This window comes from Neorhizobium sp. P12A (assembly GCF_008365395.1).
GTDB lineage: Bacteria > Pseudomonadota > Alphaproteobacteria > Rhizobiales > Rhizobiaceae > Rhizobium.
This window is the reverse complement of record NZ_QOVX01000025.1, coordinates 1-55,982: the sequence shown is the minus strand read 5'-3', so window position 1 is coordinate 55,982 and position 55,982 is coordinate 1. Positions and strand designations below refer to the sequence as shown.

The window sequence follows — 55,982 nt, the reverse complement described above, 5'->3', positions numbered from 1 at the left end:
CTAGTGGGTACAGCGGTTGCTCCGCCCTTCTTGATTGAAGACCCGGAACGATCAGCGTCTGCCGAAGTTCGCCTCATGTACCCCAGAAATGTTCTGGGATGTTTAAGGAGGAATCTATGCCGACCTTCGGTCCAATCAACACCACCGACGTAAGACCGACCATGCCGTTGAAGTCTAGTAAGCCCGCACCGCCAAACGTGATACGTAACGCGCAAGTGATGCCGCCGCACCAGGTGGACCTGACCCTTGCTCCGACCACGTTGGAGCAGATTAGAGCGCCGTCGGACATCATTAATCACAAAGGGCATTAACCCGCACACATACAGATCTCTGCCCAAAACGGGGCGACGTCAGGAGGGATCTGGCAAACCTCACGTAATGACAACGCCTGAAGAGCGCGCTGTGGGCTTTACCGGCCTTGGTTAGGAAGCCGAAGCCGATGGCAGTGTTGCAGGAGATCATCGACGGCTTGTCTTTGACCTGCTGCGCCTGTTCAATTGCGGCGTGGATGGCATCGGTGTTTGCCCGTCGATCTCCTGTACGTGCCACATATCAAGTGAGCATTCATCAGTTCGGATCGCCCGATAGCGATTGAGTAAAATGGGATTTAAGCGCTATCGCAGCCTCATCGGCAGCGTGGCTGTTCCCGCCGCAAGCTCGAATGAGTTCAAGCGCTGTTTTTAGCGTCAGACCGTGGACATCAGCGAAATATCTTACATGCGTGGTGCATTCGGCATCGATTGTATCGGTGTAGGGTCGATCGGCGCTATGCATCGGCGCACCCGGGGAGAGGCAGCGAATTACTCCGCTGCCTCTTTGTTCGAGTTAGGGGCAATTCGTAGTCGTAGCCGGGTTTGCTGCCTTATCCTGCGACATCCCATTGGTGTTTTTGCCGGTGGCTTGACCATTGCAGTCGCTAGCTTTGCCATTGTCGTTGCTGCCGGCGGTGCTACTGCCACTGCCGCTGCCGTTGTTGGAATTGCTGCCGCCGTTGGCAGAGCCTGATCCGTTATTTCCGTTGCCGTTATCCGAACCGGAACCCGAGCTCGTACCAGAACTGCCAGACGAACCGGAATTCGAGCCGGAGCCGCTGCCGCTGTTGCCTGAACTTTGAGCCATGGCGGAAGTGGCGAGGGCGATGGAAAGGGCGGAAACTGCGAGAATTTTCGTAAGCATGTGCTTCTCCTGCGTTAAGGGTACGGCAATGCAACCAGCGGAAACCTTCGCAGTTCCAGAAATTGTTTTTCCCCAGGATGGAAACATTGAAGAGCTTAGGAAGTTTCTTTGTGGTGTACCCCGAACGGCCTTCGAATACGCCGTTTCTTCGTGATGGTCGCACATTAGCGAAATCGTCCCCGACAAATTGCGCTTTTCTGCACCCCCCGAATAGCCGCAGCCAATGGTTCAAAGACAGCCCTCCCCGATGGCGTGGCCTCTGCCGTCAAAAGACCATTTGCACAAAGTCGATCGTTGTCCCAACCGGGATGGTTGACAATCGGGTAGAGACATAAGCCTTCGAGGGGTACGCCAAATCGCATCGCCTGCGCTGCTTCGCTTGCAATATATTCGAACCAGGAAGCCCGTCGCTCGTCTTCTGTACCTGTTTCGGCGATAAGGATCGGCTTGCCGTATCGGGCGAAGGTTTCGATTAAAATCGTGCTGAATGGCTTATAGAGCCGATGACCAATATCGATGGGCGGACCTCCATGAAGCCACTGATTGTTGGAGTAATAATTTACGCCGACGATATCGAGATAGCGCTCGTTCCCTCCAATCTGCGGCCAAATCCTCCCCGCAATCAAGTCCCAGGCCTGGAACTGCGATTGGAAGTGCCCTGCGGCGGCAGATGCGTCTTGAGGACTTAGCGGATTGGCAACAACATTGATGACCGGCTCGCAATGAATGAAACGTGCGCGCGCGTCTATTGAAAGAATGGCGTCCATCGCGGCGAGGGCGGCGCGGGCGAGCTGCACCTTCAACTCGAAGCCCCGGCCCTTGGCAAAGGGGTTCAAATACCCCGCATCACCTCCACTCCACGAGAAGAAAGAGATCTCATTGATAGGGCAATAAAATGGAATCTCGTCGCATTCCTCCTGCACGACCTTAGCACAGGCACCGGCAAATCGTGCGAAGCGATGGACAAAACATGGCGACCAGATGTCTAGATCGTCGGGCAAACCATAGTGCAGCAGATCCCACACGACTTGTGTCTTTGTCTCAGAAGCTGCCCGGATCATCGGCCGAATGCTGGACCAATCATATTCGCCGGATTTCTCGATCAGGTGCCACCTGACACCATCGCGCACGGTGCGGATTCCGAAGTCCTGTAGTTGACGGTAATCTTCCTCAGCGCGACGATCGTGGCCGACTGCGGCAATCATGTCGAGACGCCGGCCGTGGATCTCGCCTTCCTGTGGCCGAAGGCGATGGCTGGAGCATTCGAAACCGCCCTGTAGAAACGACTTGAACAGACCAGTCGATTCAGCTGACTGGCGTTGGCAATTTACATCTGTCAGAAGCCGCTCCCATTGCGGCAAAACAGCATCGACGGCATAGGCTGTCTCTACCTTCCGCCGGAGCGCGGTGCCAAGCGCGTATCGACGGTCGGGGCTCTCGATGAGCGCGATCACCTGCTGAGCAACGGCAGCAGGATTTCGATGCGGCACAAACAGACCGGATATCTCGTCGTCGATCTGCTGCAGTGTGCCATTGTCTGGCGTTGCAATCACGGGGAGAGCAGCAGCGCCGGCTTCCGCAATAACATGCGGCATGCCTTCGCCGGCAGAAAGCCAGACAAAGATGTCGAATGCGGCCAGAAGGGCTGGGACATCGTTGCGATCACCGAGGAATTGAAGCGCGCCGTCGAGCCTGTGCCGGTCGGCCAAACCTTTAAGCTGTACCGCATAATCCGGCACAAAGGCGTCTGCTCCGCCCACTATTACGAAGCGCGCGTGCTTCGCGGTGGTACGCACGAGTGCAGCCGCTTCAATGAAATCTTCGACGTTCTTCTTGGGGTCGAGCCGTCCTGCCCAACCGATCAGGATCTCGTCTTTCGCGATGCCAAGAGCTAGGCGGGCCGGCTCCCGCCGTGCCGGGTCGAATGCTGAAAGATCGACCATTGAGGGAATCTCAAGAGCACAATGTTCGCGTCCGGGCATCCGAGATGCCGCGGCATCTCGGATGGAACGGCATACGCCAACGTAGCGCGTGGTCAAATGCTTGGGGCCGGCTAGTGCCTCCGAAACCAGGCCGCCATGCTCTATGAGGGGCGGACGAAGATAGAGGCGCTCCAACGCGGGATAGATATCGGCGACGTTCTGGCAGGAGATCACCACGTCATAGCTCGGAATTTTCTCGGCGAGATAGGCGACCGTATCCTCAAATGATAAGTCGTAGGGTGTTGTATCGACAGCGATCCCAATCGAGCGGAGTTGCTGATGCGTCTGCTCCGGCATGCCAGGCCTTCGAAGACACGCCACAACGTCGAGACTAAAGCGCCGCCGATCGAGGTTCTCGGCAAGCAGCCGTACCTCGGTTTCTTCGCCTCCGACGACCAGCCAGGCGAAAACGAAGAGGATACGGATGGGTCTTGGTTCGACGGTCATTCGCCAACCTTGAATACGACCTGCAGGAAGTCCGGTCGGTTCTCCACAAGATCGTTAAGAAAGGATGGCGCGTCATCGATAGGCACAACGTGGGTGATCATATGCTCCCGGATTGTTGCCCCTTCCGTGGCAAGGAGATCGATGGTCGCCCTTGCGAGCCGGCGACGATCCCAAAGTGGTGCAAGCCATCGGGGAAGACGGTTGATTTGGGCGCAACGGATGTTCAGGCCATTATGGTGAAATTCTTCACCAAGCCGCAAGGCATGTGCTCCGTCCTGGTAGAAGGCGAGGTCGATCACCGTCCCCTGCGGCCGCAATGCCTTTAGCGCTGTGTGAAGGCTACCCGAGTGAGCCCGGGTCTGAAACGCAAGGTCAGCCCCCCGTGCCGTCGCACCGTCGTGCCAGCGCGCTTTTGCATGTTGCCATGCCTGATCCTCTGTCATCGCGGTCAACCCCATCGCTTCCGCCTTGCCGCGGCGAAACGCGGACGGGTCGGTTATTACGACGTCAGATGCACCGAGCGATCGGGCAAAGAGTGCGGTCATCAGGCCCACGGTTCCGGCGCCAAGTACGAGCACCGGCCGTCCGGCTATGCCCGCGCCGAGTGCAGGCACGTTTGCCGCGAACGCCTCCGCATCGGCGTGGAGGATGCCGTTGGCGGCGATTGGCCCCATCTGAGCGACAAAAATACCGAGCATGGGATCAAGCCCCGCGGGCATAGGGACAAGCAAATCGTGCATAGCATCCGCCGTATGGCCTGTCTTATGTGCGTAGCTCGCGGCGAGCACTGCACCATTGGAGAAACCCTCCGCGCGGGACTCGGAAATACGCGCAACCTCCATATAGCCAAGGAATGGAACGGGATAGCTAAGGTCGGACTCGTTATCGATGAAGGCCTCGAGCCGCCTGTCGAAGCGCGAGCGGAAATACGGATTGGTGTTCTTCAAAAATGTAAGCTCGGTGCCGGCCGACAGGCCGGTATACAGCGTATCTAGCCGGACGTGACCCTCTGCCGGTGGCCCTTCCTCGTACTCGAAGAAATACGCCCGACCCGGCGCCTCGATACCCAGGGAACGGATCATACGATGGCCCCGCGGCCTCTCAGTCTTCGCTGGCGGTCTCGGCTGTGCACGAAGGGGTGAGGGTGGAGTGCGCCTGAGGGTGGGCACGTCGAGCCGCATTGGCGCGCCGCTACGCGCGGAAGATATTACAGCCAACGCGAGCCGGTGCGTGGTGAGGGCGTCTCCATAGGGGCATCGGATGTGATTTTCGCCCCCGCGGACGGCATCGATAAAATCGCGATCTTCGCGCCACACCGGATCTCCGTCCGCCGCCCGCACGGGGCGTCCCCTTCCGACGTCTACCATGATATCGCGGTCGGTCAGCTCGATCGCCAGCCGATCGGCGAAAATGTGGAGCCCGACGCGGTGGCTCCAACCCAGAAGGCAGGTCGACGCAATGTTCGCAACCACGCCGGTTTCAAAAGTCAGGCTTGCTGTGGTAACCGTAGGTACGTCCAAGCCGGGAAACTCCGGCCTCTCGGCGTAACCGGTGCGGCCGTAGACCTCCGTGATTTCTCCAATCAGGAACCGGGCAAGATCGAGCAGATGCGTGGTCTGCTCCACCATCTGTCCGCCGGATTTGTCCTCCCTCCACCACCATAGAGGTGGGGGCGTCGAGTCTAGCCAGTATCCTGATAGGAGTTGTGCGGGATTGTCTGCCAACAGGCTCCGCGCCTCATCGACAATATCGAGATAGCGCCAATGATATCCGACCGCTGTGACGAGATTTGCCTTGGATACGCAGCCTGCAATCTCTTCCGCCAGCGATAGGTCCAGCGTGACTGGCTTTTCAACGAAGAACGGAATGCGCCGCCGGATGAGATCACGTTCGGGCTCGCCATGGGCGAAAGGTGGAATGCAAATATAGACGGCATCAAGACGTTGAGTCTCGAGCATTTCGCCGTGATGACCGAACGACCTGGCCCCGAAGCGCATTGCAGCCTCGTCTGCCCGGCCGAGATCGGGGTCAGCGAAAGCCACAAGTTCGACATCGTCGAACCTGGCCAGAATATCGAGGTGGCGATGAGCAATACCTCCGACACCGATGAAGCCCAGCCGAGTTCTTTCCATGGGAATTTCCTTTTGCACTTTTGCAGCCGGCCGGATAAGACTTCGCTCGTAGACGGCTCCGGTCTCCCCCGCCATTCGATCGACGGAAAATTCGCGCTCAAAACGTTCAAAGCCCGCCTTGCCGATGTCCCTCAGGCGGCGTGGATCTGCGAGGGCCTGTTTGATGACAGCAGCGATCGACGACTCGCTGCCGGGCGCGGCGAAATAGGGATGATCCTCCCCCAATGCTTCCAGGGTACCACCAATCTGTGTTGCCACGACCGGAACAGCAAGCGACATTGCTTCCAGAACCGCAAGCGGAAGGCCTTCGAAGCGCGAAGGGAGAACGAAGAGATCGGCGATCGCCAGAAGCTCGGCGACATCGGTTCTATGCCCTAAGAATCGAATGCGGCCAATCAGGTCCAACTCCGCCGCCAAGGAGCGGACACGCTCCTCCTCGGGACCCGATCCGACAAAAAGCAAAACCACAGAGGGATAGGCTTCCAGAATATCCGGCAGGCTGCGGACCAACGAGGCGTGGTCTTTCTGTTCGGCGAAACGCGCGACCGTCAGCAAGACAGTTTTCTCTGCCAGATCGAGTTCCTGCTTCAGAGCCCAGACAGGTCCCGTAGGCAATAGGGGGAAGATGCCATTTCGCACGACCGTCATGCGCGACGGTGCCTCCCGCCCCTCACAGAAGCTCTGCCGTGAATCCTCCGAAACGACAATTAGGTGTGCTAGTCTCGCGGTCTCGCGCCGATAATGCTCGATTTGCTCCGGGTCGGTCAGAAGATAGGGAAGATGTTCAGTGCGGATGATCGGTATCTCTCGATCATCCGCAGCAGCGGCCAGTCCGTGTCCTTCCCATCCGATTCCGGCATGGATGTGCAAGATATCGACGTCTGCTCTGAACAGCCAATCCCGAAATGCGCCCGTGTCTTCGCTTAACTTTATCCCTAATCCACGGCGCGCGGCGCGCGTTAGCAAGCCCGTTCGATCGGCGGCGATTAGCGCGATCGTGACATCCCAGCGTTCGCTAAGTGCCCGGCCAAGAGCAAGCATATGCTCTCCCATTCCGGAGGGATCGATGCTGTCGGTTGCCAGAACGACACGGCGCTTTCTAGCCATCTTGCACGCCGACGCGCGTTTTGCTGTCCGCATGGGATTTGCGTAGCCGGCGGTAGGCCGCCAACGCTTGGCCGACCACCTGATCCATGTTGTAATATTTGTAAGTGCCGAGGCGTCCGACAAATGTGACGTCATCCTGCGCGCGCGCCAGCAGTTCATACTGCTTGTAGATTGCCTGGTTCTCCGGACGTGGAATCGGATAGTAGGGATCGCCCTTTGCACGCGCATACTCATAACTGATGCTCGTCTTCGGATGAACTTGGCCGGTCAGATGCTTGTATTCCGTCACGCGGGTGTAGGGCACATCCTCGGACGGATAATTGATGACGCCTACCGGAAACAGCAGCTGGGCATTGTGGGTCTCGTGTTCAAATTCGAGGCTGCGATAGGGAAGACGCCCGAAGCAATAGTCGAAGTACTCGTCGATAGGACCTGTGAAGATTGTATGATTTGCCAGCCTTTGGCGCCTTAGATCGGCAAAATCCGTACCGGTCATAACCGTGATGTTTTCATGATTCAACATCTGTTCGAACATGCGCGTGTATCCGCTAAGCGGCATGGCCTGAGTGCTGTCGAGGAAATACCGGTCGTCCGTATTTGTGCGGGCAGGAACCCGCGCCGTCACCGATCGATCGAGTTCTGATGGATCCAGCCCCCATTGCTTGCGGGTGTAACCTTCGAAGAACGTGCGGTATAGCTCAGCGCCCACTTGCGATATTACAACATCGCGCGATGTGGTCACCCTGTCAGAGTGCTCAGCCCGGTCGGCCAGGAAACGTGCCGCAGCCGCTTCGTTTGTCAGATCGAGATGGTAGAGGGTATTCAGCGTCGTGCGATTGATCGGGATGGGAAGGCGGAGATCGCCGACCTGGGCCAGCACCCTGTGCTCGTATGGCCGCCATGACGTAAATCGCGAGAGATAGGCGAAGACATCGTCGCTATTGGTATGGAAAATATGTGGGCCATATTTATGGACCAGGATACCAGCCTCGTCGTAATGGTCGTACGCATTGCCGCCAATGTGAGGCCGCTTGTCGCAGATAAGGACCCTCTTGCCCCAATCTGCAGCGAGCCGCTCGGCACAGACCGATCCTGCAAACCCGGCTCCAACGATCAGGTAATCGTAGGTATCCGGGGGCGACCCTGCAGCGTTGAGCGAGCAAAACCTTTCGGGTATCGCGGAGCAGACACTTTTTTGCGAAGCCGCCTGTTCGACGAGCGCAGACATTCTGCGGAAGGTGGTGTCCCAGGACGATCGCGTCAGAATTTCGTCCACTAATTCCAGCCACGTTTGATCGGAACGGGACATCGCAATAGCAGCATCACAAGCGGCGGCAAAGGCATCAGTACCATCAACGAGGAAAACCCCGGGCAGGTCGCTGTATTCCCGCACGACATCGACGATTTTTGTTCCAACGACTGAACGACCAGCGGCAAGGTATTCTGGAGTCTTAGTCGGGCTGATGAAGCGTGTGGCATCATTCAGCGCGAACGGCATCAGCGCAGCTTGCCAGCCCGATAGGTAGGCGGGGAGATCCTGATAGGCCTTCTGGCCCAGATAGTGGATGTTAGCAGCTTGCGGCAAATCTTCTGGCGAGATCTTTGCGATCGGCCCAAGGAAAATGAAGGAAAGGTCCGGACGAGCCGCGGCGACGCCGCGGATAAGATCGAGATCGAGCCGTTCGTCAATCACTCCATAATAGCCGAGCCGAGGGTGGGGTATGCTTACCTGATCGGCCGGTTCCGGCAAAGGGGTGCGTGCCGCGCGGAAGTGATGTGTATCCACGCCAGATGGAAAGGGGTGGATATTGTGATGGTGGTCACGCTTTGCCTCATACAGACTGACCCCACCGGTAAAGACGACATCGGCGCAGGCCATCAAGGCCTGCTCGGAAGCCTTGAGATTGGCGCGCGCGTATCTGAAATTCGCCAGTTCATCCATACAGTCATAGACAACCGCCGCGGCATCGACATGTCGGGCGAAGGCAAACATAAGCGGGGTGTAAAACCAAAGAATTGGACGTTTGCCGCCCAGCAGCTTAAGCATCTCATCCAGCAGCCCGCGAAGCGCCACCTCTTGTTCAACCTCGTTCCACCAATCCGGAATCCGCGGACGAACCGCCCTGACCGTCGTCCCCTGAAACGGATGAATTTCCAGATAAGCGAGATGATGGTCGGTCGGAATGAACTCCTCGAAATAAAAGACCTGGCGATCTCGCGAGAATCGCTCCATCAGATGCTGCGGCCTCTGAAACACAAAATCCCATCTGAGATGCGAAAAGCAAATGAGCGGCGCATCGTCCGGCAAGCCGTTTTCGGAAAATTGTGGGGCGGAATTCAGCAGGTTCATCAAGCACCTCGCGATCAGACCACCACGAACCTCGGATTACTGCGAAGGTTCCTTTCTCAATTTATTTATCTGGGTGACCTCGGCGATGATGGATTTGAGTTTCCGCACGCTATGTGGCCAGATCCAATTTGCCAGAACGGCCCCGCGCGGACTAAACGTCGGGAGCCGTCCCAGCATGTACCTAATGCCCTCGTGAAATTCTTCGGCCGTAGCCATACGGCCGGTATTCGATCTGATATACTGCAACCCGCACCGAAGCCGGCTATTCGCCAGTACGGGTATTCCTGCCAGCATATATTCTGTAAGGATCGCTGGCGCCCCGTCATCGACGCCGCAAACCACACCGATACGAGCTTGGTTCATAAGTCGGTTCACCTCGTCAAGCGGCACGCCGGGCGGGTCGATGAAGTCGACATTGATGCCGAATTCATCGACTTGGTGACGCAACGCTGGCATCATTTCCCCATAGCCACACACACAGAGGGTGCGTAGCGAAGGCAGTTGTCTGAGGGCGCGAAATAAGATGTCGTGACGCTTGTAGGGTTGTGCAGCCGCCACGTAGATCACGTCGTAGACCTTCGGCAGGTCCAGCGGTCTGAAGGTAATCTCGGAGGCGAATTCGGGCCCGATTGGCATAATCGCCGTGCGCGTGTCTGGGTGGCAGCGGTGAACCTCCACCGACTGCCATTCAGACCCTGTCAGAATGAGGTCGAAATGGCGGCTGACATTGGGAGGGATCCGCAACGCGGGTGCGTCGATCGAGTTATAAATCTTAAAACTGTCGCGACACGCCAGCAATATCTCTTCACGTACGCCTAGACCCCATACACAAAGGATCGAAGGCGCTCCGAAGGCCGCGATGTGCCCCATCATGTCATTGGACGCAAACGGGGGCTCAGGGCCATTCATCTGGAAGGAGCGGCGGGTCAGAAGAGAATCGCCGCCCGCTCGGTAGACCGGCGGCGTGGCTCCGCGCTGATGTGTCCAAATCTCCGCACAGTCGGCGAGGTCTCCTTTTAGCACCGCAAGCGGCAGCCGCTCAACGTATCCTCCAGCGACTTCGACGTCTTGTCTGAGACGGGAAGCTTGAGGGGGGGGGCCACGATTCCCGGCGAGCCATTGTTTCCGAAACCATGTCACAGAATTTTGCTCGTTGTCCCGCCAATCGCCATCTTGGAAATCGCTTATGATTACAATGCGACGGGTTGATTTCGTGTCTTTTGACAAAGGGGTGCAGCCATCTCACCGTATAATCGGAATGCCTGAACCGTCCAATCGGTGATATGTTCCTTTGCAACACCGCTAAAAGCCGTTTACCCTCTAAAGGACGCCTTGGTTGTCCGGGCGGGTCGGTTGCGCTGTGGGATGCAGAGGACCAAGGCGCCTAGCCCGATCAGAAAATTGCCGCGGCGTCGCCACCCGTGCCGACCGCGCGTTGTCGACGCGAGCTTCCGGCCCTGCCCGTGTATTGAGTTGTCCTCTCGGGTGTCCCGTAGCGATCGTGTTCGTTCGCCATCACAGCTACACATTGTGGAAGAACCCGCCGAGCTCGATGCCACAAAAGGGCCGCTGGGCTTGGAAAACGGTGCTAGACAGGGCAACTCTCGTCATCTAAAAACCATCGAAATTGCCATTGCTATTGCGGAGATGACACCCGCTCCGGCCAAGCCACCGGTGATGACCTCGGCTCCCCTGCGCATCTCGCCAAGACGGATCTCTTGATTTGTGCCTATCAGGGCAACCAAGCCCGCGCCCATCCAGCATGTGAGGGTCAGCGTTCCGAAAAGCATCGCATACAGTGTTGCATCCATTGGACAATCGTTTCAAGGTGAACCTTAGACGTCGGCGATGGTTCCGAAGGCATGTAATGTAGGTGGAGTTTCGTGCCGAGGGGTACCGATACTTGAAGCCGATGCCTCACAAGTCCAACCCCAAGCAACGAACCATTGTCCAAGGCAGCTTCCAGCGCCACAGGCAAACGGGATCACCCGCGGCTAGTTTGGTTCGCCGGCTTGGAAGGTGTATCTACTGCACTGAAGGCAGGAAATAACGACCTAGCCATTCGTCCCACGTGTGGCCTCTATCAGGGCCTGAGACAACTGATCTTGACTGAAGGGTTTCGACAGTCTCACCGCGCCGGAAACGCTTTCCGTGCCATTCGGTAGTTCTGCGTAGCCCGTTGCAAGAATGACCGGAAGACCTGGAAACCGGCTGCGGATTTCCTGATAAAGCCGTGCGCCGGTCATTTGGGGCATGGCTTGGTCGGTCACGATGACATTCGGCAAGGGCCCTTTTTCGAGGACCGAAAGAGCTTCCTGGCCAGACGACGCCTGCAGCGTCTCCATCCCGAGATCTTCGAGCAGAAGAACCGTATTCATCAGAACGAGGGGATCGTCGTCTACTACCAGCACCGCCATCGACTGAGGCGGCGCTGTTGTCGCCGGGGCGGCGTCCTTCAGTGTCTCTTCTGCCGCTTCCCGAGCGACTGGAAGCCAGAGTTCGGCGCTTGTCCCCGCTCCTAGCGTTGACCTCAAGACGAGCTTGCCACCCGACTGCGCCATGAGGCCGTGCACCATCGACAGGCCGAGACCGGTGCCCTTCCCAACGCCCTTGGTCGTGAAGAACGGGGTCATGGCGTTCGCAAGCGTCTGCGCATCCATGCCCTCGCCCTCGTCGCGGACGATAAGTCGGACGTAATCTCCAGCGGGAAGTTCACTTTCCTGCCCTTCGGACATCGTTTCCAATTTGGCGGTGATGACGATCTCGCCTCCAGCCGGCATGGCATCGCGCGCGTTTACGACCAGATTGAGGAGTGCGCTCTCAAGCTGGTTGGCGTCGGTTCGCGCTCGCGCAAGTCCTAGCGGAAACTGGGTTTGAATTACGATCTGCGGCCCGATTGTCCGTTGAATCAGTTCTTCCATCCCGCGAACAAGATCCACAATGTCCACCGGACGGAGCAGAAGTTCCTGCTGGCGCGAGAAGGCGAGCAACCGCTGCGTCAGGGCGGCGCCACGCTGCGCGCCCTGGATGGCGTTATCAATAAGATTGGCCACGTCCGGATTGACGGCTCTCTTCCTCGCGATCTCGAGGCTTCCCATGATAGCCGTCAGGAGATTGTTGAAGTCGTGGGCCAGACCTCCCGTGAGTTGCCCGACGGCCTCCATTTTCTGGGCCTGGAAGATCGCCTCCTGAGCGGCGCGCTTCTCACTTATGTCGCGCGTGATCTTTGCAAACCCAATGAGGCTCCCCTGGGCGTCGCGGATCGGGTCGATGATCACGTTCGCCCAGAAACGGGTGCCGTCCTTCCGAAGGCGCCATCCTTCACGCTCGAAACGGCCTTCCTGCTCTGCTGTCTGAAGTGCCCGGGAGGGAAGCCCCTCGGCCCGGTCGTCTTCGGTGTAGAAGGTCGAGAAGTGCCGGCCGACGATCTCCTCCTCGCTGTACCCTTTGAGACGCTTCGCGCCGGGGTTCCAGCTCGTGATCGTGCCCTGTGGATCAAGCATGTATATCGCATAATCCGTAATGGCTTCGATCAGGAGCCGGTACCGCTGCTCCACATTGGTATTTTCGTCGTACATGATTTCCTGTATCGCCGGCCAATGGCTTCGGAAACTTGCTGCCGCGACGTGACAACACTTAATGCAGTTTTCCTGGTCTGCAACCTTCTTGAACGCGTGTGTCATTCGGACGTCAGGTTTGTCGCAGAGAAGAAGCTGAAGAAGGCTGTCAAAAGCAAGGCCCGGATCAATCGACAAGACGCGGTTGCGAAGAAACTATGCGGAATTTTGTCATGTTCGGGGCGCCACCGACAACCGTTAACCAAGTCAGATTTTCGGGAACAATGGGACCAACGGCAAGTTAGAGAACGCATGCTTCCAGAAGCAGAGCCAGGCGCGTGTCTCCGCGTGTTCCTCCGGATCGTCTGGCTCACCACTCATTGCTCGCCGACTTCCCGCGAGCCGAGCCAGACGGCGAGAAGGCGTCATAGCCGCCTGGCTCGCCTATGCCCCTCAAGAGCGATCGCCTTGGAACATCTCGGGCCGCGGGGTAACTACAGTGAGATTGGTGCGCCTTCGCGCCGGCGACGCCCGGCCTACCGCTGATCATCCCCGTAGGATGCACGGGGCCGTCGGTGAGACACCATATGGCCACCCGATCAGGCCCGAACGATCGAATGCGGTCAAGTGCAGCCCAGAGCTTATCCATGACAGGACCAACGACGGAGGACGAGACCATGATTTCCACAGGAACGCCGCCTGTCAGCGGCAGCGACGACGCACGGTGCACGGATACGAAGCAGTCGCGCGAGGATCGCGATCGGGCCCTGAAAAAGGCGCAGGAGCATTTTCGAAGCGCGCTTGACGGCGGCGAGATGGAGACACAGAGCCACAGGCTCGCGCAGGAATACCTACGTCTTGGCGGTCATCGGCGCTCCAAGATCGACGACAACATTACGACCGTCCGCCACTGGGAAGATGATCCGCCGGAAGCCGAACAGTTCTGGAAAGAACAGATTGAAACGCTTCCCACGGGCGACAGGAAGCAAGTGGAGATTTTCCTCCCAACGATCAATTCGCCGTAACCTCGCGTCGGTTGTTTGCGCGAGAGACCCACATGGTGCTGGGCGGGACCTAGACATTGCAAGGGTATACCCTTTTCCGCTTCGATGTTTTTGTCAGACCAGGGAATGCGGTGGTGCTGCAGTCCATCGCGCAGCCGGCCAATGGGCGGCGTCCACCAGCGCCATCAGATCTTCGGGACGACCATAGCTGCTGTCCGGTGCATAGGGCAGAACGCCGTCGCGCGCGTCCGTCAGGGCAGGCGCGTCGGCGTGGCTGTGATACTGGTCTCGGCGATCTTCAGCGGCGCTCGGCAGAAGCCGACTTAAATTGGAACAACTTGTGAGACCGTTGGTTAGCCATTCCAACACAACCCACAGGAGATGACATGTTTAAGAAAATCGCAGTGGTAGCGATCATTTCGCTAGGAATGGCGACCGCGGCCTTGGCTCAGCAGTCCGGTACGACCGGCGGGTCTACGAGTGGAAACGGAACCGGAGCAACGGGCACCAACAATAATTCTGGCGGCGCCAAGTCAATGCAAAATGGCTCCGTTGGCGGCGTCGACACCGACACAACAGGCAGCACGACCAACGGTAACAACGCAGGGCCAAACGCCCATGGCAAATCGCAGGATTGCAACTCCACGGCAACCGGAAAGACCACGAAAAACGGCACTGCGGCCGCAAACCCTGCTGCAGCTGCAAGTTGCCCGTAATTCAAACAAGAGGTGGCAGAGCTTTCCGCTGCCTCTTCCTTGGTGCTCCGATGCATAGCTCCGATCAACCCTATACCGATACAATCGATGTCGAACGCAACTCGCATGTAAGATATTTCGCAGACGTCCACGGCCTCGCGCTGAACACCGCACTTGATCTCATTCGAGCCTGCAGCGGCAACAGACAAACTGCCGACGAGGCCGCCATAGCGCTTAAATCCCACTTTACGCAATCGATATCCGGCGAAGTGATCACTCGGTGGCGTTTATGACAATTACCACCGCAAACACCTTGTCCCCGTTAAAGCGTCCTTTCCCATTTCGACCCGGCCTACTGAAAGCGGTTCTCCGAAAGGCGCCGAATGGGGAGCTTTTCAGGAACACCGGCGTCATGACCATCGCGCTCAAGGCGGCGTCGTTTCGCCTCGCGACGCCATCATCGTCGAATTGCCCGCCCCGCCGTTGCTTCCGTTGTACGTCGTCGCCTCGACTAATGGGTCTCTCCTTCGTTCATGTCCGCTGGATCGTAGTTGATGTCCCAGTCCTTGGCGGGCTTCTTGCCTGGCGGCGTCTTATGTTCCGTCGAATCTTCCGATCCGGTGATGACGGTCGGCTTGGCACTGGCCACGCCAGTTGCCTTTCGATCACCGACCGACTTGGCGTACTGGCCGTTCGCATCCTTTTCGACGTCCGTCATCTCATTCGCCCTTCTGCTTGAGGCCGTCGGAAATTTTCTTGACCTCTGGGTCGGCGTTTGTCTCGCCATTGGCATCTTCAGCCCGGTCTGGATCGTCTTTTGCGGGCATGTATCCCGGCGGCGTGTTTTCTTGAGGCCCTTCCCAACGGGGAGATTGGTCGGTGGTGCCTGGTGCACCGTCTTTCGGCTTGCTCATTCCCATAATGCATTCTCCTTCTGCGAGGCTAACTATCGTCGCGAATGGATGTTCCGTTCTGGCAGCCACGTCGGACCTTCGATCGGGTCCGACAGCAGCGGGCGGAAACCGACGAAAATTTTCCCCTGGTTGAGCAGGCGCTCCGATCGACGGGGGAAGGCCGCCACTCGGACCGGGTCACGACAGTCGCGATGCTCTGGGCGCGCTTCGCGGGGATGTGGATCGCATCGCAGGTACGGCGACGGATGTCGCGTCGGGTGCGACGTCTGTGGCCAAATCGGAGGTCCGCACTTTTGTGAAGAGCGTCGAGGACAAGATCCGCGAGAGGCCGATCTTGGCAGGAATGATGGTCGTAGATGGCGACGAGCGACGCTACTTTTTCCGGCTCCGGAAAGTCGAACCCTCGAACCCGGAGGTCAGTGTTTGACGATCGGATGGCATTCCTTGACGCGGGACGGCGGCAGTTATTGCTCGCACTTTAGACCGCAAGCCGAGGTCGAAAGAAAGTGTTCGAGAGAGGTTTGACACGAAAGGTGCCGGCGGGAAGAGGCCGGAGAATTTCATTTTCCGGCGCAAGCCCGTCTAGCCAATACATCCGCCGATCGCGCGTCAGCACTGCCATCTGCCGGTCGTGGTAGGCAGAAATATCGGCATTGGCTTCGATCGTCAGGATGGCATAGGCTTCCGGCCATAGGTCCGTCGCGGGTCGCCAAATTCCTGCGAAGTAAAACCAGTCGTCGCTCGCCAGCGAAAAGCTGAAATTTTTCCCGCCACTTCGGTGGCGAAACTCGGATGCCGGCACGAGGCAACGGTGGGTCGGAAATGTCCTTCCTTCTGAGCGCACCACGTTGACGGCACGAGGACCGCCATCGAGCGGGCGCAATCCCCAAGGCAGTTCCACCATCTCCACATCGCCTTCGTGTCGCCTTACGATGACACGGCGCTCGTCGAGCGGCCCGTCGGACTGGAAAACCTTTGCGTTCATCATATGTAGAACATAGCAAGAACTAAGCTTCACAACAAGAACTGTGAGAAACGCATGTGCAATGATTACCGGCTGATGGTGGACGTGGCATCGATCGTCGAGGACTTTGCCCATCTCAAGATCAAGATCCGTTTTGGCGAGGGTGCGCCCAATCTTGCGGCGCGCGAAGACATCAAGATCACCGATATGGGTCCTATCGTTCGCGCGAACAACAACGGTCCCGCGGATGCGGAGCTTGTTCAACGTCGATGGAGTTGGCCCCAGAACAAGCGGCCGGTCTATAACTTCCGTTCCGACGGCCGCGAGTTCAACTCCAACCGCTGCCTGATCATTGCCGACGGCTTCTACGAGTTCACCGATCCGACGGATTCGAAGAAGAAGCGCAAGGACAAATGGCTGTTCACCAAAAGGGACGAACCGATCTTTTGCATCGCCGGCATCTGGCGCGAGACCCCGGACGTCGGAGAAGCCTTCACGATGCTGACGATGGAACCGGGACCTGACATCGCACCCTATCATGATCGACAGATCGTCATCCTTGAACGCGACAGCTGGGCGGACTGGCTCGACCCATCTGTCTCGGCGAAGTCATTGATCAGGCCACTTCCCGCCGGCACGCTGAATGTCGAGCAGGTTGGCTGACGGTACCTGCGCTGCCTCGGAGATTGCTCGGGAACAAAATATGCGCTGGACGCTTCTCCGTTGCGAGGTCGCGTGCCGTGTCAACCGGACGTGACAGAGATGACGAACGCAAGGATTTTTCCGGTTTCTCCTTGCGGCCAACGAAACGGCAGTCGAGCGTCCCACCTGTCCGGCCCGCGCCTCAGCTCTGTCGTCGTTCGACGCGGAAGGCGGATATGTACCGGGGACTGCCATGACCAGCGACAAACTCTCGACCTACAAGCAAAAGCGCGACTTCCAGAAAACACAGGAGCCGAGCGGCCAGGCGAGGCTGAAGGCATCGAACCGCCGCCGCTTCGTCATCCAGAAGCATGACGCAACGCGCTTGCATTACGATCTCCGGCTTGAGCTTGACGGGGTGTTCAAATCTTGGGCGGTGACCAAGGGACCGTCGCTCGATCCGCACGACAAGCGTCTTGCCGTCGAGGTTGAGGATCATCCGCTCGACTACGGCGACTTCGAAGGCACGATCCCGAAAGGCCAGTATGGTGGCGGTACGGTCATGCTCTGGGATCGCGGCTACTGGGAGCCGGAAGGCAACAAGAGCCCTGAGCAGGCACTGGCCAAAGGCGATTTCAAGTTTACCCTGGAGGGCGAGCGGCTGCATGGCAGCTTCGTGCTCGTCCGAATGCGCAACGACCGTGACGGCGGCAAGCGCACCAACTGGCTGCTGATCAAGCATCACGACGACTTTTCCGTCGAAGAGAATGGCGCTGCAGTCCTTGAGGACAACGCAACCTCCGTTGCGTCCGGCCGGACGATGGAAGTGATCGCCGCCGGCAAGGGCAAGAAGCCGAAAGCGTTTATGATTGAAAGTGGCGAGGTCCAGGCGGACGCTGTCTGGGACAGCAACCACGGCTTAGCCGCTGACGAACGCAAAGCCGAAACCAAAACCAAAAAGAAGCCGGCATCGACCAAGGCTGCTAAGTCTTCAATGCCCGACTTCATCGCGCCACAACTTTGCGAAACGCGCGAACGCCCGCCTTCCGCCGATGGCTGGATCCATGAGATCAAGTTCGACGGCTATCGCATGCAGATGCGCATCGAAAACAGCGAGGTCACGCTCAAAACGCGCAAGGGCCTCGATTGGACGGCCAAATATCCGGCCATCGCAGCCTCGGCCGCAAGTTTGCCCGACGCGATCATCGACGGCGAGATATGCGCTCTCGACGAGCACGGCGCGCCGGACTTCGCCGCGCTGCAGGCGGCGCTGTCGGAGGGCAAGACCGACGCTCTGGTGTATTTCGCGTTCGACCTCCTGTTCGAGGGCGACGAGGATCTTCGGCAACTGCCGCTAACCGAGCGCAAGGAACGATTGCAGACGCTGCTTGATAAGGCTGGCGAGGATCCACGCCTGCGGTTTGTCGAGCATTTCGAAACTGGCGGCGACGCCGTTCTGAAGTCGGCCTGCAAGCTGTCTCTCGAAGGTATCGTTTCGAAGCAGGCCGACGCCCCCTATCTATCCGGGCGTACCGAGACCTGGGCGAAATCCAAATGCCGAGCTGGCCATGAAGTTGTCATCGGCGCTTATGCCAAGACCAACGGCAAGTTCCGCTCTCTTCTGGTAGGGGTCAACCGAGGCGACCACTTCGTCTATGTCGGCCGCGTCGGCACGGGTTATGGCGCAAAGGTGGTAGATACGATTTTGCCAAAGCTTCGCGAACTGGAAACCAGCAAGTCACCGTTCACGGGCATCGGCGCGCCGAAGAAGGATCCCGATGTTGTCTGGCTCAAGCCCGAGCTCGTCGCCGAGATCCAGTTCGCCGGCTGGACGGCCGATGGTCTCGTGCGTCAGGCGGCGTTCAAAGGCTTGCGCGAGGACAAGCCGGCAGGGGAAGTCGTCGCCGAGAAGCCCGCCTCGCCTGTAGAAGCTGACGTCCCTGATCCCGAGGTCGAGGCCGCACAGCCAGCGCCGACCAAGTCTTTCCGGAAGGGCGGAAAGGCAAATGTCATGGGCGTGCTGATCTCCAATCCGGAGAAGCCGCTTTGGCCGGATGCCGGCGACGGGAAAGCCGTCACCAAGCTCGACCTTGCGCATTATCACGAGGCGGTCGGCTCATGGTTGATCGAGCATATCAAAGGGCGCCCATGCTCGATCATTCGCACGCCCGATGGGATTGGCGGCGAGCAGTTCTTCCAGCGTCACGCGATGCCGGGCACGTCGAACCTGCTGGAACTCGTCTCTGTGTTCGGCGACAAGAAGCCTTATCTCCAGGTGGACCGGATTGAGGGCCTAGTCGCCATTGCGCAGATTGGCGGTGTCGAACTTCATCCGTGGAATTGCGAGCCCGGGCAGCCGGAGGTTCCAGGCCGGCTGGTCTTCGATCTCGATCCTGGCCCGGACGTTCCCTTCTCCACCGTTATCGAAGCCGCGCGTGAAATCCGCGACCGTCTCGACGAACTCGGCCTCGTCAGCTTCTGCAAGACCACCGGCGGCAAAGGGCTGCATGTGGTGACGCCTCTGGCCGTTGCGAAAGGCAAAAAAATCACTTGGGATGCAGCCAAGGGATTCGCGCATGATGTCTGCCTGCAGATGGCCCGCGACAGTCCCGATCTCTACCTTATCAAGATTGCGAAAAACCAGCGCAACGGCCGCATCTTTCTCGACTACCTGCGCAACGACCGCATGGCGACAGCGGTGGCACCCCTCTCGCCGCGGGCGCGGCCGGGGGCAATGGTATCGATGCCACTCACCTGGACCCAGGTCAAAGCCGGTCTCGATCCAATGCGCTTTACGGTACGAACCGTGCCTGGGCTACTCGCGAAGACCACCGCCTGGCAGGACTACTGCGACGGCCAACGCTCGCTCGAACAGGCGATCAGGCGTCTGGCCAAGTCCATGAAGGCGGCGGCCTGAACGCGCCGGCGATCAGATACCGTAGCGCCGATCGAGTTCGTTGAGAGCAGCCTGCACTTCATCGATTGAAACCGGCTCGGTCATTCCGGGCAGTTGACGAGGACGGGGATTCAATTCCACAGCGTAAAAGGCCGATGCCCAGGCCGCCAGGATCGCCCGCTTGTCGTCAACTGAAAGCGTAGGTGCTCTCACTAACTCGATCGGCGGCGGAGCTGCATGCCCTGAAGAAGGACCGTTGGTCCCATCGCCATCGCGCTGCTGGCCGCCTGCTGCAACATATCGTGCATCATCGATCCTCATCTCACGTGCGGATCCCGGTCACGCCGCAGGCGTGACGCAGCGACTACGTTGGTTTCCGGCACCAGCAGGTCGTGTTTTTCGGCAAAGGCGGCAAACAGGCCGCGAGCTGTCTCCGCTTCGATCTCACCGCGCAACGCGGCACTGCAAGCCTTGAGCGCGACCGAGTGCGAGGTGTCTCGAAGGGATTGCGGCCATTCGACGAGATGTCGGTACGCGTCCATCAAGCCGCGAACCTCTGCCGGAAAGCCAAGGCCGACAAGAATGGAAACAGGCTGTTTGAACATATCGGGTTTCATCGCTCTCTCCTTCCCAACCCAAAATGTTGTGGGCGCCGTCGCCACGGCGCCCTTGTTCTGCGGACAATGCGGCTAGGCTGCCTTCTGCGCTTCGATCTGCGCCGGAGCAGCAGGCGTCAAAGCTGGAGCGCTCTGGATCGAGACCTTACGCGGTTTCAATGCCTCTGGGATCTCGCGAACGAGATCGATGGACAAGAGACCATTGCTAAGGTCGGCCCCGTTCACTCGGACATGATCGGCAAGCTCGAACCGGTGTTCGAACGGCCGGCCGGCAATGCCACGATGCAGGTAACCTTCATTGGCGTTCTCCTGCTTCTTGCCGGTGACAGTCAGCAGATTGGACTGAAAGGTGATGTCGAGATCGTCCTGGGCGAAGCCTGCCACAGCAATCGAGATCCGATAGCTGTCATCACCGACCTTGACGATGTCATAGGGCGGCCAGTCGCTGATCGAGCGGGCGCGCTGGGCGTTTTCGAGAAGATTGAATACCCGGTCGAATCCGACGCTCGAACGGTAGAGCGGTGCATAGTCGTAAGATGTTGCCATAGCCATATCCTCCTTGAAGCAACATGGGTGCGGAAGCGCCGAAAGACGACGACTCCAGCAAGGCCAGCCCTTTCATCAGCGGCTGGCAGCAATCGATTTGGTTTCTGAAATTTTCGGATTCAAGAGCGTGGCCAGAAAAAATTCTAGCCTTTTTTGCCGTTGCCGAATCCAGTTAATCTAGCTGGTAAACCGCAGCATTGTCCTGGATTTCGCGAAGCCCCTTGTAGGAGGCATGACGAAGGTTTCCGTCGTCCGTCCAGCCGCGAAACTTGATCTCAGCGATCAGCGTCGGCTGGGCAAATACGTAGTTCTTGCCCTTGAGCGGAACGACGGGGGTTTTAGTCTTCAGGGTGTCGAGCGTCTTCTTCAAATAGGTAGCATCCTTTTCCTTGAAGCCCGTGCCGACGGCGCCGACGTAGATCCAGTCGTTCCCGCGGCGAGCTGCAAGAAGCAGGGAGCCAATGCCGCCGCGGGCGACGATCAACTGCTCGTAGCCGACGACCATGAAACTCTCGCTCTGCACGCACTTGATCTTCAGCCAGTCGCCGGTCCTGCCGGAGCGATACGGGCGGTCGCGATGCTTGGCGATAATGCCTTCCAGTCCAAGCGACCGGGCGTTTTCGAGAAGCTCTGCGCCGTCTCCCTGCATCTCCACGGAAAGTTGGATCGCCCCAACCGCACCGTCGAGCAGATCCGTCAATAGATGCCGCCGCACCGAGAGTTCGGTTTTCGTCAGATCGTGACCGTCGAAGTATAAGAGATCGAAGGCGAACAGGATCGATTCCGTCGAGGCACGTTTGCCGCCGCGTCCGCCCAACGAGCGCTGCAACGCTCCGAAGTCCGAGCGGCCTTGCGCACTGAGCACCACCGCTTCGCCATCGAGGATCGCGGTTCCGACCCCGAGCTCTTTGGCGGCCGCCGCAATCGCGGGAAACCGATGTGTCCAGTCATGGCCGCCACGGGTGATGATCCGCACGCCTGATGGTTCGATATGAATGGCGAGCCGATAGCCGTCCCATTTGATTTCGTAAGCCCAGTCGGCTCCTGTCGGCGGAACGCTCTTCAGCAGCGCCAGGCACGGCTCGACCCGGTCTGGCATTGGATCGAAGGGAAGGTTCGGCTGTGCCGGATCGCGCTTACGTCTCGGCTGGGATTTCGCGGTAAAGCCTTCGTCCTGCAAAAGCGTCTTGGCGGGTCTTTTCATTTGCCGGTCCGGGTTTCAGCCGCCACAGACTTCTTCAGCGCATCCATGATGTTGATGACGTTGTTCGGGGCGGGTGACGAGGCAGGCGCTTTGGCCTTGGCGCCTGATGGATTCTTGAGCGCTTTCTTCTTGTCCACGATGATATCGAGAAGCCGGTCCTGCACCGGATCGATCACCATCTTGGGATTCCAGTGCTGGGTCTGCTTTTTGATCAGTTGCTGCACCAGGGGCATCATGTCGCTATCCGCCGTCTCATCGCCTATACCGGCGAAATAGGTGTCTTCGTCACGGACTTCGTCCCGGTAGCGCAAGGTCCAAAGGACGATACCCTTGCCACGTGGCTCGAGCATGACGGCGCGCTCGCGGCGGGTGATAACCAGCCGGGAGATGCCGACCATGTCCTGGGATTCCATCGCATCGCGAATGACCGAAAAGGCCTCCTGGCCAACCGGGTCGTTCGGCGACAAATAGTAGGGTGTATCGAGCCAGATCCACTCGATGCTGTCTCTTGGTGTGAAGGTCGAGATATCGATCGTCTTGGTGCTGTCGAGCGCGACGTTTTCGAGCTCCTCGTCTTCGAGCATGACATAGTCGTTTTCGCCACGCTGGTAGCCCTTGACCTCGTCGTCGTCTTTCACCTCCTTGCCGGTGACGGAATCCACATAGTGGCTGACCACGCGGTTCTGGGTCTCGCGGTTGAGGGTATGAAAGCGGACCTTCTCGTTTTCGGACGTCGCCGGCATCATCTGCACCGGGCAGGTGACCAGCGACAGCTTGAGATAGCCTTTCCAGTAGGGGCGCAGTGCCATCGTATCCTCCGATCAACCGGCGCGGCGGGTTGGCGCAACGGCCTGTTTCGCCTTGGCTGCGGCGGCAGGTTTTGCCGCCTTCTGCCTGGGAGCACCCTTGTTAACGTTGGCAGCTGTCGGCTTCGATCCCGTCTTGGCGATGCCGGCGCTCTCGCGCAGGGCCTGGAGCAGATCGCTCTGTTTGGAAACCGCCGGCGCCTTCTTCTTTGGAAGCGACCGACCCTCGATCTTGGCCTTCACCAATTCGGCGACGGCCGCCTCATAGCGGTCATCGAAGGTACTCGCGTCAAAGCTGCCCTTCTTGGTGCCGATGATATGCTCGGCAAGCTCCAGCATTTCGCCTTCGATCTTGAGGTTGGGCACTTCCTCGAAGGCCTCCTGAGAGGAGCGGACTTCGTAGTCGAAGTTCAGCGTGGTGGCGATCAAGCCCCTACCGTGCGGCCGGATCAACACCGTGCGCATACGGCGGAAGAGAACTGTGCGCGCGATCGCGGCGACCTTGGCTTTTTTCATGCCGTCACGCAGCAGGACGAAGGCATCGGTGCCCATCTTGTCCGGCGCAAGGTAATAAGGTTTGTCGAAATATACCCCATCGATTTCGTTACACGGGATGAAGGCGTCGATCTTGAGGGTCTTGTCGCTGTCCGGTACGGCGGCCGCCACCTCGTCGGGTTCGAGGATGATGTACTGGCCGTTTTCGATCTCGTAGCCTTTGACCTGATCGTCGCGCTCGACGGGATCGCCCGTTTCGCTGTCGACGAACTCGCGCTTGACGCGGTTTCCAGTCTTGCGATTGAGCGTATTGAAGGCAATGCGCTCGGATGATGAAGCTGCGGTGTAGAGGGCCACCGGACAGGCGACCTCTCCGAACGTGATGAAACCCTTCCAATTCGCACGCGGGGCAACCATGACGCAGACTCCTGACACAACCAATGCGACTCAAGCGAATCGGCATGTAATTGTTCCGAGTCGAAACGAATCAATTTTCAATGACTTAGCGTTCGCCCCTGCCCGTTTTGCGAGTCATCCCTAGGCGCCCTGATTCACATGCATCTTTTGGAAGCGACGCTCGTTTAGCCATGCAGCACCCAAAAGGACTCCTGCCATGGGCAAGCGCGAACTGATCGATACTGGTACCGACAAACGTTACGTCGCGGCGATTTGTTCGGACACGTGGCAGGGCTCTCCTCCGCGAAACGTCGATTGCATGTCGATTCGAATGCGATGCACCACGAGGCATGACGAGTCAGGCGGCCGAACCGGCCGGAGAGGGTACGTCGCCAAGGGACAAGACGACCGGGTCCGGCTTCGTCTCCGAGGCGCCTTCGCCCCCTTCTTCCCTTTCGTGGTTCCAGTCAACCTGCGAGGGATTGCGGTCCTCGGCGAAAGTCGTGAGCTGGACCATCACGGCCTTCGCGCGATTGATTGCGGCGTCGCCCTGGACTCCGCCTGCCGCCATCTTGACGGAGACAAGCTCACCGCCCTCTCCCTGAAATTCGACCGTGACCATCCCGTCGTTCGCGTCGTTAACATGTATGTCTATGAGCTGCATTGAAGCCTCCATTGTCATAACCTTCCAAGCATCTCTGAACCGATAAGTTCCCGTTCGGCAGCCGACCGGAACAAAAGCCGTTCAGCATTGTTTCCTCGGTCTCTGCAACCGGGGGGCTACGCCGCTTTCCGGCCAGGGAACAACGGCCATTTGGCCAGCCACTCCAGGAGGACATGATGGCAACCGGTTCAAATTCCACAAAAACGCTCGACGACCTTTTCCTTGATACCCTCAAGGACATCTACTTCGCCGAAAAGCAGATCCTGAAGGCTCTGCCGAAGATGGCGCGCGCCGCCCAGTCGGAAGAAGGCAAGGCAGGCTTCCTGCAGCACCGCGACGAGACCCAAGGCCAGATCGAACGCCTGGAACAGGTCTTCAAGATTCTCGGCAAGCCGGCTCGTGGCAAGACGTGCGAAGCCATCCAGGGGATTCTCTCCGAAGGCGAGGAAATCATGGAGGAGTTCAAGGGCTCGTCCGCGCTCGACGCCGGTCTCATCTCCTCGGCACAGGCCGTCGAGCACTATGAGATCGCCCGCTACGGCACTCTAATCGCGTGGGCCAACCAGCTCGGACTAACCGATGCCGTCCTGCTGCTGCAGGCGACCCTCGACGAGGAGAAGGCGACCGACGCCAAGCTAACCCAGCTTGCGGATGCTCAGGCGAACGCCAAGGGCAAGGGCGCGAAGGCCGCCTGACCGCTCGGCAAAGAGCTTGACCAACCGCGGCACGGACGTCGAAGGCGCACGTGCCGCTTTTGCATTTGAGAGGAGATTTCAGACATGATGAGCGGACCATTGAAAGCCCTGCTGGGCGTGCTCGCCGTCGCCGGCTATCAGAACCGGGACAAGATCGGCGAACTTCTTCGCGGCCTCCAGAACCCGCAGCGGGACGGTGCCCCTGCCCCTCAGGGCAATGCCAGCGGCCAGCAGCCGGGGGGGCTCGGTGGCATCTTCGGCGGCCCTGGCGGTTTCGGCGATTTGCTGGGCGGCCTCTCGACCGGCGGCATCCTCAGCGGCGGGCTCGGCGACCTGCTGAAGACCTTCCAGCAGAATGGACATGCGGAGAAGGCCGAGTCCTGGGTGAAGACCGGACCGAATACCGAGATCGGCGGCGGCGAGCTCTCAGAGGCCCTCGGCTCCGACGTCCTTAACGAACTGGCGGCGAAGACGGGATTGTCCCACCAGGAGATCGTTGACCGTTTGAGCCGCGATCTGCCGAAAGCAGTGGATGACCTTACGCCGGAGGGCAGGATCCCGAACCCCGAAGACGAAGTCCTGAACTCCGCGGGCAGCGCCACGGGCGCAGGTCCGTCCTCGACGATCGTCTAACCGGATGCCGGGAGAGAAGCGTGTGGCAAAGCCCGCCCGAAAACCCGCACTTCCGGAAGGCGTCGAAGACCATGGCGCCTTCCAGAGGAAGTTCTGGGCTGTTCAGCGCGCGGCATGGGTCGGGTTCTCGCTGATCTTGCTCGCGTGTCTGCTAGGGCTGCTCGGCCGCGGCGGAATGTTCTCCACGAAGATCGTCGAATCCTCGGGAGGATCGATCGAGATGCCGGCGATTTCACGTTGGAACGCGCCCGACGAGATGAGAGTGCGCCTTAAGGCCAGCGACAAGGACCAGACGGTATTCGTCGATCCGCGTTTTCTTGAAGCGTTCTCTATCGATGGCATTGATCCGCCTCAGAAGGCCACGGTCCGACGCGATGGACGCATAGGATACGTTTTCGGTTCGGACCCTGCCGCTCCAGCGAAAATCGTGTTCCGTCTTCAGACGCAGCAGCCCGGTCTTCGCTCATTCCTCCTCGGCATCGAAGACGACGTCGCCGAGCATTCGACTTTCATCCTGCCCTAGGAGACATCATGGACGCCGTCGTTCGCGGGCTCGCAATCTATTTCGTGCTCCTCTTCATTATCCGATTATCCGGTCGACGGACACTCGCTCAGATGACCCCCTTCGATCTGGTGATCGTGCTCGTTATTTCCGAGACGACGCAGCAGGCGATGCTCGGCGACGATTTCTCGATCACCAATGCCGTGCTGCTGATCCTGACCCTCTTTGCGACGGACATTGGGCTGTCCTACCTGAAGCGGTGGTGGCCACGCGTCGGTCATGTGATGGACGGGGTGCCGACCATTCTGGTCATCGATGGCATGTTCGACAGCAACGCAATGCGTGGATGCCGCTTGGATAGGGAGGACGTAATGGAAGCAGCCCGCGGCCAGGAAGGGATAGAGTCGGTGAAGGAGATTAAATTCGCCATTCTTGAGGTCAGCGGTGCAATAAGCATCATCAAGAAGCCTGATCTTACAAAGTCTTAGACATGTGCTTCATCGCTTTCCGCGATTAAGTCACTGTGAAGCTGGTAACCGCTTTCGCAAGGTCGACTGGATTCTGCTCGGCCACATGATGGCCGCTGTCGATCTCGTATCCGATCACGTCGCTCGCCCAACTCCTCCAGATTGCGACCGGGTCGCCATAAATCTGTTCAAGATCATTCGAAGCGACCACAGGCAGAGCATCGGACACTTAATCTTCCGGCCGGCGTCGCGATCCACCTTGTCATAAAGGTGGTCGATGCGAACCCCCCGCGCGGTAGTCCTCGATTATGCCGTGGACGATCTCCGGGCGATGAATCCCCTCAAAGATATCCGCATAGGCTTCTTTGCCCATGAGGTCCGGCGAAAGCTTGTCGTACCATCCTTCCGGGTCGGCCGAGATCAGGCGTTCGGATTTGTAAGACTGGGCAAAGAAAAACCAATGATACCAGTCTCGTGCACACTTCCAGTCGGCTCGTTCCAGGTGTTCAAGGACTGGGAGGCTATCGTCGAGGATCAGCTTCCTCACAGCCTCCGGATATTCCATCGCCGTACGAAATGCCGTCAGGCTCCCGCAGTCGTGGCCGACGAGGAAGACTCGTCATGCCCCAATCGGCTCATCAATTCCACCAATGCCGCTGCCTTGGCCTATTTAGACGAGTGGCGACTGTCGGGTTAGGTACATAGGATTGTCCGAAACCGGGGTGATCCGGGCAGACGACCGTAAACGAAGGAGAAAGCATTATGGGCCACCCTACCCCAGGTCATATGCGTGCGCGGATGGCTGTGAAGCAAAAGGATGGGCGGACCATCGCCGCCGATGCGAAGCCGCATGTCACCAGCTTCGACATGTTTCGTTCGCGGTTCGAAGACCCTGAACGCCAAGTTGCTGTCCTGATTGGAATCGTAGGCGGCCACGTTTCGCCGCCCACGGGGTTGAAGTGACGCCCTAGCCGTTGGGCCGGATGACGACCTTTACGCAACCGTCTTCCTTGTCTCGGAATTTTTTGTAGGCAGCGGGACCTTCGTCCAGGCCAATGCGATGGGTGACCAGGAATGAGGGGTCGATCTTGCCTTCCATAATTAGCTTCATTAGCGGTTCGAGATAGCGCTGCACGTGCGTCTGCCCGGTCTTCAACGTTAGACCCTTGCCCACGAAAGCTCCCAGGGGCGCGGGGACCGCCGGTCCGACGAAGACGCCCGGAAGCGAGACGGTTCCACCCGGACGGCAGGCAAGGATCGCCTGGCTCAAGGCGTAGGGCCGTTCCGTCGAGGTGAGCTTCGTCTGCATGGTTTCCATCATGCCGCCGGCCCCATGGCTTTCCATCCCGACAGCCTCGATGACAGCATCGGGACCGTTCCCGCCGGTCATCTCGACGATTTTCTTCTGCAGGTCCTCGTCGGTGTAGTCGAGTGTCTCCGCCCCCGCCGCGCGGGCCAGTGCAATACGTTCCGGAACGGTATCAATGGCGATGACACGTTCGGCCCCAAGAAGGAACGCGGACTTGATCGCAAACAGGCCCACCGGGCCGCAGCCGAAGACCGCGATGGTCTGGCCCTGTTGGATGTCGCAATTCTCCGCGGCCATATAGCCGGTTGGGAAGATGTCGCTCAGGAACAGCACCTGCTCGTCGCTCAGAGCGTCCGGAACTTTGATCGGCCCGACGTCGGCGAAGGGTACGCGGAGATACTGAGCCTGACCGCCCGGAAAGCGACCGTACATATCCGAGTACCCAAACAGTCCGGCTGTCGGATAGCCGATTTGCTCGGCCTGTTTCGCGCCCGAAGGATTCGAGCGCTGGCACAAGGAGAACAGGCTGCGCTTGCACATCGAGCATTCGCCGCAGGAGATGGTGAACGGAACGACGATGCGGTCACCGATCTTGAGCTTCGAGTTGCCACGGCCCACTTCGACGACCTCGCCCATGGTTTCATGGCCCATGACGTCGCCCGCATGCATGCCGGGTACGAAGCCGCCATAGAGATGCAGGTCGGAGCCGCAGATCGCGCAGCTCGTCACTTTGATGATCGCGTCTCGGTCATCCTGGATAATCGGGTCGTCCACCTCTTCACAGCGAATGTCCCCGCTTCCGTGCCAGGTCAAAGCTTTCATGTCATTCTCCTTTGCGGTGCTGTTCCAAGTCGGTTCGCTGAGTGAAGTTTATGGCGAGCCACATCACGGGCTCGTGTCGGGGTCCGTCAGAGCGAAACTCTCAAAGCGCGCCGTTGTTGCGAAGTTTTCGATCCTCCTGCCGGCGCGCGCGCGTCTAGGGACGAGCATTTAGGTGTTTATTCGATGCAGGCGTTCTCGTAGAGGCGAGGGCCGTCGAACGTTTTGCATTGTCTTGGGCACGACATCCGTCGACCCGTTCGGCATGAAGAAGCTTTGCAGGCGACTCTGCGTGGGCCGGTGATCGATATCCCACTGACCTTGAGTGGCCGCAGACACCTACCTCCCCTGCCTGGAGATCCGATGACTTGGGCGAGGTGGATCTTCAATGCAGAGACCTGCCGACCTTGCCTTACGCACACATAGCGGTTGCAGATGCTACGACATTGATGCCGTCCCAAAGGCGCGGACAGGTCTCATTTCGCGAAAGATCGGCGCCCCGACTTAGGGCGCTTTCTCTTAAGGCTGGTTAGCCCTTGGCCGCGGACTAGGGCTACTAGACAACATCAAACGGCCGCAATGCTGGGATATACATCATACTGCGATGCCGCGCCGAGGCGGCGATACCATTGGCTAACGAGCCTGCAATGGTCGCGGTCAATCATTCCCGAAATCACGATGTTACGGAGCAAGCCTTATGACGGCTTGAATTGTTCTTTTGAATTCACCACACAGAAATCCCCGCCCTTCCACCAGAAGGCCTGCACGGGCCAGCACTGATCCGAGTTCGCAGAGCCTAACGAGGCGATATGAGCAGTACATCCTTCTGGCGCGGGAAACAGCCCAAGCTGGCGACCGGATCGAGGCGGAAAACCTCTATCAACACGCCGAACACTTTTATCGCACGGCGGCCCTTCAGAAAGCCGGCCAGCAACAATGAACGCAAGAGCGACGTGCCCCACTCCTGAAAGCTCGGATGAAAAAGCCTGGCTGAAGATTCTCGCGAACTATCGCACCCCGCATGGAGGCCGCAGCGTGTTCGAGCTGGCGGTCACGGTCGTCCCTTTCGCCGCCTTCTGGACACTGACCTGGTTGGCGATCCATTCCGGATTCTGGTGGGGGTTGGTCCTGATTATCCCGGCTGCCGGGTTCCTGCTGCGCCTGTTCATGATCCAGCACGATTGCGGCCACGGCTCCTTCTTCGCCCGACGGCGCTTCGATGATTGGACGGGCCGTGTTCTCGGCGTCCTGACCCTGACCCCTTATGACTATTGGCGCAGGGCGCACGCCGCACACCACGCCACAGCCGGCAATCTCGATGAGCGCGGCGTCGGTGACATCACCACTCTCACCGTGACGGAATATTACGGTCGGTCCCGGTGGGGACGGATTGGATATCGCCTATATCGGCATCCGCTGGTGATGTTTGGAATAGGCCCGGCCTGGCTTTTCCTGTTTCAGCAACGCCTGCCGATGGGCATGATGCGCGACGGCGTCCTTCCTTGGATGTCGACGATGGCCACCAACGTCGCGGTCGTGGCGATCGCAGCACTGCTGATCTGGGCGATCGGCCCCGTCTCCTTTCTCGTCGTTCATCTGCCGATCGTCCTTCTGGCGGGGTCTATCGGCGTCTGGCTTTTCTACGTGCAGCATCAATTCGAGGAGACGCACTGGTCGAAAGAGCCGGAATGGCAGTTTCCAAAGGCCGCCTTGCACGGTGCCTCGCACTATGTTCTGCCGCCTCCTTTGCGCTGGTTGACTGGCAATATCGGCATCCACCACGTGCACCACCTCTCTAGCAAGGTTCCCTACTATCGCCTGCCGGAGGTCCTTCGAAACCACCCGCAACTCGGCGAAATCGGCAGGATAACGCTCTGGCAGAGCCTGCAATGCGTGAAGCTGGTTCTTTGGGACGAAGGAAGCCGGAGGTTGATTTCGTTTCGCGAGGCGGCCAGTATCGCATCGCCCGTCAAGCGAGTTCCCTGAGACCTTTCTGACATTTATCAGAGCGACCTCACGAATGGATTTGTGCAGCGCAGCATTCGTACCCATTTACGATCCTCGTGCCCATGACGGGCACAGGAGACAGATGTTTACGCACCACACGAATTCACGCCAACTGAGCGAGCTGAAAAACTTTGGTTCGAACCCCGGCTCGCTGAAATGCTGGCTTTATTTGCCGACCATCCTTGCTCCCAAAACGCCGCTTGTCGTCGTCCTGCATGGATGCACGCAGAATGCAGCAATCTACGACCACGGATCGGGTTGGTCGAAGTTGGCGGAAGAGAAGGGATTTGCGATCCTCTATCCGGAGCAGCAGCGCGCCAATAACGCCAATCTTTGTTTCAACTGGTTCGAGCCGGGCGACATCCAGCGCGATGCGGGTGAAGCTCTTTCAATCCGGGAGATGATCGAGCACGTGGTCGAGTCGCACGGGATCGATCCCGGACGGGTCTTCATCACCGAACTGTCGGCCGGAGGGGCCATGGCGAACGTCATGCTAGCGACCTATCCCGAATTGTTCGCGGGCGGCGCGATAATCGGTGGGCTTCCTTATGGAACCGCTTCAGGCGTGGGGCAGGCTTTCGAACGGATGCGCGGCCAGAACGCCCCGATGGTCAGCCAGCTGCAGGCGGCCCCTAAGACCGCAGCGTCCGGCTGGGGTCCTTGGCCAAGCATCTCCGTCTGGCACGGGACGCATGACGAGACAGTCAAGCCAATCAATGCCAAACAAATTGCCCTTCAGTGGGTCGGCTCCCATCAGATCTCCGACGCACCGGACGTCATCGCGACCATCAATGGCCACAGTCGTAAAATCTGGCTCGATGAAAGCGGCAAAGAAGTCATCGAGGTCAATCTCATCAAAGGCATGGGGCATGGTGTTCCCCTGTCGTTTACAGCCAAAGCTCCCTTGGGCACCTCCGGACAATTCATGCTGGAGGCAGGAATTTCTTCGACCGCACGTATCGCCAGGTCCTGGGGCCTGGCCGACGAGGCCGATGTCGCCATAGCCGAAGGCGTATTCGAGCCTGGCGCGGAGCGCAGCTCGGCACCGTCAGGAATTGAGGCTGTTATCACCAAGGCAATGGCATATGCAAAACCAGACTTCGTCCGCAACGTCGAAGGTCGAGACGATCGAGGCGTTAGCAAGGTTATCAACGATGCGCTGCGCGCGGCCGGGCTGATGCGGTAACTCGACCGGCGAGGCGCGCGGGAGGTGCGCTCTTATAAAACAAGCGGCGGTCGGCTCCGCCAATAGCCTTGAAGGGTCTTTCCGATGCCTATGCTCAACATTCATCACCGCACGACCTACAGTTTTCGAGAGAACGTGTCGCTATCTCCGCACCGGCTTATGCTCAGGCCGCGTGAGGGCCGCGAGCTGAGGCTGCTGAGCCATGACATATCGACGTCTCCTGAGGCTGAACTGAGCTGGTCGAACGACGTGTTCGGCAATGCGATTGCTTCGGCGACGTTCCCGACCCGCAGCGACAGCCTCGTGGTGGACAGTTCGGCGACCGTCGATCTGACGGCGTCAGCCTGGCCCGTGTTCGACATCGCCGCATATGCGATCAGCTATCCGTTCCTGTACGTCGACAACGACTGGACTGACCTCGGAGCGCTGACCGTTCAACAGTATGATGATGTCGAGCAGCAGCTTGCAACATGGGCGCGCGGCTTTGTCGCCAGCACGCCGACAGACACATTGTCCCTCCTCAAGGATATTAGTCTGGGAATCGCGACGTCTATGTCTTACCAGAGCCGGGAAGAGGAAGGCACACAGGCGCCGCTGAGCACCCTTGATCGGGGCTGGGGCTCCTGCCGGGACTTTGCAGTTTTGTTCGTGGAGACGGTACGCAGCCTGGGGTTCGGCGCACGGATTGTTTCAGGCTATCTGTTCAATCCGGACGGAAAAGTCACCGGATCGACCGACGATGGATCGACGCATGCCTGGGCAGAGGTCTTCGTTCCGGGCGCAGGCTGGATCACATTCGATCCAACGAACCGCAGCATGGGGGGCGCCAACCTGGTCCCGGTCGCTGTAACCCGCGACATCGCCCACGCCGTTCCGATTTCCGGGAGTTTCGTGGGCGCGACGGACGCCTTTCTGTCGATGAACGTGGCGGTAGAGGTCAAAGCAATCGACTCGGCTCAAGCCGCGCGGCGCTAGAGCGGTTGGATTGAGGTGGCTCAATTCTCGCGTTTTTGAGCTCCCCCGCTCTTGAAGAAATTGGAACCTCGAGCGGATTGGGCCGACAATGACCGACATCCACGACGCAATGCTCGGGGCACAGTCGCTTCAGGAGATCCCCTCCGGTACATTGCGTATCAACGCGTTTGCGTCGGCGGCGCGCGAGGTAATGGAACCGCTCATCCTGTCGTTCCTGCAGCGCTACCCCCAGGTGCGGGTGGACCTGGCCACCAAAGGTAAACTTGGAGAGGTAGGGGGCATGGGACCGGGTAACTGGGTCCGATCAAATTGGTTTCAGCCATCTGTGACATTCTTGAGGCTTTTCGTTACAGCTCATCAGTGCCGCCCCCGCGCGCTTGAGCTTTCGGAAAACCGGCGTCGCTGAGCAGGTCATCGCGGCCGTTACCCGAGCGCTGCAGACGGAATAGCCTCTGCACACGTCCATCGGGGAATTCTTATCAGATCGTCATTTCGAAGGTGAACCTGGTCTCGCCCTCCGACGACCTCACCACTAAAGTGCCGCCATGTGCCTTGGCGATCTCGCTTGCTATGAAGAGGCCAAGGCCAAGCCCCTCTTTATAGCCGTGCGATTCTCCCCGAGCGAAGGGATCGAACAGCTTTGGTATGACCTCCTCCGGGATCGACGGACCACCGTTTGCGATCCATACGCGGAAAAGGCCGCTATCCGTCGTTTCTGCGTGGAAGTGTATGGGGGTAGCCCTGTCGCCGTGCGTCAAGGCATTTCCGAGCAGGTTCGAAACCAGTTGCCCGATTTTCGAGGCATCGCATTTGACCGGCTGCGTGACGTCGTAGGTCGCCACGATTTCGTGCGCGGGATTTGATGCCCGCAATTCCTGCACGACCTGATCGAGCAGCGGCTCGAGGGCCTGCTCTGGATGCAATTCCACACCGATCCCGCCGCCGAGGCGGGCGCGCGTGAAATCCAGCACGTTGTCAATGAGGCCGGACATCCTGAGCGCGCTGCCCTGCATCAGCGCGATCACCTGCCGGCTGCGATCGCTCAGTGTTTCCTTGCCCAGTATGCGCGCTGCCGCGGATATGGACGCCAGCGGATTTCGAAGGTCGTGGCCGAGGATGGCGATGAACTGTTCTCGCAGAACCCCGTCCGACTGCTGCTGCGCAAGGTCCTTTTCGGCGCTGTCACGCGCACTGACGAGTTGCCGTTCATACAGTCGGCGTTCTCCCGCATGCACGAACGCGATGCGGGTCATGTCCTCAAGCCCCGAGCTATTTGGGGCCGAAGAGGCTGCCATGATAACCGGAACCGCGGTGCCATCGACTCTCTTCAGATCGAGTGTGACTTCGCTGACGGCCTGCTGCAGCTTCAGGAGCGGCGCAAGGTTGGTTTCATACAGAATGCGGGCGGCGATGCTGAAAATGTCGCGCAGACGTTTGCCATCGAGACCGCCCGCCGGATATCCCAGCACCGTCGACATCCAGGCGTTTGCGCCGACGATGACCCCACCGGTGTCGACCAGCAGGTAGCCGCACGGTGCGTCGTCGAATAGTTGCTTATAGTCCAGGTCCGCTTTTTTCTCTGTCATCCAGTGTTTCAGACAAATTCCATGATCGCCCTGGTGACCTCCGCCGGCGCGCTGAGGTTGGGGCAATGTCCGGTCGCGTCGAGAAGGACAAGCGTGCTGCCGGCGACATGATCTCGAACATACGCGCCGACATGTTCGCCCGCGATGATGTCATCCCGGCATTGCAGGATCAATGTGCGAGCCGTGACTCTCGGCAGATCCGCGCGGTTGTCGGACGTGAACGTCGCGCGTGCAAACTGGAGTGCGATTTGCGGATCGGTCCGGCAGAAGCTTTGGGTCAGCTCTTGGCCGAGTTCAGGCCGATCGGCATTACCCATGATCGCCGGGGCCATAGCCGCCGACCAGGCGAGCGGATTGTCCGCGAATGACGCCAGGAGCTCATCGATGTCTGATGCACCGAAACCCCCGAGGTAATCGCCATCGTCTATGTAGCGCGGCGAAGGGCCGACCATGATCAGTGTCCCGAAAATCTCGGGAGCCTTGATGGAAGCCAGAACGCCAATCATCGCACTGACCGAGTGCCCGACAAATATCCCGTTCCGGATACCAAGTTCGCGGCCGATATCAACGATGTCGGTCGCATAGCCATCAAGTGAGGCGTATTTCTCCGCGTCGTAGGCGCCAAGGTCGGATCCGCCGGCGCCGACATGGTCCATCGTGGCGACCTTGAACCTCTGCTCGAAGTGCGGCGCCACAAAGCGCCACATGGCCTGGTCGCATCCGAACCCGTGGGCGAACAGCATTGTGCGGTCGCCCGCACCGGAGACTTTTACGTTATTTCGGGTGACGGCTGACAATGTGCTTTCCAAACGAGAGTTCTCGCCACCACGCCTGTGGATGGAAAGGTGTTGTACCTTATTGCACTTTAAGACCAGCGTCTACTTATGTCGACGGAGCCTGACAGAGGACCTTTCGACGCAACGACCGGGACTCTGTCCAGCGGCGCGCCACGCGGTCGCGGCTTTCAGGTAGAGATAGTCACATGGCTCGATAGCGAAGGGCATCGACGATCAGACGGAATGCAGGTTTCTTCTGATTCACCCGCGCCGGATGGCTGGCAGACGTCCTTGAAATATATCACTATTATGGGACGCTATGTGCCGCCGACATCTGCGCTTCCACGCACCGCATTGATCACGATATCCGCACGAACGGCCCGGTTCTTCAGAACGCCCGGAATTTTCTGAAGGCCCAGCAGCCGCCCACGCTCATCGTAACCGGCAAGAATGATCTCCTGTTCAACGGTGACAACCAGCAGAAGTATCTCAGTGTCCTCCCCAAGGTAGAGCTGCATCTGCTCGACAGCGGCCACTGTGCCCTTGCCGACAAGGGTAGCGAGATCGCCGGCCGCTTCCACGAATTCCTTGGCCGCGTGATCTAGTCCAGGTCGCCTCTTGAAGCGCGCTGCAGCTCCAGAGTTCGTCCGACTCTGGGGCTGCAGGGCACAGCGCGTCCATCGAAAAGGCCACCGTGCGCGACCTAGCACGCTCCTGGATCCTCGACCTCAAGACTACAGGCGTCAGGGTCAAACGTCTCGCCAAGGCCGATCCACACGACGGGACTGGTGGAACTCGCCGGTGATGATAAGGCGCAGCAACACGGTCTTCTGGATTACCTCGCTTGGACCGTTCGGCTTGGCCGCCTCAACGAACCCGAAGAGATCGCAAAGATTGCGCGATTCCTTGCGACGGATGAGCCGAGATTCGGCAATGGCGCCGAGATCTTTGCCAATGGCGGCGAGGGACAGGTATAGTTCCGGCAGGGCGGCTTCGGCCGCCGTCAAACTGCTGCGGTTCCTCGAAGCGGGACTAGTTACGTGCTCTTGATGGGAGTCGAACCGCCAACCCGCCCTCTGGCCATATCGCGGGACTTTACCCACCGGACAACGAAATAAAAACAAGACGGACATCAGGTTCGCGCAAGTTAAAACCTGCAACCTGTAGTTAATTATTAACCAAATAGGGATTGGCCGAATGCAAGTGTCTACATCCGTTTACAATTTTCGAATTCCCACCCAGCTGCGAACAGTGCTCGATGATACACAGTATCCGGCCGGCGATGACAAGCAGCAAACCCCATCGTCCATCCAGCGCGACATAGGTGGTGATTTCAGTCCTGGAAGCGCACAAACCGGCTTGCAGTCCGCCTTGGTGGCAAATGCACTAAACAGCGACGGTGACACCTCAACTTCATCAAGCGGTCACGCTAAGAACATCTTGGATAGCCTTTCGCCATCCGATATCAAGCTAATAACGGATGCGACGGGCTCCACATACACAAACGGTGAACTGGTCGGTGGAAACGGAATTGACAGTGGCGATCTTCAGATAGCGTTGTATGCGCTTCGCACGACGGGGACCGGCGAGCTCGGATCCCCGGCTATTCCTGTCACGGGCGATATCACCGCTGATCAACTGCGAGCGGTTGTCGCACATGGTATGACCGTCGACAACTACAGTGCTATCAACAAAGCGCTCGATATTCTGGATTCTCAGGGCACTCCTAGCGGAAGCACCATTTGACCGATCGACCCAAGTCAATCAGGCTTTGGAACCGCCCTCGCCACTGAGCCGGCCTTTTTAAAGCCGGTTTCTGGCGATCCGATCCGGCAGGTCATACTTACCGGATGGTCCTCGCTAAGGACATCCTTGTTACGAAGTTCGATTTTCCAGGCGATACCAGACATCTTGGCGCAATCTTGTTCTGATACGGCCAAAGTGTAGGTTCTGTCACTTTGCGGAAGTATGTACATGCCGCTTTGATCTACATTGAATATTTTAAGCCCAGCGAAGCTATAGCCCTCAACATTTACCGAGTCTACAAACTCATGAACGTTACTGTCGTTATGGACAGTCAATCTTAATTCGCCGGGCATCGTTCGAAGCGACAGATTTGGCCTCCGTTCGATTAAAACCTTCGGCCTTATAAAGATTGGCAGACTGTAACTGTAGGTAACAGCGACCTGGCCGTTCCTTATCTCGCTGGAAGTCATGATGACGCGGTATGTTCCCTCCACATCATCCTGAAGATTTTTAGTCGCTTCAATTTCCAAGGCGCCGCCTGCATGAGGCAGCAGTTCTATAAGACTAGGCTCAATTGCGATCTCGTCTGTCTGTTGAAGGTTATCATTGCCCTCTTCATCTGATCGCCACCTTACCAGGTTCGCAGTCCATTGAATTGGAAAATCTTCATTGTTAAATATTCGAAGTGTCGCCTTAGGTTCGCTATCACTCAAGTAAAATGTCGTTGGGTCAAACAAAGGGTCAGCTTGGGCAGTCTCTTTCGAGACGAAAGCCAGGAACGCGAACACGACAAACGTAGAGCGAGAAGAATCGGGCATAAATTCCTCGCTGAAGTTGGCCCCTCCAAAGCATCTGAAGCAGGTTTAACCGCTTCAGATGCCGCCACTGGCCGCTAGATAATCTTCCCGGCCAACGAAAATCCAAAATCAGAACGTGTAATTTACGGAGAGATGAATGAGAGAGCTCGGGGTAGGTGAGCTGACAAATGTCTTAGTTGTAGAGCTGACTGCATTGTATTCAAACGTCCAGCTCGCCGTTGCAGATTTGCCCGACCAGAACGTATCATTCGAATCGGACGCACCCACGACTTGACCGCACTTGCCAGCGTTGCTTCCAACGGTGGCAACGCAAGCGATTGTATTCAAGGTATAGCTTGGATTGTTCGGGTTGAATGGGGGGGCAGTGTAGCCGCCCGAAAAAGTGACGGTCGATACGAGGGCGGTGCTGGGAGTGCCAGCCAACGCTGCAATAGGACTTGCAGAATACCAGAAATTGGACTGGAAGATCGAGGGCTCAGTCCCCGAAGAATTCCACGAGCCGCTCGAGGCCAATGCTGGGGTCGCCATTGCGGCTGCAACAAAAGCTAAGGCCGCAATCGAAGAAAGTAATTTCCGCATTTCAATTCTCCTCAAATTTGAATTTGCAGTCTCACTTAGAAGGGCTTGTATTGTCACTTGCGGTTGCAATTGTTAGCGACGTTGAAAAACAAGCACAAGTAGGAAATTATGAAATTTATAAATCACAATTTGTCGTATTGATTGTAACTTACAATCGATGAATGATGTGTCGAGATGATGCACACGTTTTCCGGACGACTATGAGGTATTAGATTACGCGATAATTTCGTTCTTGCGTTGTGTTTAAATCGGAGCCTATTCTCTTCGCCCAGTTAGGATAGAGGTTTAGGCTGACAGCTGGAGTTCGCTGGATGAGTTTGCGGGCAAAATCATGGCTCCCACCGAGGCTGCCCCGTTGCTGAATATCCGTTCGCTTTCAAAGATCTATTCCGGAAATGGTTTATCCGTCCCAGTGTTGCGGAACCTTACGCTTTCGATAGGCGCGAGGGAGCTTTGTGCCATCACAGGTCCTTCTGGTTCTGGAAAAACAACTCTGATGAATCTCATTGGCCTTCTAGACCGGCCCAGCGCCGGCGAAATCGAAATTGCTGGCAGAGCAACTTCTTCACTGAGTGCCGATGATGCCGCAAACATGCGCAACAGCGTTATCGGCTTCGTTTTCCAATCTTTCCATCTTTTGCCGCGGTTGACCGCGGTGGACAACGTTGCACTTCCTTTGATTTATTGCGGTGTTAGCCTATCCGCTCGCCGAGCCAGAGCTCGCCAAGTCCTTCGGGAGGTTGGGCTTGAATCGAGACTAATGCACAAACCAGACATGCTATCCGGAGGCCAGCGGCAGCGTGTAGCCATAGCGCGCGCTCTTATCACCCAACCTTCCCTGCTGTTGGCTGATGAGCCTACTGGCAACCTTGATACCCAATCCGCCAACGAGATTTTAAGTCTGTTTTTGGCGCTGAACGCGACACTCGGTACAACCACAATCATTATCACCCACGACCCAACGGTCGCTGCGCGCTGCCCGCGCAGAATCGTCATGCGCGACGGCAATATTTTCGATGATAATCGCGGTGAATTGCGGAGATATGTTTCGTGATCTCGCACACTGGAAGAAGCGTTTCATGGGAGATCGTTTGCGAAACGTTAAAAGGTGTCGGTGCGCCAAAAGCGAGATCCATCCTTGCGTTGATCGGAGTCGCGATCGGGACAGCTGCGGTTATTGCCATGTCGCACGTCGGCTATGATGCGAAGCTGGAAGCGCTTCGTCAATTTGAAAGCCTTGGGGTGGATCTAGTCTCGATCACATTTCAAACAGGCGGCGCGGCAGAGAGCAAACGACCGGGGCTCGAGACGATTTTATCTCTCCCGTCAGCAGGAACAGGCCTAAGCGATGTAGCGGCGATAGTGCAGGGCGGATTTTCCTTGCCACAGGGCGAGTCGCAACTACAGGTTATAGTATTGGGAGCGACTCAGGATATATATAGCTTAACGAAGACCCGGCTCGTAGCCGGTCGTTTTACGTCTGATCTGGATGATTTCGCACCCTTTGCCGTCCTTGGCTCCGATATTGCCAGTGCGGTCGAGACAACCCACGGAAGGCCAACGAAAGTCGGGGATACGGTAACTATAGGCGGCCAGGTTCTCACGATAATCGGCCTGCTGGCGCCTACCGAGCCGAACATGATATTGGGATTAGATATGAACCGCTCGGTCGTCATTCCCTTCAAGGCTGCTCGCCGCATGATCTCCAATCCGGAAGTCACCAGTATAGCGGGTCGACTTTCTCCAGGCGTGGACGATAGTCTCTCTGCCGATCGCACAAAAAAATATCTTGAACGGCACCTTCGTAACGGGTCGGCCAATGTTCAGACTGCACGGCAGATAATTCGAAGCCTCGAAGGCCAGATGAGAATATACGCCGTGCTGCTACTCGGGATCGGAACCGTCTCGATGATTGTGGGCGGTGTAGGCGTCATGAATGTTATGCTCATGAGCGTTATGGAGCGGCGGCAGGAGATTGGGCTGAGACAAGCCTTGGGTGCCCGCCGGAAAGATATCCGGTTGATGTTTTTGACCGAGGCTCTGGCGCTATCATTGGCCGGCAGTGTGATTGGTATTGCAATCGGCTATATCGCGGGTTGGATCTTTGCCCTCAGTGCCGACTGGCAATTTCAGCCAGCACCTGCGGCTATTCCGCTAGGAATAGGGATGGCAATTGTCGTCGGCCTATTTTTCGGCATCTATCCGGCATCTCGGGCGGCTCGGCTAGAGCCGATCGCAGCGCTACGGGCCGATTGAGGGAGACTTAGCGAATGGCACCTTTGCCTGATCGTGAAAGTCGAGAACGATACTCGTTGCTCTGCCTCGTGTCCGCGAGTTTCGTCTTTGTTTTGGGAACAGCAGCCAGCGCCACTCAGATTCCGATTCCAATTCCTCGGCCCGATCAAACAGCTTCACAACCAGAATTAACACAGTCCCCCCTTTCACCGCCGGGACCGGTGCTGTTTTCGGGTAAAGAGCTAACGCTGGAAGATGCCGTTTTTCTCGGTCTCAGGAACAACAGGGCAATCAAAAGCGCCTATATTGACCGCGTGTCTCAGCGGTTTGGGCTTCGTGTGGCCGAAGATCGCTTTACCCCTCAATTTGGCGTCTCTGGAGATGTTAGCCACCAACAGGTGGGCGGTATTGAATCCTCGACTCTTGAGGTATCCCCCACTGTCTCGCTTTTGACAAAGACGGGGGCGACACTCGATTTCGCTTGGAATACAGCTGCAGGTTGGCAAGATTCCGCGAATAGTTTTAGTTCTGCCGCCCAAATAGGAATCGAACAACCCTTGCTTCGCGGTGCCGGTATCGAGGTAAACATGGCTCCGGTCGAGTCGGCCAGGCTCCAGGAGCTAGTCAATAAATTGCAATTAAAAGCAACCGTATCGGAGACAATTGCCTCCATCATCGTTGCCCATCGCGCCCTTCTTGCGGCCCAACAGGAATTGCAGCTTGCTCAGGCTTCCGTCGATCGAGCGGAGGATCTGCTTGCAATGAACGACGCCCTAATCGCGGCCGGCAGGATGGCGCCGATGGATGCTGTCCAAACGCAAGCCGATATCGAAAGCCAGAAGCTCAGAGTTTTGCAGGCTAGACAAACGGTCGAAGCAAGTCGGCTAGCTCTTCTCGATCTCCTAGCGGTGGATCTCAGTACAAAAATAGTCGCTGTCGAAAATTTGGATCCGAAGAAGGCGAACACCAGCGTCATCAAATTGCTGCCGATCGCACTTGCCGAACGGCAGGATTATCTCGGACAGATGTACGTGATCGAACAGAACCGTCTTGGCATTACTGTGGCGAAGAACCAACAGCTTTGGGATGTCTCGCTTTTTGCCCAAGCTCGGTTGGGCAACCAATACAGTGGTGGGGCCGGTTCAAACAGAATCGGCGACGTTACAGCAGGCTTGAAATTCGCAATCCCGATCAACGATCTCAGCCGTCAGCAGCAGCTGGTCGATGCGAATACCACTTACCAGGATGCACAGGTTCAGCTGGGAACCATCCGTTCTGGAATCGAGATGCAGGTGCGAGGAACAGCTTCCCAGGTCGACCTTCTTTGGCAACAGCTCGCTGTCGCGGAAAAGTCGCGCGATCTTGCATTGCAGGCCGTGACGATCGAAAAGGCCAAACTCAATGCCGGCCGATCGACAACATTTCAGGTGCGCTCACTGGAAGACAACCTCAGGGACAGCGAGAGCCAACTATTAGACGCCCGTATAGGTTACATGAACGCCTTGACCCAACTCGACCTTCAGCTGGGAACGACACTTGCGACTTGGCATATTGACCTAAAGGATTGACGGATGACCAATCCCCTGGCTGCGACAGACGATGACGGCGGAAAACGGCACCTCTCCCCCGCTTCCGAGAGAGCTATTTTGCCGACAGATGCAGGGCGTGGCCGCAGCGCCCGTTGGTTGGCGACTGCAGCCGCCACCGTGATTGTCGCGGGTTCGTGCTCCGCGGCTTGGTTTTTTCAATGGGGCCGTGGAGGTACAATAGAGAGAACTCAAACGAGCACCACCCACGACGAATTGTTCACCGTGGTAACTCAACCCATCTCAACAGAACTCAATATTCTTGGCACAATCGGCCCAGCGCGCTCGGTGGCAGTGGTCGCGCCTTTCGACGGCATGATCAGTGAGAGGCTAGCGCAGATCGGCGACACGGTGAAGGTCGGAGACCTCCTGTTGACGCTCGATGCCAGCGATATCATGAGCGAGTATCGGGCCGCACAATCCGCATATTTAAAGGCGCAGATGGCCGTTCAAAGCATGCAACGATGGGAGAGTAGCGCCGATGTCCTTCGGGCGAAACGGACTTTGAACGCCTCCGAAGCGACCCTCGGCGCGCTCGATCGTCAACTTCAAGACATCAAAGGGCTGTTCGACCAGGGGATCATTTCTCGAAATGAATACGACGGCCTTGCGCAGCAACGCGACGCCGAACAAGCCCAAGTCGAAGGCAATCGCCAAGATCTCGACGCGACCCTTGAACGTGGGGATGCAGAGAACCGGCGGCTTCTCGACCTCGATCTGGACAATGCTGCCGATAAGCTCAACGAGCTGAAACAGCAGCTAGCAGGCGCGAAGATCGCAACAGCTGTCTCAGGAGTGTTGACCAGTCCGCCGGCGGATAAAAGTGGCGAGCGGATTTCGATCGAGCCCGGCGCTCGGGTCGGGCGCGGCACACCACTTTTTGCAATCGCCGATACAACAAGCTTCGTCGCGACTGGCACTGTCGATGAGCTTGACGTCAATAAGCTCAAAGTAGGACAGCCTGTGACGATCGCAAGCGACGCCATTCCCGGAGAAAGCCTGGCGGGTACGTTAGCGTCAGTAAGCTCCGAGGCGATACAACAACAGGGCTTCGGACAAGAATCCTTGTTCGAGGTACGCGTTTCGTTCAGACCTCGAACTGAAGCGCAACGCCAGGCGATACGGATCGGAATGTCCGCTCGAATATCAATCCAGACTTTTTCGAATCCGGCAATGATTGTCGTTCCAATCGAAGCGATCGGGGGAGTTGCCGACCGGGCGTCGGTATCCATCGTACACGGCGGCACTGTGGACACGGTCCCCGTTCAACTTGGCGCAACCTTTCCATCAGGAATCGAGATCCGATCGGGACTTGAGCCGGGCGATCAAGTCCTCGTGCACAAGTCGTCGCAGGCTGTCAGTGAGCCGGGGGGACCTCCCAGCGTCGAGGGAAAGGCTGGGGCACGTTCTCCGAGTTGAAGCCAAAAAGCAGCTTTGACTACTTCGACAATATTTATTGGACTATCAGGCGTCGAGAACGCCAACTGCTATTCGGCGCCGAGCGAGGCGGCCTCGTCTACGGTTGACGGAAAATAGTTCTTTTGGATGCCAATTGCTCTTGTTGGGAGTCGAACCGACAACCGTGAACGTGTCGACCAATATGAATGAACGCCGTCTCTCCCGGCCTGATCGACACCCCGATCGGTGGGATCATGCCAGCTTCTGCAGGCCGTAGAGCAGCAGCATACAAATGATCACCGCGCCGTAGATCAGCTGCCGCCCGGCCTCCTCGATCTGCATGACCGACAGGATCGACTGAAGCAGCGTGATCAGGATGACGCCGGCGATGGTTCCGAGATAGGAACCCTTGCCGCCCAGCACATGGGTACCACCGAGGACGACAGCCGCGATCGAGGGCAGCAGATAGGCATCCCCCATCGACTGAGAGGCCTTGGATGCGTAGCCCGCGAGCAATACGCCGCCGAGTGCGCTCAAGGCGCCCGACATGACGAAGGCAAGCAGCGTGATGCGGCGCGTATCGATGCCGGAAAGATAGGCGGCGCGTTCACGATTGCCGATGGCATAGAGCGAGCGACCAAACGTCGTCTGCGTCAGCAGAAAGATCGCGAGAATACCGATAACGAGCCAGACAATCACGCCATTCGGAACGGAGGGGATGATATAGCCCGTCGCTATGAAGCGCATGGCCGGCGAAGCGGAATCCTGCGGCGAAAAACCGCCGGTATAGACGACCATCAGACCCTGCACGACGGCATTTGTAGCCAACGTGATGATCATCGAGGGAATGCGCAGATAAGCGACGGCCGCACCATTGAAGGCGCCGATCATGCCGCCGCACAGGATGCCGAAAGGAATAGCAAAGGCAGAGCCGGCAGTTCCATAGGCCGTCGCTGCACAGGCCATCATTGCACCAGCCGTCACCACCCAGGGCACGGAGAGATCGATCTGCCCGAGCAGGATCACCATCATCATACCGGTCGCGATGACGCCGAGGAACGAGGCGACCTTCAACTGCTGTAGCAGATAGTCGGGAGACAGGAAATTGCGGGAGTAGAGTGAGCCGCCGAGCAGAAGCAAAATGATGCAGCCAAAGGCGATCGCCACGGCAGGATCGATGCTGCGAAGCTTGGCTGGGATCATAGATTGCCGCATCGCGGATGCATCCTCACTCATTGAAACCACTCCAGCCGGTTGCGCACTCGCGCCAATCCGATGGATCCGATGCTGATCGCCACCAGCAGTACGATGCCCTGGAACAGCGGCTGCCAGAGCGGATCGAGATCGAAGACGAAGAGGAGATCGCCGATCGTGCGGAAGGCAAGCGCGCCGAATACGGCGCCGATAGCACTACCCCTGCCGCCAGCAAGCGATACGCCGCCGAGCACGACGGCAGCGATCGAATAGAGCGTGTAGGCATTGCCGCTCGCAAAGGCCGCCTCCCCCGTATAGGAGAAGAAGGTGAGATATAGGCCGCCGATTGATGAGAGGAGCCCACCCAGCGCGTAGGCGGCAAGCTTTGCCCGCTTGATTGGCATGCCGGACATATAAGCCGCGGTTTCGGACGACCCGGCGGCATAGGCCGCGCGGCCGAGCACCGAACGGCTGAACGGCACCCAGATGATCAGGATCGTCAGCGCGAGAACGACGAGGCTTGCCGGGATTACACCGAAGAGCTTCGAGGTGAAGGCATCCGCCAGATCCTCGTTGACGGAACCACCGGGTGACGGGCGCAGCAAAAGCGCAAGACCGAAGAAGACGGCACTCGTAGCGATCGTCGTTACGATCGGCTGTAGACGCCCGAAGATGATGATGAGCCCATTCAGCAAGCCGCAGGTAAGACCGGTCAGGAGAACAGCGATCACGCCAATCCCTGTCTGCAGCGGCGAGCCGACAACGAGCCAGGACGCCAGGCAATTGCAGAGGATCAGGATCATGCCGGCGGAGAGATCGATGCCCGAGGTGATCACGACGAAACATTGGGCCATGGCCACGAAGGCGAGAAGCGTTGCTTTGTTGGCTGCCGTCTGCACGACATTCGGCGTGAAGCCGGCCGGATGGTTGCTGACATAGACGATGAACATGACCACGAATAGCGCGGCCGCGAGCAACGTGCCCTTGTGCTGCGCATACCAGAACCGCCAGTCGCCGGGAGACGTCTTGCTCATTGTCCGATCCTCCGTTCGACGGCATGGGAATTGACATTGAGCGCGCTGCCGATCAGTTCGCGCTCGTTGATCTCGATACCCTCCAACGTGCGGACGATGCTTCCGTCATACATGACGAGTACACGGTCGCAGCAGCCGATCAGCTCGTCATAGTCCGTGGAATAGAAGATGATCGCTGCACCGGCATCGGCAAGTTTGCGCAACAGGGCGTAGATCTCCTGTTTCGTTCCGACGTCGATGCCACGCGTCGGATCGTTGAGCAGGATGATCTTCGGCTTGTTCATCAGCCATTTGGCGATGACGACCTTCTGCTGGTTGCCGCCCGATAGCGCGCCGACCGGCATGTCGATCGTCGCGGCCTTGATGGCGAGCAGCTTCAGCAGTTCATCGATCATCGCCTGTTCTGCAGCCCGGTCGATGACGCCGCCCCTCGAGACGCTGCCAAGCGCGGCAATCGAGAGATTTTCGCGCACCGTCATCGGCAGCATCAGCCCCTCGGTCTTGCGATCCTCCGGGATCAGCGCGACAGAGGTCTCGCCCGATTTTGCCTGTTTCGGGCTCCTGAACATTGCCGGCTGACCGGCGACGTCGATCGTACCCTTGAGGTCGCGCAGCACGCCGAAGAGCGCCAGCAGCAATTCGCGCTGCCCCTGCCCGTCCAGCCCGCCGACGCCGATGACCTCGCCGGGGCGGACATCGAAACTGATATTTGAAAGGCGGTCTCCCCACGACAGGTTCTTGCAGGAGAGCACTGGCGCACGATCGACAGCGCCGGCGGGCTTCGGCGGGAAGACATTGCTATATTCGCGGCCGATCATCAGTTCGACCACCTGCTGGTCGGTCTTGGCTCCAGCCGGATAGGAATCGATGCTGCGGCCGTTGCGAAAGACCGTGCAGTCGTCGGCGAGTGCGGTGATCTCATGCATGCGATGCGAAATATAAATCAGCGCCATACCTTCGGCGCGCAGTCGCTTCAGGACGCCGAACACCTTCTCGACATCGGATTGCGTCAATGCCGAGGTCGCTTCGTCGAGGATGAGCAGGCGCGGCTTGCGGGCGAGTGCCTTGGCGATTTCGACCATTTGCCGGCGCGACAGCGGCAAGTCCTTCACGAGGGACGACGAGTGGATGTCCGATGCCCCGGCCCGCGCCAGCGCTTCCTGGGCGATCGCGCGCTGCCTGCGCCTGTCGATCATGCCGAAGCGCAGCGGCGGATTGCTGATGACGATATTGTCAGCAACCGAGAGATCAGGGATGAGCGACAGTTCCTGGAAGACGCAGACGATGCCTGACGCCATCGCCGCCGCCGGCGTGGAGAACGAAACCTCCCGGCAATCGAGCAACATGCGTCCCTCATCCGGTGAAACGACGCCGGCCATGATCTTGATGAGCGTCGATTTGCCGGCGCCGTTCTCTCCGAGCACGGCATGGATGGCGCCCGGACGGATCGAGATGCTGGCATCCTTCAGCGCGATGACGCCGCCGTATCGCTTCGATATGCCGTCCATCCGGAAAAGCGGTTCAGATAGGCTCAAGCGTTCATTCTCCTGCGGTCACAACCAACGCAAGGCTGCGGGCGAAAACGCCCGCAGCAGTCCTGAGAGATGGAGCCTACTGGTCTGCCTTCGTCTGCCCCATGATCTCCTGCGCCGTGAAGTTGATGCCGCAGGTGGGGAAGGCGTTGCCGACGAAGAAATTGTCGGATTCTTTCGGATAGTAGTCCTGGCCTTCCTTGAAGTCCGGATCGGAAACGAGCGCCGTCGGCAGCTTGATCGCCTGCGGGATCACCTGGCCTTCGAGCGCAGCAATCGCGGTCTGGATGGCAACGGCGACCTGCGCCGGGCCGGTACCGGCAGACGTGCACTTCAGTCCGTCGCCGGCATGCGCGGCGCAAAGCTTGCGGAAACCGTTCTCCGTCTCGCCGCCGAAGGGCACGAAGGGATGCTTGGCATCCATCATCGCCTGCACGACACCGGTGTCGCCGCCCTGGGCAGTGAACCCGTCGAAGGGTCCGTTGGTCGCGATAGCATCCGCCGTCGCCTTCTGGGCGACGCCGTCATCCCATTTGCCGACAACTTCGGTCACGTTGAACTTTTTGCCTGAAGCCGCCAGTGTTTCCTTGATGCCGTCGTGACGGTCGGTATCGACCGAAGTGCCGGCCACGCCGCGCACTTCAAGCACCTTGCCGCCGTTCGGCATATGCTTGACCAGCCAGTCGCCCCAGATAACGCCGAGGCCCTTCTGGTCGACGTTGACGTTGATGGCATCCTTGGTGTCGAGCGTGTTGTCGAAGGCGACAAGCACGACACCCGCTTCCTTGGCACGCTTGATGACCGGGCCGAAGGCCGTCGGGTTCTGCGCATCGACGATGACGGCGTCGTAGCCCGCGTCGATGAAGTTGTTGATAGCGGAGATCTGGGCCGGAACGTCCTCACCCGTCGAGACGACCTTGAATTCCTTCAGCTTCGCCTTGACATCGGGCTGTGCGGCATAGGCCTTCGCGGTCTGCACCATCTGAATACGCCAGGTGTTGGCGATATAGCCGTTGGCGAGCGCGATACGGTACGGTCCTTCCTTTTTCGGGAACTGCAGGAACTGCGTGTCGGATGCCCAGGGCGTCATGCACTTGGGGTCGGCCGCGGGGCCCGAAACCACCTTCGGCGCCGCATAGGCGGCGGTGCAGAACAGAGCGAGCATGGGCACTGAAAGGGACGCAAGCCCAATGGGCTTCGCCTTCAATCTCTTAAGCATGGATGTCCTCCTCCTCGGGCGGACCAAAGCCGCCCTTCCAATATGAATTGATTGGCATGCTTCTTGGTCCGGAAGGCTCCATTCCCATCCATATCCGGAACGAGAAAAAGGTAGCATAGTTGACAGCGCTGTCAATTTCTATTTGCTAGCGCTGTCAACTGTGGCATAACTATACTTATTCTATTCGCTACTGCAGCAATATAGAATTTCGGGGAAAATTATTCCATGCGCCGTGTAACATTGGACGATGTTGCAAGTTTTGCCGGTGTTAGCCCGATCACCGTGTCCCGCGTTTTGCGAAAGCCGGATGCCGTTTCCGAGCCGCTCCGCTTGCGTGTCAATGCCGCGGTCAGGGAACTCGGCTACGTGCCGAACATCGCCGCAAGTAGGCTCGCCTCCGCCCGCACCCATGCCATCGGCGTGATTGTTCCCACGCTCTACAACGTTATCTTCGCCGAATATCTGCTGGCGCTGCACGAGGTGCTGGTCGACGGTGGTTTTCAGGTCGTTGTCGTCAACAGCCGCTATTCCGAGGTGGAGGAGGAAAATGCCATCAAGGCGCTGCTCGGCCAGCGGGTGGAGGCGATTATCATCGCCGGCATCCATCATACCGCCCATGCCCGCCAATTGCTTGCGCACGCCAATCTCCCCATCGTCGAGACCTTGGAGCTTTCGCAGGATCCCATCGACATCAACATCGGCATGTCGCAGGAGAGCGCCGGGCGCGCGGCAACGCAGCATCTGATCCAGCGCGGTTTCCGGCGGATCGCCTTCCTGAGCGGCAATCTCGATCATCGCTCCCAATCTCGCCTCGACGGCTATCATCTGGCGATGTGTGAATCGGACTTCAAGGACTTCGAATTGGTGACCCAGCAGCCAAGCCACAGTTCCATCGCACTCGGGTCCGCACTTTGCGCGAACATGTTGGAACGTGGGCGAATGCCCGAGGCAATCTTCTGCACCGATGACAATCTCGCTCTCGGCGCTCTGCAGGAGTGCCGCAAGCGCGGCATCGGCATACCAAACGATATCTCGGTGATCGGCTTTCACGACCTGGAGTTTGCCGCCTGTGCCTCTCCTTCGCTGTCGTCGATCGCGTCGCGCCGGTACGAGACAGGCAGGCTCGCCGCCGAAAAGGTGCTTTCCGCAATCCAAGCCAGCACCCGTCCTGGGGGGGAGCGGATCGATCTCGGTTTCGAAGTGAAGGTGCGAGAGAGCACGGGCGGTTAAGACAACAGCGGGATATCGCGTGACCAACTGACTGCCCGACAAATTGGCTCATTTGCACGATATTCATCTACGGCAAGAAGAACGCAGCGGCCCGCGCCGGCCTCGAGCATACAGAAACTCCGATCATGGCACTACCGACTCTGGGGCTTCTGCCTCTCTGCGTGATCGGCATTGCAGCTTTTTTAGTAGAAGGCGCGGGCATCGACTGGTCAGCCATCTACATGCGCGACGTCTTTGCGGTTGAGCCCTTCATCGGCGGCCTTGGGCTAACATTATTTACCTTCTTCATGGCGGTGGCACGACTGTTCGTCGATCCGCTCGTCGACCGGTCTGGTGCGCGCACCGTTGCAACCTTTCTGCTTGTACTCTCGGTGGCAGGTCTCTGCGCCGTTTGGCTTGCGCCGCACCCCTATGTCGCGCTGGTCGGTTTTGCGCTGATGGGCGGCGGCTGCAGCGCGGTTTATCCTCTCGCTGTTTCTGCAACGGCGCAGAGGACCGATCGCCCGGCCCATCTGAATGTCGCAGCGCTGGCGCAAATGTCCTTCGTCGTGTTCTTCATGGCACCGCCGTTGCTTGGCTTTGTCGCCGAACATGCTGGTATCAGAGTCTCATATCTCGTCTGCCTTCCGATCATCATTACGGCTCTGTGTTTAACAAAAGCGTTGAAGACGCATGAGGTCGAATGCAAGGCCGGGATCGAGAACAGAACCGATCAGGTAGCACGCGGAACAGCTGCCGGAAGCGGCGACAAGGCCTCCGCCGGAATTTGAGTTTTCGGAAGCCATGTGAGCAATCATGTGTCTTGGTCGCCTTGAAGGGACATGAACCCGAGACCCTGTCGTTCAGCCGCTGTACTTGGATCAAATTTCCTAATTCGAGCCGCTACTTGCTCTCGGGAATGACCGGAATGGGGTCAGGAGCGGACCGCCCTCTATGCGTTTCGATTTCAAGTAGTGCAGCCACTCCGCAGCCTGTTCCATTGCGAAAGCCGATCTTCACCAGCAATTTCCCTTGCTCATTTGTGTCGTGCGGCATGCGACGTCAGCCGTGCGAAATCGACCGCCCGGCGAGGAGCGGAGCGTACGTGGCGAGGCGGTGAGATACGAATTCCGTGAACAGCCGCACGCGCTTCGTCTTGCGTGTCTCCCCATGTGTGAGAAGCCATATCGTCGCAGGTGATTTCACATCGATGCCCGGAACTCTCGCCAGCAGGTCATCGGCATCTCCGACGAAGCAGGGCAGTCTGGTCATGCCGATCCCTTGCCTTGCCGCAGCGATCTGCGCGTCAGCGTCAGGCGTCCGGAACGGGATGCCTGTAGCGCGAACCTCCCCTTCGGCGGCCCAGGCCGGAAGAGCTTGATTGCTGAGGACGATTGGCCGGATCGGATCTGACGCACCCGCACGCCACGCAGCCAGTCTTTCGCGCGACATATAGATACCTGCGAGTAGATTCGGACCTTTGAGGGCATGAAGATTGAGAGGGAGGGTTTTGCGATCGGCGACCATTCGGATCGCCACATCCGCCTCCCGATTGGTCAGATTAACAACCTCGCCGGTCGATACGAGTTCCATCTCGATATCTGGATGGAGGCGCGCAAATTCCGCGATATCCGGCATGAGCAGGTGTGTCCCGAGAAACGGGGGCAGCGTAACCCGCAGAAGCCCGCGTACGCTCTGATCGCGCCCGAAGACGCGCGTCTCCAGTTGGTGCGACGAGGCTTCCATCTGGTTCGCAAACTCGAGAACCTCCTCGCCGGCGGCGGTCAGACGGTAGCCTGAAGGCAGCCTTTCGAACATCTGCGCCCCGAGGCGCTCCTCGAGCTGGGCAATCCGTCGCAGCACCGTCGCATGGTTCACTCCCAGGCTTTTTGCGGCAGCCCGCACGGAGCCGCCACGCGCAGCGGCAAGAAAATAGCGAACGTCGTCCCAGTCGATCATGGTCCATTCCCACGCCGCGTAAGCCGGCCTCTGAAGGCCGGTCTACCATACTGGGCCGGATCGCGCATGACATCCGCTGCGTTCTGTGACGTAAGTGGATCGTTTTCGCACCACGGATGCGCGCCAATGCGCACTCCTCGCCGATCGCCAGGGCACCCATATCGAGGGCTGTCGGAGGATATCTCCACAAAGCGATATCCGAGGCGCGACACAAGGAACACATGATATGACCCGATTGAATGGAAAGACCGCCGTAATCACGGGCGGCGCCACCGGCATCGGCCTTGCCGCTGCTAAGCGCTTCATCGAGGAGGGTGCCTTCGTCTTCATCTACGGCCGTCGACAGCAAGCACTCGATGTGGCTGTGGCCGAGCTTGGACCCAACGCCCGAGCGGTGAAGGGCTCGGTCTCGGATGAGGCCGATCTGGATCGGCTCTACGCGGCGGTGAAAGTCGAGCGCGGAAGCCTCGACATCGTCTTCGCAAATGCCGGGGCCGGAAGCCCGCTGCCTCTGGGCCAGATCACCGCCAAGCACATCGACGAGACCTTTGACACCAACGTGAAGGGCACGATCTTCACGGTTCAGAAGGCGCTACCACTGATGGGCCCGGGCGGTTCGATCATCCTGACGGGATCGAGCGCTGGGACCACCGGCGCCCCCGCATTCACCGCCTATAGCGCCAGCAAGGCAGCCGTGCGCAATCTCGCGCGGACCTGGGCCGAGGATCTGAAGGGTACCGGCATCCGGGTCAACGTGCTGTCGCCCGGCGCGACGGCGACCGAACTCGCCAAGGAAGCGCTCGGAGAGGAGGGCCAGAAGGCCTACGGCGAAATGACGCCGCTCCAGCGCATGGCCGATCCGGCGGAGATCGCGGCCGCGGCCGCATTCCTCGCGTCGGACGACAGCAGCTTCATGACCGCCAGCGAAGTCGCCGTCGACGGCGGCCTGGCCCAACTCTGACCCCGGCACGGCTCCGTGCCTAACCACAACGAAGGACAAGAGATTATGAAAGCACTCGAAGGTAAGATCGCAGTCATCACGGGCGGAAGCAGCGGGATCGGCTTGGCCACAGCCAAGCGTTTCGTGGAAGAAGGTGCACAGGTCGTGATCATTGGGCGTCGCGAGAAAGCCATACAAGAGGCCGCGGCCCTTATCGGGAAGAATGTGACAACAGTCGTCGGCGACGTCTCGCGCCTGGAAGATCTGGACCGGCTCTATGACGTCGTGAAGGAGAAACATGGTCACATCGACATTCTCTTCGCGAACGCGGGCGCAGGGACAGTCGCGCCGCTTGCTGCAGCCACGGAGGACCATTTTGATCAGACCTTCGATGTAAACGTGAAAGGTATGTTCTTCACGGTGCAGAAGGCCCTTCCTCTTTTTAAGAGTGGCGGTTCGATCATTCTGAACTCGTCGGTTGCGAACGTGAAGGGGTTGCCGGCGTTTAGCGCCTATGCAGCAAGCAAGGCAGCTGTTCGCAGCTTCGCGCGCTCCTGGACCATGGAGTTGCTGGACCGAAGAATCCGCGTCAATACGATGAGCCCAGGCGCAATCGAAACTCCCGCTTTGGCGACAACAACTGGCCTCACCGCCGAGCAGGCCGAAGCGGCCGTTGCCCAGTTTACTTCACAGATCCCGATGGGTCGCAGGGGCAAGCCAGAGGAAATCGCGGCGGCCCTCACGTTCCTCGCCTCCGATCAAAGCTCCTACATCACCGGCATAGATCTCGCCGTCGACGGTGGTTGGGCGCAGGTCTGACCCTGCATTCACGTAGGATTGGAGAGCACTATGAGCTATGCAATTATCGGCTTCGGCAATATCGGCCGAGCCCTAGCCAAGGCTTTCGCACGCAACAGCATCGAAGTGACCGTTGCAACCACGCGCGATCCGGAGAGCTTTGCTGCTGATGCGGCCGCGATCGGACCCAAAATTCTCCCCGGAACGCTCGCGGAAGCGGTCGAAGCAGACATCATCTTTCTGGCTGTTCGCTTCCAATCGCACCGGGACGTCGCAAAGGCACTCCCGAGTTGGCAGGGTAAGATCATCGTCGATGTGACCAATGCACGCGGCGTGAACCCTAAGGACTTGGCGGGACAACCGTCTTCCAAGGCCATCGCGCAAATCTACACAGGCGCAAGACTGGTCAAGGGCTTTAACCATTTGCCTGCCGCGATCCTTGAGCAAGACCCGGTCGAACATGGCGGCACGAGGGTGGTTTTTTTGGCGAGCGACGATGACGGCGCCGTAGATCAAATTTCGGCGCTGGCGGAAAATATCGGTTTCGCCCCGATTAAACTTGGCGGGCTTTCGGAAGGCGGGTTGCTTGTCCAGTCGTTCGGAAGCAGCTGGGGTCAACTTGTCTTCCAGCACCTGGTGAAGTTCGGCTGATGGGCACCACAGCCGAGAAAACGGAGATATTCCCATGAGTATCGAGAAGAACATCCAGACCGTGAAGAACTTCTTTGCCGCGATCGGTCGCGGCGACAGGGAGGCTCTGCTGGCGCTGGTCGCGGAAGATATCGAGTGGATTATTCCAGGCACTGACTGGCCGCTGGCCGGCACCTACCGCGGACAGGCGGGGCTGGCTGATATGCTGGAGACGGCATCCAGGTCGATGGAAACCTCTACGGAACCCCAGGAGTTTGTCGCACAAGGAGACCGGGTTCTCGTCGTCGGCTTCGCCAACGGGAAGGTCAAAGCCACGAACAAGCCGTTCGAGGACGACTGGATCTTCGCCATCACGGTCCAGGGCGACAAACTGACCAGCATCCGGGAATATGTCGACACGCAAGCGCTGGCCCGGGCCGCGCAGGTGGACACGTCCGGCCCAGCTTAGCGTTGGCCACGTTTCGCAATCGGCTCAGGGTGGCCGGTGGATCACCCAATCAGTCGCCCCTCGCTCGCTGTGCCCATCGAAGACTTTTCCGAAGGAGATACCTATGTACGACCAATCCAAACTATCCGAGTTGATCCGGTTCGCACGCGTAGATGCGGGTGACACCGTCATCGATGTTTATCCAGGCGACGGCAAATGGACGCGCCGGTTCTCCGACATCGTGGGACCCGAAGGTCGAGTCACCAGCTTCGTGCCGGCCGAAGTTGCGCACTTCAAGAACGATCCGGTCGGCCTCATGCGGACGCTCGCGAAAGAGCCCGGCCGGGGAAACGTCAAAGCCGTCTCAGCGGACCTCGTGGCAATGCCGGAGGTCACGCAGCCAGCGGATGTCCTGTGGCTGCACCTGTTCTACCACGATCTCCACACCGCGCTGATGCAGGCCAGAGGCGCGACGGCGGCCGACTTCAATCGAGCTGTCTTCGAACGGCTGAAGCCCGGTGGTTTCTACGTCATCGTCGATCATGCCGCCGCCGCCGGGACCGGCACAGACGATGCCCAGTCATTACATCGCATCGACCCTCTCTACGTGCGCGCGGAGGTGGAGGCTGTCGGCTTCATACTGGATGCGGAAAGCAAGCTGCTTGCGAACGGGAACGATTCACACGCGATCAAGGTCTTCGATCCCTCTATCAAGGGGGAAACCGATCGCTTTGCTTATCGGTTCGTAAAGCCCTGACAGAGGCCGGCGCTAACCTCAAGCCGACCTCTCTAGGATGCCAGGATTGCTCAACTACGCCAGTCTGCAGCAATCGTCAGCTTTCGGGGCTCGCTATGATCGCAACAAGGGTCGGCATCCAAGGGTTCTGCTTCGAAAGCCAGTGTCGAGTGTCTTCGATCGTTCAGTCAGGTTTTCGCACGCCCTGGAAATAGCCCGCGGTAGATGCTGTTCTTTTGCATTTAATCGGGGTCTTCCTCACTTTGTGTGGTTAACAGACCGTTAGCGATGACCCGGCTATGGGCTGGCATGCGAACGAAATCGAAATGGTCGCCCGGTCCGGGTATTAAAGTGCAGAGCGTCGTGTTTAGC

At 58.4% G+C, this 55,982-nt stretch carries 53 protein-coding genes and 5 pseudogenes (1 of these 58 running past the window's edge); 27 read left to right on the top strand and 31 right to left on the bottom strand.

Going from position 1 to position 55,982, the window contains the following annotated elements; translation table 11 throughout:
- Positions 1–4 (top strand): annotated as a pseudogene (locus DTW90_RS32995) (hypothetical protein); its annotated part reaches 287 nt to the left of the window's first position; the annotation flags it as partial.
- A 395-nt stretch (positions 5–399) separates the two neighbouring features.
- On the opposite strand, the pseudogene DTW90_RS37885 reads toward DTW90_RS32995, so the two are convergent.
- The 8 genes and pseudogenes from DTW90_RS37885 to DTW90_RS32950 form a co-directional block, all read right to left on the bottom strand.
- Positions 400–548: pseudogene (locus tag DTW90_RS37885) on the bottom strand (hypothetical protein); the annotation flags it as partial.
- Positions 549–825: 277 nt separating this feature from the next.
- The gene (locus DTW90_RS32980; RefSeq protein WP_188080131.1) at positions 826–1,341 is read right to left on the bottom strand and encodes a hypothetical protein; all 516 of its coding nucleotides are present in this window, start codon (positions 1,339–1,341) and stop codon (positions 826–828) included.
- Entirely contained in the window at positions 1,341–3,605 is a 2,265-nt protein-coding gene (locus DTW90_RS32975; protein WP_149343957.1) for a glycosyltransferase family 4 protein, read from the bottom strand. The genes DTW90_RS32980 and DTW90_RS32975 overlap by 1 nt, the downstream gene beginning before the upstream one ends.
- Positions 3,602–6,844 carry a glycosyltransferase gene (locus tag DTW90_RS32970; protein ID WP_149343955.1) on the bottom strand — a complete coding sequence of 1,081 codons (3,243 nt, stop codon included), beginning with the start codon at positions 6,842–6,844 and terminating at the stop codon, positions 3,602–3,604. The genes DTW90_RS32975 and DTW90_RS32970 overlap by 4 nt, the downstream gene beginning before the upstream one ends.
- Positions 6,837–9,194, bottom strand: a complete 2,358-nt coding sequence (glf, locus tag DTW90_RS32965; protein ID WP_149343953.1) for a UDP-galactopyranose mutase — start codon at positions 9,192–9,194, stop codon at positions 6,837–6,839. The genes DTW90_RS32970 and glf overlap by 8 nt, the downstream gene beginning before the upstream one ends.
- A 36-nt stretch (positions 9,195–9,230) precedes the next feature.
- Positions 9,231–10,421, bottom strand: a complete 1,191-nt coding sequence (locus DTW90_RS32960; protein WP_149343951.1) for a glycosyltransferase — start codon at positions 10,419–10,421, stop codon at positions 9,231–9,233.
- Positions 10,422–10,801: 380 nt separating this feature from the next.
- Positions 10,802–11,005, bottom strand: coding sequence for a hypothetical protein (locus tag DTW90_RS32955; protein ID WP_149343949.1), 204 nt, complete (start codon positions 11,003–11,005; stop codon positions 10,802–10,804).
- A 243-nt stretch (positions 11,006–11,248) separates the two neighbouring features.
- Entirely contained in the window at positions 11,249–12,772 is a 1,524-nt protein-coding gene (locus DTW90_RS32950) for a PAS domain-containing sensor histidine kinase (protein WP_246665145.1), read from the bottom strand.
- A gap of 626 nt (positions 12,773–13,398) precedes the next feature.
- Between DTW90_RS32950 and DTW90_RS32945 the strand changes: the two genes are divergently transcribed.
- Positions 13,399–13,776 carry a hypothetical protein gene (locus DTW90_RS32945; RefSeq protein WP_246665144.1) on the top strand — a complete coding sequence of 126 codons (378 nt, stop codon included), beginning with the start codon at positions 13,399–13,401 and terminating at the stop codon, positions 13,774–13,776.
- A gap of 93 nt (positions 13,777–13,869) precedes the next feature.
- Here the strand turns inward: DTW90_RS32945 and DTW90_RS32940 are convergent, their stop codons facing one another.
- Positions 13,870–14,121, bottom strand: a complete 252-nt coding sequence (locus tag DTW90_RS32940; protein ID WP_149343945.1) for a hypothetical protein — start codon at positions 14,119–14,121, stop codon at positions 13,870–13,872.
- A 20-nt stretch (positions 14,122–14,141) separates the two neighbouring features.
- Between DTW90_RS32940 and DTW90_RS32935 the strand changes: the two genes are divergently transcribed.
- Complete coding sequence (locus tag DTW90_RS32935) at positions 14,142–14,471, top strand: hypothetical protein (RefSeq protein WP_149343943.1); 330 nt, start codon at positions 14,142–14,144, stop codon at positions 14,469–14,471.
- A gap of 490 nt (positions 14,472–14,961) precedes the next feature.
- Here DTW90_RS32935 and DTW90_RS32925 read toward each other — a convergent pair whose 3' ends face one another.
- The 3 genes from DTW90_RS32925 to DTW90_RS32915 all read right to left on the bottom strand — a co-directional run bounded on the left by DTW90_RS32925 (position 14,962) and on the right by DTW90_RS32915 (position 16,352).
- Complete coding sequence (locus DTW90_RS32925) at positions 14,962–15,168, bottom strand: hypothetical protein (RefSeq protein ID WP_149343941.1); 207 nt, start codon at positions 15,166–15,168, stop codon at positions 14,962–14,964.
- A gap of 1 nt (position 15,169) precedes the next feature.
- A complete protein-coding gene (locus tag DTW90_RS32920; RefSeq protein ID WP_149343940.1) occupies positions 15,170–15,370 on the bottom strand; it encodes a hypothetical protein in 201 nt (66 codons plus the stop codon).
- Between the two features lie 472 nt (positions 15,371–15,842).
- Positions 15,843–16,352 (bottom strand): SOS response-associated peptidase, encoded by a 510-nt coding sequence (locus tag DTW90_RS32915; RefSeq protein ID WP_188080130.1) that lies wholly within the window; start codon positions 16,350–16,352, stop codon positions 15,843–15,845.
- Between the two features lie 51 nt (positions 16,353–16,403).
- Here DTW90_RS32915 and DTW90_RS32910 point away from each other — a divergent pair, with 51 nt between their 5' ends.
- The gene (locus tag DTW90_RS32910) at positions 16,404–16,991 is read left to right on the top strand and encodes an SOS response-associated peptidase (protein ID WP_149343938.1); all 588 of its coding nucleotides are present in this window, start codon (positions 16,404–16,406) and stop codon (positions 16,989–16,991) included.
- A 232-nt stretch (positions 16,992–17,223) separates the two neighbouring features.
- On the top strand, positions 17,224–19,887 hold the full coding sequence (gene ligD / locus DTW90_RS32905) for a DNA ligase D (protein WP_149343936.1): 2,664 nt from the start codon (positions 17,224–17,226) through the stop codon (positions 19,885–19,887).
- Between the two features lie 12 nt (positions 19,888–19,899).
- On the opposite strand, the gene DTW90_RS32900 is transcribed toward ligD (DTW90_RS32905), so the two are convergent.
- The 7 genes from DTW90_RS32900 to DTW90_RS32870 form a co-directional block, all read right to left on the bottom strand.
- The gene (locus DTW90_RS32900; protein ID WP_348642678.1) at positions 19,900–20,187 is read right to left on the bottom strand and encodes a hypothetical protein; all 288 of its coding nucleotides are present in this window, start codon (positions 20,185–20,187) and stop codon (positions 19,900–19,902) included.
- Complete coding sequence (locus tag DTW90_RS32895) at positions 20,184–20,483, bottom strand: DUF982 domain-containing protein (protein WP_149343934.1); 300 nt, start codon at positions 20,481–20,483, stop codon at positions 20,184–20,186. Before DTW90_RS32895 ends, DTW90_RS32900 begins: the two co-directional genes overlap by 4 nt.
- Before the next feature lie 72 nt (positions 20,484–20,555).
- Entirely contained in the window at positions 20,556–21,029 is a 474-nt protein-coding gene (locus DTW90_RS32890; RefSeq protein WP_149343932.1) for an Hsp20 family protein, read from the bottom strand.
- Positions 21,030–21,201: 172 nt separating this feature from the next.
- Entirely contained in the window at positions 21,202–22,233 is a 1,032-nt protein-coding gene (gene ligD / locus DTW90_RS32885) for a non-homologous end-joining DNA ligase (RefSeq protein WP_149343930.1), read from the bottom strand.
- Entirely contained in the window at positions 22,230–23,042 is an 813-nt protein-coding gene (locus tag DTW90_RS32880; protein ID WP_149343929.1) for a Ku protein, read from the bottom strand. Before DTW90_RS32880 ends, ligD (DTW90_RS32885) begins: the two co-directional genes overlap by 4 nt.
- Before the next feature lie 12 nt (positions 23,043–23,054).
- Positions 23,055–23,951, bottom strand: a complete 897-nt coding sequence (locus tag DTW90_RS32875; protein ID WP_149343927.1) for a Ku protein — start codon at positions 23,949–23,951, stop codon at positions 23,055–23,057.
- A gap of 337 nt (positions 23,952–24,288) precedes the next feature.
- Positions 24,289–24,594, bottom strand: coding sequence for a hypothetical protein (locus tag DTW90_RS32870; RefSeq protein WP_149343925.1), 306 nt, complete (start codon positions 24,592–24,594; stop codon positions 24,289–24,291).
- Between the two features lie 176 nt (positions 24,595–24,770).
- Here DTW90_RS32870 and DTW90_RS32865 point away from each other — a divergent pair, with 176 nt between their 5' ends.
- From DTW90_RS32865 to DTW90_RS32850, 4 genes are all read left to right on the top strand, one after another.
- Positions 24,771–25,289, top strand: a complete 519-nt coding sequence (locus DTW90_RS32865) for a ferritin-like domain-containing protein (RefSeq protein WP_149343923.1) — start codon at positions 24,771–24,773, stop codon at positions 25,287–25,289.
- A gap of 84 nt (positions 25,290–25,373) precedes the next feature.
- A complete protein-coding gene (locus tag DTW90_RS32860) occupies positions 25,374–25,922 on the top strand; it encodes a YidB family protein (protein WP_149343921.1) in 549 nt (182 codons plus the stop codon).
- Between the two features lie 22 nt (positions 25,923–25,944).
- Positions 25,945–26,445, top strand: coding sequence for a hypothetical protein (locus DTW90_RS32855; RefSeq protein ID WP_149343919.1), 501 nt, complete (start codon positions 25,945–25,947; stop codon positions 26,443–26,445).
- Between the two features lie 8 nt (positions 26,446–26,453).
- Entirely contained in the window at positions 26,454–26,912 is a 459-nt protein-coding gene (locus tag DTW90_RS32850) for a YetF domain-containing protein (protein WP_149343917.1), read from the top strand.
- A 25-nt stretch (positions 26,913–26,937) separates the two neighbouring features.
- Here DTW90_RS32850 and DTW90_RS32845 read toward each other — a convergent pair.
- Positions 26,938–27,743: pseudogene (locus DTW90_RS32845) on the bottom strand (alpha/beta hydrolase).
- A gap of 115 nt (positions 27,744–27,858) precedes the next feature.
- Positions 27,859–29,022, bottom strand: a complete 1,164-nt coding sequence (locus tag DTW90_RS32840; protein WP_149343915.1) for a zinc-dependent alcohol dehydrogenase — start codon at positions 29,020–29,022, stop codon at positions 27,859–27,861.
- 715 nt (positions 29,023–29,737) lie between these two features.
- Between DTW90_RS32840 and DTW90_RS32835 the strand changes: the two genes are divergently transcribed.
- From DTW90_RS32835 to DTW90_RS38180, 5 genes are all read left to right on the top strand, one after another.
- Entirely contained in the window at positions 29,738–29,959 is a 222-nt protein-coding gene (locus tag DTW90_RS32835) for a DUF4167 domain-containing protein (RefSeq protein ID WP_210251448.1), read from the top strand.
- Complete coding sequence (locus DTW90_RS32830) at positions 29,956–31,005, top strand: fatty acid desaturase (RefSeq protein ID WP_149343913.1); 1,050 nt, start codon at positions 29,956–29,958, stop codon at positions 31,003–31,005. The genes DTW90_RS32835 and DTW90_RS32830 overlap by 4 nt, the downstream gene beginning before the upstream one ends.
- Before the next feature lie 103 nt (positions 31,006–31,108).
- Positions 31,109–32,212, top strand: a complete 1,104-nt coding sequence (locus DTW90_RS32825; protein WP_149343911.1) for a PHB depolymerase family esterase — start codon at positions 31,109–31,111, stop codon at positions 32,210–32,212.
- A gap of 84 nt (positions 32,213–32,296) precedes the next feature.
- Positions 32,297–33,187: a transglutaminase family protein gene (locus DTW90_RS32820; RefSeq protein ID WP_149343909.1), complete on the top strand. Its 891-nt coding sequence runs from the start codon at positions 32,297–32,299 to the stop codon at positions 33,185–33,187.
- 88 nt (positions 33,188–33,275) lie between these two features.
- On the top strand, positions 33,276–33,593 hold the full coding sequence (locus DTW90_RS38180) for a LysR substrate-binding domain-containing protein (protein WP_348642677.1): 318 nt from the start codon (positions 33,276–33,278) through the stop codon (positions 33,591–33,593).
- 73 nt (positions 33,594–33,666) lie between these two features.
- Here the strand turns inward: DTW90_RS38180 and DTW90_RS32810 are convergent, their stop codons facing one another.
- The 3 genes from DTW90_RS32810 to DTW90_RS32800 all read right to left on the bottom strand — a co-directional run bounded on the left by DTW90_RS32810 (position 33,667) and on the right by DTW90_RS32800 (position 36,130).
- The gene (locus DTW90_RS32810; protein WP_149343907.1) at positions 33,667–34,773 is read right to left on the bottom strand and encodes a PAS domain-containing sensor histidine kinase; all 1,107 of its coding nucleotides are present in this window, start codon (positions 34,771–34,773) and stop codon (positions 33,667–33,669) included.
- Positions 34,774–34,781: 8 nt separating this feature from the next.
- Positions 34,782–35,570, bottom strand: a complete 789-nt coding sequence (locus DTW90_RS32805) for an alpha/beta hydrolase (protein ID WP_149343905.1) — start codon at positions 35,568–35,570, stop codon at positions 34,782–34,784.
- Positions 35,571–35,866: 296 nt separating this feature from the next.
- Positions 35,867–36,130 (bottom strand): hypothetical protein, encoded by a 264-nt coding sequence (locus DTW90_RS32800; RefSeq protein ID WP_149343903.1) that lies wholly within the window; start codon positions 36,128–36,130, stop codon positions 35,867–35,869.
- A 104-nt stretch (positions 36,131–36,234) separates the two neighbouring features.
- On the opposite strand from DTW90_RS32800, the pseudogene DTW90_RS32795 reads away from it, so the two are divergent.
- Together DTW90_RS32795 and DTW90_RS32790 are read left to right on the top strand one after the other, a co-directional pair.
- Positions 36,235–36,526, top strand: a pseudogene (locus DTW90_RS32795) (SDR family oxidoreductase); the annotation flags it as partial.
- A gap of 220 nt (positions 36,527–36,746) precedes the next feature.
- The gene (locus DTW90_RS32790; RefSeq protein ID WP_149343901.1) at positions 36,747–37,295 is read left to right on the top strand and encodes a hypothetical protein; all 549 of its coding nucleotides are present in this window, start codon (positions 36,747–36,749) and stop codon (positions 37,293–37,295) included.
- Between the two features lie 14 nt (positions 37,296–37,309).
- On the opposite strand, the gene DTW90_RS32785 is transcribed toward DTW90_RS32790, so the two are convergent.
- Positions 37,310–38,113: a fimbria/pilus periplasmic chaperone gene (locus DTW90_RS32785; protein ID WP_149343899.1), complete on the bottom strand. Its 804-nt coding sequence runs from the start codon at positions 38,111–38,113 to the stop codon at positions 37,310–37,312.
- Between the two features lie 108 nt (positions 38,114–38,221).
- Positions 38,222–38,692, bottom strand: coding sequence for a hypothetical protein (locus DTW90_RS32780; protein ID WP_149343897.1), 471 nt, complete (start codon positions 38,690–38,692; stop codon positions 38,222–38,224).
- 331 nt (positions 38,693–39,023) lie between these two features.
- Here DTW90_RS32780 and DTW90_RS32775 point away from each other — a divergent pair, with 331 nt between their 5' ends.
- Genes DTW90_RS32775 through DTW90_RS32760 form a run of 4 tightly spaced genes read left to right on the top strand, consistent with a single transcriptional unit; the run spans position 39,024 to position 43,932 of the window.
- Positions 39,024–39,746: an ABC transporter ATP-binding protein gene (locus DTW90_RS32775; RefSeq protein WP_149343896.1), complete on the top strand. Its 723-nt coding sequence runs from the start codon at positions 39,024–39,026 to the stop codon at positions 39,744–39,746.
- Entirely contained in the window at positions 39,743–40,948 is a 1,206-nt protein-coding gene (locus DTW90_RS32770) for an ABC transporter permease (protein ID WP_149343894.1), read from the top strand. The genes DTW90_RS32775 and DTW90_RS32770 overlap by 4 nt, the downstream gene beginning before the upstream one ends.
- 14 nt (positions 40,949–40,962) lie before the next feature.
- On the top strand, positions 40,963–42,495 hold the full coding sequence (locus DTW90_RS32765; protein WP_149343893.1) for a TolC family protein: 1,533 nt from the start codon (positions 40,963–40,965) through the stop codon (positions 42,493–42,495).
- 3 nt (positions 42,496–42,498) lie between these two features.
- Complete coding sequence (locus tag DTW90_RS32760) at positions 42,499–43,932, top strand: HlyD family efflux transporter periplasmic adaptor subunit (RefSeq protein WP_149343891.1); 1,434 nt, start codon at positions 42,499–42,501, stop codon at positions 43,930–43,932.
- A gap of 231 nt (positions 43,933–44,163) precedes the next feature.
- Here the strand turns inward: DTW90_RS32760 and DTW90_RS32755 are convergent, their stop codons facing one another.
- The 4 genes from DTW90_RS32755 to DTW90_RS32740 form a co-directional block, all read right to left on the bottom strand.
- Entirely contained in the window at positions 44,164–45,147 is a 984-nt protein-coding gene (locus DTW90_RS32755; RefSeq protein WP_149343889.1) for an ABC transporter permease, read from the bottom strand.
- On the bottom strand, positions 45,144–46,139 hold the full coding sequence (locus DTW90_RS32750) for an ABC transporter permease (RefSeq protein WP_149343887.1): 996 nt from the start codon (positions 46,137–46,139) through the stop codon (positions 45,144–45,146). Before DTW90_RS32750 ends, DTW90_RS32755 begins: the two co-directional genes overlap by 4 nt.
- Positions 46,136–47,674, bottom strand: coding sequence for a sugar ABC transporter ATP-binding protein (locus DTW90_RS32745; RefSeq protein ID WP_149343885.1), 1,539 nt, complete (start codon positions 47,672–47,674; stop codon positions 46,136–46,138). The genes DTW90_RS32750 and DTW90_RS32745 overlap by 4 nt, the downstream gene beginning before the upstream one ends.
- A gap of 76 nt (positions 47,675–47,750) precedes the next feature.
- Positions 47,751–48,890, bottom strand: a complete 1,140-nt coding sequence (locus DTW90_RS32740) for a sugar ABC transporter substrate-binding protein (protein WP_149343883.1) — start codon at positions 48,888–48,890, stop codon at positions 47,751–47,753.
- A 225-nt stretch (positions 48,891–49,115) separates the two neighbouring features.
- Between DTW90_RS32740 and DTW90_RS32735 the strand changes: the two genes are divergently transcribed.
- Together DTW90_RS32735 and DTW90_RS32730 are read left to right on the top strand one after the other, a co-directional pair.
- A complete protein-coding gene (locus DTW90_RS32735; RefSeq protein WP_149343881.1) occupies positions 49,116–50,120 on the top strand; it encodes a LacI family DNA-binding transcriptional regulator in 1,005 nt (334 codons plus the stop codon).
- Between the two features lie 119 nt (positions 50,121–50,239).
- A pseudogene (locus DTW90_RS32730) lies at positions 50,240–50,890 on the top strand (MFS transporter); the annotation flags it as partial.
- Positions 50,891–51,161: 271 nt separating this feature from the next.
- Here the strand turns inward: DTW90_RS32730 and DTW90_RS32725 are convergent.
- Positions 51,162–52,058, bottom strand: coding sequence for a LysR family transcriptional regulator (locus DTW90_RS32725; RefSeq protein ID WP_149343880.1), 897 nt, complete (start codon positions 52,056–52,058; stop codon positions 51,162–51,164).
- Between the two features lie 226 nt (positions 52,059–52,284).
- Here DTW90_RS32725 and DTW90_RS32720 point away from each other — a divergent pair, with 226 nt between their 5' ends.
- From DTW90_RS32720 to DTW90_RS32700, 5 genes are all read left to right on the top strand, one after another.
- Positions 52,285–53,019: an SDR family oxidoreductase gene (locus DTW90_RS32720; protein WP_149343878.1), complete on the top strand. Its 735-nt coding sequence runs from the start codon at positions 52,285–52,287 to the stop codon at positions 53,017–53,019.
- Between the two features lie 45 nt (positions 53,020–53,064).
- On the top strand, positions 53,065–53,817 hold the full coding sequence (locus DTW90_RS32715; RefSeq protein ID WP_149344007.1) for a glucose 1-dehydrogenase: 753 nt from the start codon (positions 53,065–53,067) through the stop codon (positions 53,815–53,817).
- Between the two features lie 30 nt (positions 53,818–53,847).
- Positions 53,848–54,447: an NADPH-dependent F420 reductase gene (locus DTW90_RS32710; RefSeq protein WP_149343876.1), complete on the top strand. Its 600-nt coding sequence runs from the start codon at positions 53,848–53,850 to the stop codon at positions 54,445–54,447.
- Between the two features lie 34 nt (positions 54,448–54,481).
- Entirely contained in the window at positions 54,482–54,895 is a 414-nt protein-coding gene (locus DTW90_RS32705; protein WP_149343874.1) for a nuclear transport factor 2 family protein, read from the top strand.
- 103 nt (positions 54,896–54,998) lie between these two features.
- Positions 54,999–55,631: a class I SAM-dependent methyltransferase gene (locus DTW90_RS32700; RefSeq protein ID WP_149343873.1), complete on the top strand. Its 633-nt coding sequence runs from the start codon at positions 54,999–55,001 to the stop codon at positions 55,629–55,631.
- The last annotated feature ends 351 nt before the right edge of the window (positions 55,632–55,982 follow it).

Excerpts from the sequence above, each read along its gene's own strand:
- DTW90_RS32925 (WP_149343941.1), bottom strand. The coding sequence starts at position 15,168 with ATGACGGACGTCGAAAAGGATGCGAACGGCCAGTACGCCAAGTCGGTC.
- DTW90_RS32840 (WP_149343915.1), bottom strand. The coding sequence starts at position 29,022 with ATGAAAGCTTTGACCTGGCACGGAAGCGGGGACATTCGCTGTGAAGAG.
- DTW90_RS32720 (WP_149343878.1), top strand. The coding sequence starts at position 52,285 with ATGACCCGATTGAATGGAAAGACCGCCGTAATCACGGGCGGCGCCACC.
- DTW90_RS32980 (WP_188080131.1), bottom strand. The coding sequence starts at position 1,341 with ATGTGCGACCATCACGAAGAAACGGCGTATTCGAAGGCCGTTCGGGGT.
- DTW90_RS32700 (WP_149343873.1), top strand. The coding sequence starts at position 54,999 with ATGTACGACCAATCCAAACTATCCGAGTTGATCCGGTTCGCACGCGTA.
- ligD (WP_149343930.1), bottom strand. The coding sequence starts at position 22,233 with ATGAAAAGACCCGCCAAGACGCTTTTGCAGGACGAAGGCTTTACCGCG.
- DTW90_RS32775 (WP_149343896.1), top strand. The coding sequence starts at position 39,024 with ATGGCTCCCACCGAGGCTGCCCCGTTGCTGAATATCCGTTCGCTTTCA.
- DTW90_RS32910 (WP_149343938.1), top strand. The coding sequence starts at position 16,404 with ATGTGCAATGATTACCGGCTGATGGTGGACGTGGCATCGATCGTCGAG.
- DTW90_RS32755 (WP_149343889.1), bottom strand. The coding sequence starts at position 45,147 with ATGAGTGAGGATGCATCCGCGATGCGGCAATCTATGATCCCAGCCAAG.
- DTW90_RS32935 (WP_149343943.1), top strand. The coding sequence starts at position 14,142 with ATGTTTAAGAAAATCGCAGTGGTAGCGATCATTTCGCTAGGAATGGCG.
- DTW90_RS32900 (WP_348642678.1), bottom strand. The coding sequence starts at position 20,187 with ATGAGGATCGATGATGCACGATATGTTGCAGCAGGCGGCCAGCAGCGC.
- DTW90_RS32950 (WP_246665145.1), bottom strand. The coding sequence starts at position 12,772 with ATGTACGACGAAAATACCAATGTGGAGCAGCGGTACCGGCTCCTGATC.
- DTW90_RS38180 (WP_348642677.1), top strand. The coding sequence starts at position 33,276 with ATGACCGACATCCACGACGCAATGCTCGGGGCACAGTCGCTTCAGGAG.
- DTW90_RS32860 (WP_149343921.1), top strand. The coding sequence starts at position 25,374 with ATGATGAGCGGACCATTGAAAGCCCTGCTGGGCGTGCTCGCCGTCGCC.
- DTW90_RS32735 (WP_149343881.1), top strand. The coding sequence starts at position 49,116 with ATGCGCCGTGTAACATTGGACGATGTTGCAAGTTTTGCCGGTGTTAGC.
- DTW90_RS32810 (WP_149343907.1), bottom strand. The coding sequence starts at position 34,773 with ATGACAGAGAAAAAAGCGGACCTGGACTATAAGCAACTATTCGACGAC.
- DTW90_RS32785 (WP_149343899.1), bottom strand. The coding sequence starts at position 38,113 with ATGCCCGATTCTTCTCGCTCTACGTTTGTCGTGTTCGCGTTCCTGGCT.
- DTW90_RS32750 (WP_149343887.1), bottom strand. The coding sequence starts at position 46,139 with ATGAGCAAGACGTCTCCCGGCGACTGGCGGTTCTGGTATGCGCAGCAC.
- DTW90_RS32740 (WP_149343883.1), bottom strand. The coding sequence starts at position 48,890 with ATGCTTAAGAGATTGAAGGCGAAGCCCATTGGGCTTGCGTCCCTTTCA.
- DTW90_RS32780 (WP_149343897.1), bottom strand. The coding sequence starts at position 38,692 with ATGCGGAAATTACTTTCTTCGATTGCGGCCTTAGCTTTTGTTGCAGCC.
- DTW90_RS32705 (WP_149343874.1), top strand. The coding sequence starts at position 54,482 with ATGAGTATCGAGAAGAACATCCAGACCGTGAAGAACTTCTTTGCCGCG.
- DTW90_RS32920 (WP_149343940.1), bottom strand. The coding sequence starts at position 15,370 with ATGGGAATGAGCAAGCCGAAAGACGGTGCACCAGGCACCACCGACCAA.
- DTW90_RS32790 (WP_149343901.1), top strand. The coding sequence starts at position 36,747 with ATGCAAGTGTCTACATCCGTTTACAATTTTCGAATTCCCACCCAGCTG.
- DTW90_RS32870 (WP_149343925.1), bottom strand. The coding sequence starts at position 24,594 with ATGCAGCTCATAGACATACATGTTAACGACGCGAACGACGGGATGGTC.
- DTW90_RS32710 (WP_149343876.1), top strand. The coding sequence starts at position 53,848 with ATGAGCTATGCAATTATCGGCTTCGGCAATATCGGCCGAGCCCTAGCC.
- DTW90_RS32830 (WP_149343913.1), top strand. The coding sequence starts at position 29,956 with ATGAACGCAAGAGCGACGTGCCCCACTCCTGAAAGCTCGGATGAAAAA.
- DTW90_RS32820 (WP_149343909.1), top strand. The coding sequence starts at position 32,297 with ATGCCTATGCTCAACATTCATCACCGCACGACCTACAGTTTTCGAGAG.
- DTW90_RS32895 (WP_149343934.1), bottom strand. The coding sequence starts at position 20,483 with ATGAAACCCGATATGTTCAAACAGCCTGTTTCCATTCTTGTCGGCCTT.
- glf (WP_149343953.1), bottom strand. The coding sequence starts at position 9,194 with ATGAACCTGCTGAATTCCGCCCCACAATTTTCCGAAAACGGCTTGCCG.
- DTW90_RS32725 (WP_149343880.1), bottom strand. The coding sequence starts at position 52,058 with ATGATCGACTGGGACGACGTTCGCTATTTTCTTGCCGCTGCGCGTGGC.
- DTW90_RS32975 (WP_149343957.1), bottom strand. The coding sequence starts at position 3,605 with ATGACCGTCGAACCAAGACCCATCCGTATCCTCTTCGTTTTCGCCTGG.
- DTW90_RS32865 (WP_149343923.1), top strand. The coding sequence starts at position 24,771 with ATGGCAACCGGTTCAAATTCCACAAAAACGCTCGACGACCTTTTCCTT.
- DTW90_RS32760 (WP_149343891.1), top strand. The coding sequence starts at position 42,499 with ATGACCAATCCCCTGGCTGCGACAGACGATGACGGCGGAAAACGGCAC.
- DTW90_RS32880 (WP_149343929.1), bottom strand. The coding sequence starts at position 23,042 with ATGGCACTGCGCCCCTACTGGAAAGGCTATCTCAAGCTGTCGCTGGTC.
- DTW90_RS32945 (WP_246665144.1), top strand. The coding sequence starts at position 13,399 with ATGACAGGACCAACGACGGAGGACGAGACCATGATTTCCACAGGAACG.
- DTW90_RS32715 (WP_149344007.1), top strand. The coding sequence starts at position 53,065 with ATGAAAGCACTCGAAGGTAAGATCGCAGTCATCACGGGCGGAAGCAGC.
- DTW90_RS32850 (WP_149343917.1), top strand. The coding sequence starts at position 26,454 with ATGGACGCCGTCGTTCGCGGGCTCGCAATCTATTTCGTGCTCCTCTTC.
- DTW90_RS32955 (WP_149343949.1), bottom strand. The coding sequence starts at position 11,005 with ATGGATGCAACACTGTATGCGATGCTTTTCGGAACGCTGACCCTCACA.
- DTW90_RS32825 (WP_149343911.1), top strand. The coding sequence starts at position 31,109 with ATGTTTACGCACCACACGAATTCACGCCAACTGAGCGAGCTGAAAAAC.
- DTW90_RS32970 (WP_149343955.1), bottom strand. The coding sequence starts at position 6,844 with ATGGCTAGAAAGCGCCGTGTCGTTCTGGCAACCGACAGCATCGATCCC.
- DTW90_RS32915 (WP_188080130.1), bottom strand. The coding sequence starts at position 16,352 with ATGATGAACGCAAAGGTTTTCCAGTCCGACGGGCCGCTCGACGAGCGC.
- DTW90_RS32890 (WP_149343932.1), bottom strand. The coding sequence starts at position 21,029 with ATGGCAACATCTTACGACTATGCACCGCTCTACCGTTCGAGCGTCGGA.
- ligD (WP_149343936.1), top strand. The coding sequence starts at position 17,224 with ATGACCAGCGACAAACTCTCGACCTACAAGCAAAAGCGCGACTTCCAG.
- DTW90_RS32875 (WP_149343927.1), bottom strand. The coding sequence starts at position 23,951 with ATGGTTGCCCCGCGTGCGAATTGGAAGGGTTTCATCACGTTCGGAGAG.
- DTW90_RS32765 (WP_149343893.1), top strand. The coding sequence starts at position 40,963 with ATGGCACCTTTGCCTGATCGTGAAAGTCGAGAACGATACTCGTTGCTC.